Raw genomic sequence first — 57,671 nt, 5'->3', positions numbered from 1 at the left:
CGACCTTCGCCTACCTGTTCGAGGCGGACCGCGCCGGCTACGACCAGCGGGTCCGGGCCACGGTGCGCGAGCTGGTGCAGCAGCACTTCAACGAGGACCTGCCGGCCCTTGGGCTGCTGATCGAGGATCGCCTGATCGGCATGGCCCTGATCGCGCCGCCACGGCGCCGTCTGGACATCACCGAAAGCTGGGGCTGGCGCATGCGCATGCTGCTGACCACCGGCTTCCGCTGCACCCGGCGCTACCTGGAATACCACGACGCCGTGCTGTCGTGCCTGCCGCCGGGCCAGTACCACGTGCTGCCGCTGATCGGCATCCACCCGGAATTCCAGGGGCAGAAGTTCGGCGAGCAACTGCTGGAGGCGCTGCACGACTGGTGCGCCCAGGACGACACCTCGCAAGGCATCGTCATCGACACCGGCAACCCGCATTACCTGGCCTTCTACAAGCGCCAGGGCTATGAAGACATCGGCGAGCTGGCGGTGGGGCCGATCATCGAACACGTGTTCTTTCACCCCAATCCGCAGCCGGTGGCCAAGGCCAGCGCCTGAGCCTGGCTGGAAACAACCGGTAACCGGGGCGCGGGGAGCATCTGCTCTAGAATGGGGCGTAGGCCGTGGTAGCATCCGCCCCATGAGAGTGTTGAACAGAACGGTCGTGGCAGCGCTGTTGCTGGCGTTGAGTACCGCGGTGCTGGCTGAAGCGCGCCTGGAGGTGCGGGTCACGCCGAACAGTACCGCGCTGCGGGAAAACATCCAGAACTACATCGGCAGCCTCGGCGATCGCGACGCCGAAGCCTTGCAGCGTTTCCGCCGGGTCGCCGAGAGTCGCGCCCACGAGGCCGCCCAGGCCCTGGGCTACTACCAGGCGCAGATCGAGACCGAAGTCAGTGAACAGGCCCCGCTGCGCCTGATCGTCAACGTGGTGCGCGGCGAGCCGGTGCGCCTGCGCGAGGTCACCCTGCGCATCGACGGGCCGGCCAGCGAGCTGCGCGCCTTTCGCATCCCCACCGACGACCGGCTCAAGCCCGGTGCCGTGCTCAACCATGGTCGTTATGAAGCGGCCAAGCGCTCGATTCAGAACCAGGCTTCACGCTACGGCTTCTTCCGGGGCCGCTTCAACGCCCAGGAACTGCAGATCGACCCCCGTGCCGGGGTGGCCGACATCCGCCTGATCTACGACAGTGGCCCGCGTTACCAGCTGGGGGCGGTGAGCTTCGACGGCGACGTGCCGTTCGACGAGTCCCTGCTGCAACGCATGGTGCCGTTCCAGGCGGACGCCCCCTACGATTCCGAGCGTATCGCCGAGCTGTACCAGGCGCTGCGCTCCAGCGGCTATTTCGAAAGCGTGCGGGTCGACGCCAACCCGGCCGAGGCCGAACAGCGGGTGATTCCCGTCAAGGTCCAGATGTCGGCGCGCAAGCCGCGCAGCATGGGCCTGGGCCTGGGGTTCTCTACTGACGTCGGCCCGCGCGGCCGGGCCAACTGGACCCGGCACTGGGCCAACCCGCAGGGGCACAGCTACGGCGCCGAGATGGAGTTGTCGGCGCCGCGGCAGAACGTCGGCCTGTGGTACGACGTGCCCCTGGACCCGCCGCTGACCGACAAGCTGCGCTATGCCGGTGGCTATCAATATGAAGAGCTGGCCGATACCGACAGCCTCAGCCGCCTGCTGACCGTGGGGCCGGAATGGCACAGCAAGCTCGACAGCGGCTGGCAGCGGGTCCTGTCGCTGAAATGGCAGCGCGAGGAATACCGCCTGGGCGACGATTCCGGCCTGAGCACGCTGCTGATGCCGGGCGTCAGTTTTTCCTACCTGCACAGCGACAACCAGATCGACCCGAACCACGGCTACCGCCTGCAGTTCGACCTGGCGGCGGCCAAGGAAGGGCTGCTGTCGGACACCGACCTGGTGCACGGCAACGTGCTGCTCAAGGGCCTGACCACCCTGGCGGAGCGGCATCGGTTCCTCGGGCGCGTGCAGTTCGGTGGCACGGCCTCCGATGGCTTCAATGCGTCGGTGCCGCCGTCCCTGCGCTTCTTCGCCGGTGGCGACCAGAGCGTGCGCGGCTACGACTACCAGACCCTGTCGCCGGAGAACCGCCAGGGCGACAAGGTCGGCGGGCGCTACCTGTTCGCCGCCAGTGCCGAGTACCAGTACAGCGTGGCCGAGCGCTGGCGGGTGGCGACCTTCTTCGACCAGGGCAACGCCTTCAACTCGCTGGATTTTCCCACCCTGAAAAGCGCCGTGGGCCTTGGGCTTCGCTGGGTCTCGCCGGTGGGGCCGCTGCGCCTGGACCTGGCGCACCCGCTGGATGACCAGGGCGGCGTGCGCCTGCATTTCTCCATGGGGCCGGAACTGTGAGGCGCGGGCTGACACTCACCCTGGCCAGCCTGCTGGGCCTGTTGCTGCTGGTGCTCCTGGTCGTGACGGTGATCCTCGGCACCACCGCCGGCAGCCGCTGGGCCTTGCAACAGGTGCCGGGGCTGACCCTGGAGAACTTCGACGGCCGGCTGGGCGGCGCCTGGCGGGCCGATCGCCTGCACTGGCAGCAGGGCGACAGCCGCGTGGAGGTGCTGGCGCCGGCGCTGGACTGGTCACCGAGCTGCCTGCTGCGCGCCACCCTGTGCATCGAGCGGCTGGCCGCCGAGCGCATCGACCTGCATTTCCCGCCGAGCACCGAGAGCAGTGACGAACCGCTGCGCCTGCCCGACCTCGACCTGCCCCTGGCCCTGCAAGTGGGCGACGTGCAGATCGGCAGCCTGACCCTGAACGACGCCGAGCAATTGCAGACCCTGCACCTGCAGGCCAAGTGGGTGGCCGACGGCCTGCGCATCGAACGCCTGCAACTGCAGCGTGACGCGCTGTCGGTCGACATCCAGGGCACCGTGCAGCCCCGCGGCGACTGGCCGCTCAGCCTCACCGGCGATGTGACCCTGCCCGCGCCGGGTGAGACGCCCTGGCAACTGGCGGTGCAGGTCAGCGGCGACCTGCTGCACAGCCTGAACCTGCAGGCCGACAGCCAGGGCTACCTCAATGGCCGGCTGACCGGCGAGGTGCAGCCCCTCGCCGAACACCTGCCGGCGCAGGTGCGGCTGGAGGCTGATGGTTTCCTCGCGTCGCCCGACCTGCCGCCCACGCTGCGCCTGGATGACCTGATGTTGAAGGCCGACGGCAACCTGCAGGACGGTTACGCCATCGACGGCGCGGCGCGGCTGCCGGCCGAAGAGGGGCCCATGGCCCTGCGCCTGCTGGGTTCGGTGACGGCCGAGGGCGCGCAGATCGAGGCCCTCGACCTCACAGCCAACCCGGCGCAGCGCGTGCAGCTCAGCGGCAGCCTGGACTGGCGCGAGTCCTTCAGCCTGGACAGCCGTTTCGACTGGCAGGATTTTCCCTGGCAGCGTCTCTACCCGCTGGACGAGCCGCCACCCGTGGCGCTGCGCACGCTGAAGGGCGAGCTGGTGTTTGCCGATGGCAACTACCTGGGCAATTTCGCCGCCGATCTGCAAGGCCCGGCCGGCGATTTCAGTGTGTCCAGCCCGGTAAGCGGCGACCTGCAACAGGTGTTCCTGCCCGAGTTGCGGGTGACCGCGGGGCAGGGCCAGGTGGCGGGGCAGGTGAGCGTCGGGTTCGCCGACGGGGTGCGCTGGGACGCCAACCTGGCGGTCAGCCAGTTCGACCCCGCCTACTGGGTGGCCGAGTTGCCTGGCACCCTGGCCGGTCCGTTGCGCAGCAAGGGCGAATGGCGCGACCAGACCCTGCGGCTGGATGCCGACATCGACATCCAGGGCCGCCTGCGTGGCCAGCCCGTGGTGCTGCAAGCGCGCACTGACGGTTCCGGCGAGCGCTGGACCCTGGAACGCTTCGACCTGCGCCTGGGCGACAACCGCATCGACGGCCAGGCCGCGCTGGATCGCCAGCTGACGGGGCAACTGCGCATTGCCCTGAGCCGCCTGGGCCAGCTGTGGCCGGGGTTGCAGGGTGGCATCGACGGCCAGCTCGACCTCGCCGGCACCCTGCAGGCACCCCAGGGGCAACTGGCGTTGCAAGGGCAGCGCCTGGCCTACACCGACCAACGCATCAACAACCTTGCCCTGCGCGCCACCCTCGACCGTGCTCAGCGCGCCCAGCTCGACCTGACCGCCACCGGCATCGCCCTGGGCGATACCGCGCTGGGTACGTTGACGGTCGAGGGGCAGGGCGATATCAAGCAGCAACAACTGACGCTGGACCTCGACGGCCCGTTGCTGCAGAGCGTGCTGGCCTTCGACGGCACCCTGGACAAGGGCAACTGGCGTGGCCGCCTGAGCCGGGGCGAGCTGCAGAGCAATGGCCAGGACTGGCGCCTGCAGGCCCCGGCATCGCTGGTGCGCCTGGCCAGCGGGCAACTCACCCTAGGCGCCCACTGCTGGCGTTCCGGCCCCGCCAGCCTGTGTGGCGAAGACCAGCGGCTGATGCCCGAGCCGCGCATTCGCTACACCCTGGCCAACTTCCCGCTGGACAGCTTGGGCCAGTGGCTGCCGAAGGATTTCGCCTGGCAGGGCCAGTTGAATGCCGAAATTCACCTCGACCTGCCCGCCAGCGGCCCCAACGGCCATGTGCTGCTGGACGCGGGGCAGGGCGTGTGGCGCGTGCGCGAGCAGGACCAGTGGGTCGACTTCCCCTACGACAGCCTGCGCTTGAGCAGCCAACTGCGGCCGCGCCAGGTGGAGGCCAACCTCGACCTGCGCGGGCCGGAGATCGGCGAGCTGGCGCTGCAGGCGCAGCTCGACCCGCGCCCGGCAAATAAGCCCCTGAGCGGCAGCTTCCGTCTGGACGGGCTGGACCTGGCGGTGATGCGCCCGTTCGTGCCCATGGTCGAACGCATCGCTGGCCAGTTGAACGGCAGCGGCAGCCTGTCCGGCAGCCTGCTGGCGCCCCAGGTCAACGGCCGCCTGCAACTGAGCGACGGCGAGCTGTCCGGCGGCGAATTGCCGACCCAGTTCGAAGCGCTGCAGCTGCAGGCGCTGATTGCCGGGGAAAGCCTGCAACTCACGGGCGGCTGGCGCAGCGGCGAAAACGGGCAGGGCAATATCCAGGGCGAACTGGCCTGGGGGCAGGACGTGAGTGCCGACATTCGCGTCAGCGGGCAGCGCCTGCCGGTGATCGTCGAGCCCTATGCCGACCTCCAGGTCGAACCGGACCTGCGCGTGCGGCTGATCGACCAGCTGCTGTCGGTCAGTGGCAAGGTCGCGGTACCGCGCGGCAGCATTCTGGTGCGCGAGCTGCCGCCGTCCACGGTGAAAGTATCCGAGGACGCGGTGATCGTCGGTGCCCAGAGTAAAGAAAAGACCGAAACCGCCATCGCCATGGACATCGACGTCACCGTGGGCCAGGACAAGCTGACCTTCAGTGGCTTTGGCCTGAACGCCGATCTGGCCGGGCAGATACACATCGGCAACGACCTCGAGACCCGTGGCGAGCTGGCCCTCAACAACGGCCGCTTCCGCGCCTACGGCCAGCGCCTGGAAATTCGCCGGGCGCGGTTGCTGTTCACCGGGCCGATCGACCAGCCGTTCCTCGACATCGAGGCGATCCGCCGGGTCGAGGACGTGGTGGCCGGGTTGCGCCTGAGCGGCAGCGCCGACCAGCCCCGCAGCGAAGTGTTCTCCGAGCCGGCCATGAGCCAGGAGCAGGCGCTGTCCTACCTGGTGCTCGGCCGGCCGATGTCCAGCGGCAACGACAACAACATGCTGGCCCGGGCCGCGCTGTCCCTGGGGCTGGCCGGCAGTTCGACCATGACCGGCAACGTCGCCCAGACCCTGGGCATCGAGAACTTCCAGCTGGACACCGAAGGCAGTGGCGACGGCACCAGCGTGGTGGCCAGCGGCAACCTGTCCGAGCGCCTGAGCCTGCGCTATGGCGTCGGCGTGTTCGAGCCGGTGAACACCGTGGCGCTGCGCTACGAGCTGACCAAACGCCTGTACCTGGAGGCCGCCAGCGGCCTGGCCAGCTCCCTCGACCTGTTCTACAAGCGTGATTTCTGAATGCCGAACCGCCCGGGCGCCGTCACCAACCTGGCAAACAGCCGTGCTAGCATCGGCGCTCTCCAGGCGCGGCTGCCGCGGTTTCTGCGCGCCGCTGCCGTATCCGTTTCTACCCGAACAACTCACCCCAATAACGAGAGGACATCCCGATGACTCAAGTCACCCTGCGTGGTAACCCGGTCAACGTCGCCGGCCAACTGCCCCAAGTCGGCCAGCAAGCCCCGGCCTTCAACCTGGTCGGTGCCGGCCTGGCCGACATCAGCCTGAGCAGCCTGGCCGGCAAGCGCAAAGTGCTGAACATCTTCCCGAGTGTCGACACCCCGACTTGCGCGACCTCGGTACGCAAGTTCAACGCCGAAGCCAGCAAGCTGGACAACACCGTGGTGCTCTGCGTCTCCGCCGACCTGCCGTTCGCCCAGGCGCGCTTCTGCGGTGCCGAAGGCCTGGACAACGTGGTGAACCTGTCGACCATGCGCGGTGCCGAATTCCTCAAGGACTACGGCGTGGCCTTGGCCGACGGCCCGCTGGCCGGCGTCGCCGCCCGTGCGGTGGTGGTGCTGGACGAGAACGACAAAGTCCTGCACAGCGAGCTGGTTGCGGAAATCGGCAGCGAGCCGAACTACGACGCCGCCCTGGCCGTGCTGAAGTAAGCTCTCGCAATGCCCCGAAACGGCCTGCTCTGCAGGCCGTTTTCGTTTCTGCGGGCTGGTGTGGCGCTAGTCGGTGGAGGCTGATACTCGGTTTTGGTGGGCTGAAGCCCACCCTACGGGGTTACGCAAGCGCTGTAGGGTGGGCTTCAGCCCACCAATTGGCCACACGAGCCGCCCATGACGAATGGCTGCTCGCGCCACGTTTCGGCCGTATCCGCACCACCCAATGCACGGCTGATCGTCAACCGGTACTCAATGTTTGCCCAGGGCGGCGATCACCAGCCGGCGCAGGCGGTTGGCGACCGGCGAGAGCTGGCGGCCCTTGACCAGCAGCAGGTAGTACGGCGACATCTCGATGGTCACGTTGAGCGGCAGGACCTTGAGCTTGGCGCCCACCTGGTCGCCCAGCAGCAGGTCCGGCACCTCGCTGGCCAGGGGCGCGATGGCCGAGGACGACACCAGGATGGCGATCATCGCCAGCAGCGAGGTGGTGTTGGTGATGTTGGTCGGCAGGGGCGCGCCGGCGTTCAGAAAAGCCGTTTCCATCGCCTCGCGGATCGGCGCCCGGTGGCTCTGCATGACCCATTCGTAGGGCGACAGGTCACGCAGCGTCACCTGATCCACGTTGGCCAGCGGATGATCCTGGCGAACCATCAGCTTGATGGTTTCGGTGCGTGCCGGAAAAATCTCGAAGTCCGTCGGGTTGACGCCGTGGGGCAGGCGGGCGAGGACGAAGTCGTTCTTGCCCGTGGCCAAGTCATGCACCAGCACATCGCTGGCGGCGACGTTGACGTGCACCTCGGCCCGCGGCGAGATCGCCTTGAGCTGGCGGATCGCCGGGATCACGAAGCCCACCGCCGCCCCGGTCACGGCCCCCACCGTGGTCCTGCCGCCTTCGCCGCGCTTGAGTTCCTCGACGTCCTGCGCCAGGTCACGCAGCTCCACCAGCATGTTGTGCGAGCGCTGCGCCAGGGCCCGGCCGATCAGGGTTGGCACCATGCCCTTGGCGTGGCGCTCGAACAGCCGGGCACCGAGGGTGTGTTCGATCTCCGCCAGCATGCGCGAGGCGGCTGGCTGGGTCACGGTCAGCGCATCGGCCGCGAGGCCGAGCTGGCCATGCTCGGCGATGGCGGCGATCAGGCGCAATTGGGGAATCTTCAGGTGCCGGGCGATGCCGATGTCCATCGTGGCGCTCACTCTGTTGTTGTTATTGAGGCGTTGGGCCGATTCTGCGACGCGGCGGGGTGCTTGTCGATTGCTCATATACCAATAGTGGTATGGCTGTGAGCGGAATTTGAATTTGATTGATATGCGCAGCTGCTTCTATCTTCAGACCTGCTTTGAAAGCTCTTCGCCGAACGAACAACAATAACTGCGATGTCGCGTGTGCCCAGGCATGCCGCAGGCGTCGCCCAGGAGAAGCTGATGAACACTGTCCGTAAGCTCGTGGCCGCGATGGCCGTGGGCGCCAGCCTGTTGAGCGCCGCCTCCGCCGGGGCCGCCGAGAAGGGGTTCGTGGGTATCGCGATGCCCACCAAGTCGTCCGCCCGCTGGATCGACGATGGCAACAACATGGTCAAGCAACTGGAGAAGGCCGGCTACAAGGCCGACCTGCAGTACGCCGAAGACGACATCCCCACCCAGGTCTCGCAGATCGAAAACATGATGGTCAAGGGCGTCAATGTCCTGGTCATCGCGGCGATCGACGGCACCACCCTGACCAACGCCCTGGAAAACGCCAATGCCGCGGACATCAAGGTCATCGCTTATGACCGCCTGATCCGCGACAGCGAGTACGTGGACTACTACGCCACCTTCGACAACACCCGGGTCGGCGTGCTGCAGGCCGAATCCCTGGTCAAGGGCATGCAGGCGCGCGGCCCGGGCCCGTACAACGTCGAGCTGTTCGGCGGTTCGCCGGACGACAACAACGCCTATTTCTTCTACGACGGCGCCCTGTCGGTGCTGCAGCCGCTGATCGACAAGGGCGAGATCAAGATCCTGTCCGGGCAGACCGGCATGGGCAAGGTCGGCACCCTGCGCTGGGACGGCGCCACCGCCCAGTCGCGCATGGACAACCTGTTGTCCGCCAACTACACCAAGGAGCGCCTCGACGGCGTGCTGTCGCCCTATGACGGGATCTCCATCGGTGTTCTCTCATCCTTGAAAGGTGTCGGTTATGGTTCGGGCGACATGCCCATGCCAATCGTCACCGGCCAGGATTCGGAAGTGCCGTCGGTGAAATCCATCCTCGCCGACGAGCAGTATTCCTCGGTCTTCAAGGACACCCGCCAGCTCGCCGAAGTGACCGTCGGCATGGTCAAGGCCCTGCTCGAGGGCGGTGAGCCGCAGATCAACGACACCACGACCTACGACAACGGCAAGAAGGTCGTGCCGGCCTACCTGCTGCAGCCGGTCACGGTCGACAAGAGCAACTGGGAAAAAGTGCTGATCGACAGCGGTTACTACCGCAAGGATCAGTTCCAGTAAGCGCGCCGCCGGCAGTGTCCCGCGCTGCCGGCCCTCCACCTTTTTCGTTTACCTGAGCATGGCGCGCCCGCTGCGGTGGGGGCGTGCCTTGCGGGCGGATACAGGCCATGCAGCAAGAGACCATTCTGGACATGCGCGGCATCACCAAGACGTTCCCCGGGGTGAAGGCCCTGAACAACGTCAACCTCAAGGTGTGTCGGGGCGAGATCCATGCCCTGTGCGGCGAGAACGGCGCCGGCAAATCGACCCTGATGAAGGTGCTCAGCGGCGTCTACCCCCATGGCAGCTACGAAGGCGAGATCATTTACGAAGGCAAGCCGCTGGCGTTCAGCGGCATCCGCGACAGCGAGCGCGAAGGGATCATCATCATTCACCAGGAGCTTGCGCTGGTGCCGCTGCTGTCCATCGCCGAGAACCTGTTCCTGGGCAACGAGATCGCCAGCAACGGCGTGATCGACTGGCCCGAGGTCTATCAGCGCACCGAAGTGCTGCTGAAAAAGGTCGGCCTCGACGAAATCGCCACCACGCCGGTGGAGAAGCTCGGCGTGGGCAAGCAGCAGCTGGTGGAGATCGCCAAGGCGCTGGCCAAGGACGTCAAGCTGCTGATCCTCGACGAGCCCACCGCCGCGCTGCAGGAGAACGACAGCCAGAAGCTGCTCGACCTGCTGCTGGAATTCCGCGCCCAGGGGATTTCCTCGATCCTGATTTCCCACAAGCTCAACGAAGTCAGCCGCGTGGCCGACAGCATCACGGTGCTGCGCGACGGCGCCTCGGTCAGCTCCTTGGATTGCCACACCGAGGCGGTCAGCGAAGAAACCATCATCCGCGGCATGGTCGGCCGCGACATGGAGAACCGCTACCCGGAGCGCGTCCCCGACATCGGCGAAACCCTGCTGGAAATCCGTGACTGGAACGTCTGGCACCCGGAGTCGGCCTCCCGGCAGATGATCCGCAACGTCAACCTCAGTGTGGCGGCCGGTGAAGTGGTCGGCATCGCCGGGCTGATGGGGGCAGGGCGCACCGAGCTGGCGATGAGCGTGTTCGGCCGCAGCTACGGGCGCAACATTTCCGGCTCCGTGCACCTGCGTGGCCGGGAAATCGACGTGTCCACGGTGCGCCGCGCCGTGGACAACGGCATCGCCTATGTCACCGAGGACCGCAAGGCCCTTGGCCTGGTGCTCGACGAGAGCATCCTGTGCAACACCACCCTGGCCAACCTGGATGGCGTGTCGAACCACGGGGTGATCGACGAGCACGAGGAGCGGCGCATCGCCGAGCAGTACCGCGAGGCGCTGCGCATCCGCACGCCCGGGGTGTTCCAGAAGGTGCTCAACCTGTCCGGCGGCAACCAGCAGAAGGTGGTGCTCAGCAAATGGCTGTTCGCCCGGCCCGAGGTGCTGATCCTCGACGAGCCGACCCGGGGCATCGATGTCGGCGCCAAGTTCGAGATCTACAGCCTGATTAACCAGCTCGCCGCCGACGGCAAGGGCGTGATCATCATTTCTTCGGAAATGCCCGAGCTGCTGGGCATGTGCGACCGCATCTACGTAATGAACGAAGGCGCCTTCCTGGGCGAACTGGCCCGTGAAGACGCGAGCCAGGAAAAGATCATGTCGATGATCGTCAAGGCGTGAGCGAGGTGAACGCAATGGAAACCAAAATGCAGGCCGCCCCCGCGGGCGAAACCGCCCCGGTGGCTGGCCCGTCGTTGCTGGGCCACCTGAAAAGCCACGTGCGCGACTACGGCATGCTGCTGACGCTGGTGGTCATCATGGCGCTGTTCGAGGTGCTGACCGACGGCACCCTGATGCGCCCGGTGAACCTCACCAATCTGCTGTTGCAGAACAGCTACATCATCATAATGGCCCTGGGCATGCTGCTGGTGATCGTCTCCGGGCACATCGACCTGTCGGTGGGCTCGGTGGTCGGCTTCGTCGGCGCCGCCGCGGCGGTGATGATGGTGCAGTGGGGCTGGTCGACCTCGGTGGTGGTGCCGGTGTGCCTGCTGATGGGCTGCCTGATCGGTGCGGCCCAGGGCTACTGGATCGCCTATTGGCAGATCCCCTCGTTCATCGTCACCCTGGCCGGCATGCTGGTGTTTCGCGGGCTGACCCTGGCGGTGCTGGATGGCCAGTCGATAGGCCCGTTCTCCAGCAGCTTCCAGCTGATGAGCAACGGTTTCATCCCGGACATCTTCGGCGTCAAGCGACCGAACGTCACCGCCATCGTGCTCGGCGTGCTGGCCGCCGGGCTGATCGTCTACCTGGCGGTGCGTGCCCGGCGGCGCGCCAAGCGCTACGGCATCGTCGACGAACCGGCGGTGTTCTTCTCCATCAAGAATGCGTTGATCGCCGGCGCCATCGTCTACATCGCCTACCTGCTGGCCACTTACCGCGGCCTGCCGAACGTGCTGATCATCATGGCCATGCTGATCAGCGCCTACACCTTCCTGACCAACCGCACCACGCTGGGCCGGCGTATCTACGCCATCGGCGGCAACGTCAAGGCGGCCAAGCTCTCGGGCATCAACACCGAGCGCCTGACGTTCCTGGCCTTCGTCAACATGGGGATGCTCGCCGCCCTGGCCGGGCTGATCTTCGCCGCGCGGCTGAACACGGCCACGCCCAAGGCCGGTGTGTCCTTCGAACTGGACGTGATCGCCGCGGTGTTCATCGGCGGTGCATCGATGTCCGGTGGCGTGGGCAAGATCATCGGCGCGGTGATCGGCGCCCTGATCATGGGGGTGATGAACAACGGCATGTCGATCCTGGGGATCGGCATCGAATGGCAACAGGTGATCAAGGGCCTGGTGCTGCTGGCCGCGGTGATCTTCGACGTGGTCAACAAGAACAAATCCCGCTGAGGTGACACGCCATGAATAGCCAGAATCTGACTCCAGGCAAGGCGCTATACGCGGACCTGGCCGGGCGCACCGTGCTGATTTCCGGTGGCGCCACCGGCATCGGCCGGGCGCTGGTGGAGGCCTTCGCGCGCCAGGGCGCACGGACCGCCTTCGTCGATATCGACGACAAGCACGGCACTGCGCTGGCCAGCCAGTTGAACGAGGCCGGGCACCAGGTGCGCTTCCTGCGCTGCGACATCACCGATATCAAGGCCTACCAGGCCGCCATCCACAAGGTGGCCGAGCAGCTCGGGGCGATCACCGTGCTGCTCAACAATGCCGCCAACGATGTCCGCCACGCCCTGGATTCGATCAGTGCCGAGCGCTTCGACAACCTGATCGCCGTCAACCTGCGCCATGCCACCTTCGCCACCCAGGCGGTGGTGCCGATGATGCGCCAGGCCGGCGGCGGTTCGGTCATCAACTTCGGCTCGGTCGGCTGGATGATGGCGTCGGCCGGTTACCCGGTGTACGCCGCGAGCAAGGCCGCCGTGCACGGCTTGACCCGTGGCCTGGCGCGGGACCTGGGTAAGGACCGCATCCGCGTCAACACCCTGGTGCCGGGCTGGGTGATGACCGAGAAGCAGCTAGCCATGTGGGTCGACGAGTCGGCCAAGGAACAGATTCGCAAGAACCAGTGCATGCCGGGCCAGTTACTGCCGGAACACATCGCCGACATGGCGCTGTTCCTGGCGTCTGACGCGGCGGCGATGTGCACGGCGCAGAATTTCATCGTTGATGGAGGTTGGGTATGAGCTTCAAACCGGCGGCCTGGCCCCGCAAACTGCGCTCCACCGAGTGGTTCGGCGGCGACTCGCGTGACCACATCTACCACCGCAGTTGGATGAAGAACCAGGGGCTGCCGGCGGACCTGTTCGACGGCCGGCCGGTGATCGGCATCTGCAACACCTGGTCGCAGCTGACCCCCTGCAACGCGCACCTGCGCGACCTGGCCGAACGGGTCAAGCACGGCATCTACGAAGCCGGCGGCCTGCCGCTGGAGTTCCCGGTGTTCTCCGCGGGCGAAAGCTCGCTGCGCCCGACCGCGATGATGTACCGCAACATGGCTGCCATGGATGTCGAGGAGGCGCTGCGCGCCAACCCGCTGGACGGCGTGGTGCTGCTGGCCGGCTGCGACAAGACCACCCCGGCGCTGCTGATGGGCGCGGCGAGCGTGGACATCCCAGCCATCGTGGTGTCCGGCGGGCCGATGCTCAACGGCTGGTTCCGCGGCGAGCGGGTCGGCTCGGGCACCGCGCTGTGGCAGATGTCGGAAGACATCAAGGCCGGCAAGATGAGCCGCGAGGACTTCCTCGAAGCCGAGCAGTCGATGTCCCGTTCGCCCGGGTCCTGCAACACCATGGGCACCGCCAGCACCATGGCCAGCATGGCCGAGGCCCTGGGCATGGCGCTGTCCGGCAATGCGGCGATCCCCGCGGTGGACAGCCGCCGCCGGGTGATGGCGCACCTCACCGGGCGGCGCATCGTGCAGATGGTCAAGGACGACCTGAAACCGTCCGACATCATGACCCGCCAGGCTTTCGAGAACGCCATCCGGGTCAACGGCAGCATCGGCGGTTCGACCAACGCGGTAATCCACCTGCTGGCCATCGCCGGCCGCGTCGGGGTCGACCTGACCCTGGACGACTGGGATCGCCTCGGCCAGGACATTCCCACCCTGGTCAACCTGATGCCTTCGGGCAAATACCTGATGGAAGAGTTCTTCTATGCCGGTGGCCTGCCGGTGGTGATTCGCATGCTCGGCGAGGGCGGCAAGCTGCACAAGGACGCGCTGACCGTGTCCGGCGAAACCCTCTGGAACGAGGTCAAGGACGTGCGCAACTGGAACGATGACGTCATCCGCCCGGTGGAGCGGGCACTCACCGCCAAGGGCGGGATCGCCGTGTTGCGCGGCAACCTGGCGCCGCGCGGGGCGGTGCTCAAACCGTCGGCCGCCTCAACGCACCTGCTGCAGCACCGCGGCCGCGCCGTGGTGTTCGAGGACATCGACGACTACAAGGCGAAGATCAACGACGAGAGCCTGGACATCGACGAACACTGCGTGATGGTGCTGAAGAACTGCGGCCCGCGCGGTTACCCGGGCATGGCCGAGGTCGGCAACATGGGCCTGCCGCCCAAGGTGCTGCGCAAGGGCATCACGGACATGGTGCGCATCTCCGATGCGCGGATGAGCGGCACCGCCTACGGCACGGTGGTGCTGCATACCACACCGGAAGCGGCGGCCGGCGGCCCGCTGGCGGTGGTGCGCAACGGCGACATGATCGAACTCGACGTGGCGGCACGGCGTATCCACCTGGACATTTCCGACGCCGAGCTGGAGCGGCGCCTGGCCGAGTGGCAGCCGACCATCGAGCCGCCCACCAGCGGCTACATCAAGCTGTTCCACGACCACGTTCAGGGCGCCGACAGCGGTGCGGACTTCGATTTCCTCAAGGGCTGCCGCGGTGCCGGCATTCCCAAGGACAGCCATTGAGCCGCGCGGGAGGGCACCTGGAATGACCGAGATCAGCCGGACTGCGATCAGCCGGGCGGCGATCCGCCGGGCTGCGATCAGTTGGATTGCCGTCGACTGGGGCACGTCCCAGGTGCGGGCGTGGGCCGTCGCGGAGAGCGGGGAGGTCCTGCAGCGTGCATCGTCGGCGCGGGGCATGAGCAGCCTGGCGCCGGAGCAGTTCGAAGGCGCGTTGCTCGAATTGATCGGCAACTGGCTGGAGGACGGGCGGGTCATCGAGGTGATCGCCTGCGGCATGGTCGGGGCGCGCCAGGGCTGGCGCGAGGCACCCTATGCCGAGGTGCCCTGTGCGCCCCAGGCGGTGGCGCGAATGGTCCGGCCCGAGGTGCAGGATGGACGCCTGCGCGTCTCGATCGTCCCGGGCTTGTGCCAGCGCGCGCCGGCCGATGTGCTGCGGGGTGAGGAAACCCAGATCGCCGGTCTGCTCGCCGAGCAGGCCGATTACAGCGGTGTGGTCTGCCTGCCGGGCACGCACAGCAAGTGGGTTGAAGTGCGAGCGGGGCAGGTCGTCGCGTTCCAGACATTCATGACCGGTGAGCTGTTCGCCTTGCTGAGCCAGCAGTCGGTGCTGCGCCACGGCATGCAGGCGGATCAAGCGCAGGATCATCAGTCGCTGGACCGCCAGGCGTTCGATGCCGGGCTGCACGCGGGAGCAGGGCCGGCGCAGCGGCTGGTCGGCGCCTTGTTCGGCCTGCGTGCCGAGGGCCTGCTCGACGGCCTGGCGCCGGGTGCCGCACGCGCTCGGCTGTCCGGGCTGCTGATCGGCCAGGAACTGGTGGCGCTGGATGAGCGCTGGCGCGGCCAGCGGGTCTGTGTCATCGGCGACGGCGAAGCGGCCGAGCGTTACCGTCACGCCCTCGACACCCTGGGCGTGACGGCGCTGACCGTGAGCGCCGAGCGCGTCACCCTGGCGGGTCTGGCCGCTGCCCATGCGCATATCAGCGGGGAGTCCAGGCATGACTGAGCATTCGACTGACAGCAGTGCACGGATTGCCGATGCACGGCCCTGCACCCTGGGCGAAGGGGTGTTCTGGCACCCGCGGCGCGAGCAGCTGTTCTGGTTCGATATTCTCGGGCGACGGCTGCTCAGCCAGCAGGGCGATCAGCCGCTGGAATGGGTATTCGATACGCGCGTGTCCGCCGCGGGCTGGGTGGATGACAGCGTGCTGCTGATCGCCAGCGAAACGGCGCTTTTTACCTTCGACCTAAACAGTGGAGCACGGCAGACCGTCTGTGCCCTGGAAGCGGACAACCCGCTGACCCGTTCCAACGATGGTCGCGCCGATCCCTGGGGCGGCTTCTGGATCGGCACCATGGGCCTCAACGCCGAGGCGCAGGCCGGGGCCATCTACCGCCATTACCGGGGCGAGCTGAGGCGCCTGTTCGCCAGCATCAGCATCTCCAATGCCCTGTGTTTTTCGCCCGATCGGCGCTACGCCTACTTCGCCGATACGGCCCGCCAGCAGATCTGGCGACAGCCCCTGGATGAGCGGCACGGCTGGCCGAGCGGCGAGCCACAGCCGTTCATCAATGGCCGCGTGGCGGGCCTGAACCCCGACGGGGCGGTGGTCGACAGCCAGGGACGATTGTGGAGCGCGCAGTGGGGGGCTTCGCGGGTCGCCTGCTACGACAGCGAAGGCCGCTTTCTGCAGGCCGTGGCGTTCCCGGCAACGCAGGTATCCTGCCCGGCCTTCGGGGGACCGGGCCTGTCGACGCTGTTCGCCACCTCGGCCCGGGTCGGGCTCAAGGATGATTCGCTCGCGGCCGAACCCCACGCCGGCAAGCTGTTCGCCACGGAGGTGGCGGCGCAGGGGCAGGCGGAGCACCCGGTCATTCTCTAGGCCGGCCGTCGGCGAGGCCGTGCCGGGAGAAAACCGTCTGCCGGGCGCGCGGTAGAGATGCTGGCAGGGTGCCTGCGGTCCTTTTCCCGGGCTAAATTGCTTCTATAGGTAAATAGGGGGTAAAGAGGCTTTGCTTCATGTCGAGGAGTCCTTATCGTTCACGCTCCTCACAGGAAGCGATTTGGCTCATGTCTGAAGTAAACACAACGCCCGGCACCCCATCCAGCAAACGTCAGTGGTTCATCGGCCTGCTCCTGCTGGCCTTGGTCATCGTCATGATCGGGTGGTTCTGGCCGAGCAAACCGGCGCCGCAGCCAGGGTTCTGGGGTAATGCCGCCGTGCCGGTGCGGGTGAGCACCGTGCGTGAGGCCGATTTCCCGATCGAATTGAAGGCCCTGGGCACCGTGACCGCCTACAACACCGTGAACGTGCGCCCGCGCGTCGACGGCGAACTGGTCAAGCTGCTGTTCACCGAAGGCCAGCAGGTCAAGGCCGGTGATCTGCTCGCGGTCATCGACCCGCGCCCCTTCGAAGTGGCCCTGCAACAGGCCCAGGGCACCCTGCAGGAAAACCAGGCCCAGCTGAAGAACGCCGAGATCGACCTGGCGCGCTACCGCGGCTTGTATGAAGAAGACTCCATCGCCAAGCAGACCCTCGACACCCAGGAAGCCCTGGTCAACCAGTACCGGGGCACGGTCAAGGGCAACCAGGCGGCGGTCGCCGAAGCACGCCTGAACCTCGGCTTCACCCAAGTGCGCGCGCCCATCGACGGCCGCCTCGGGCTGCGCCAGGTGGACGTGGGCAACCTGGTCAGCTCCGGCGACGAGCTGCCGCTGGTGGTGATCACCCAGACCCTGCCGATCTCGGTGATGTTCACCCTGCCGGAAGCCGAACTGCCGGCCGTGCTGCAGCAGTTCCGTGGCGAGCGCAAGCTGGTGGTCGAGGCCTGGGACCGCACCGACCGCATCAAGCTGGCCGAAGGCGAGCTGGACAGCCTGGACAACCTGATCGACACCACCACCGGCACGGTCAAGCTCAAGGCGCGTTTCGCCAATGCCGAGCAGATGCTGTTCCCCAACCAGTTCATCAACGTGCGCCTGCGCGTCACCACCCGTGAAGCGGTGACCGTGGTGCCGGCGGCCGCCATGCAGTTCGGCGCCAACGGCACCTTCGTCTACGTGGTGGGCGAGGGCGACAAGGTGCAGATCCGTCCGGTCCAAGCCGGGCCGAGCAACGGCGAAGTCACCCTGATCGAAGAGGGGGTCAAGGCCGGTGAACGCCTGGTGATCGAAGGCACCGACCGCCTGCGCAACGACACCGCCGTCGAGGTGCTGGGCGAAGGCCAGGCCCCGACCCCGACCGACAGCCCGCTGGCGCAAGACGACGTATGAACGCCTCCCGCCTGTTCATCCTGCGGCCGGTCGCCACCACGCTGATCATGGTGGCGATCTTCCTCAGCGGCCTGATCGCTTACCGCCTGCTGCCGGTATCGGCGCTGCCGGAAGTGGATTACCCGACCATCCGGGTCATGACCCTCTACCCGGGGGCCAGCCCGGACGTGATGACCAGTGCGGTCACCGCGCCCCTGGAACGGCAGTTCGGCCAGATGGCCGGGCTCAAGCAGATGTCGTCCACCAGTTCCGGCGGCGCCTCGGTGATCACCCTGCGCTTCAACCTGGACGTGGCCCTGGACGTGGCCGAGCAGGAAGTGCAGGCGGCGATCAACGGCGCCACTAACCTGCTGCCCAACGACCTGCCGGCACCGCCGGTGTACAACAAGGTCAACCCGGCGGACACCCCGGTGATGACCCTGGCCATCAGCTCCAAGACCCTGCCGCTGCCCGAGGTCAATGACCTGGTGGACACGCGCCTGGCACAGAAATTGGCACAGACCACCGGCGTCGGCCTGGTCAGCCTGGCCGGCGGCCAGCGCCCGGCCGTGCGCATCCGGGTCAATCCGGAAGCCCTGGCCGCCTATGGCCTCAACCTGTCCGACGTGCGTTCGCTGATCACCGCGAGCAACGTCAATCAGCCCAAGGGCAACTTCGATGGCCCGACCCGGGTCTCGCAGCTGGACGCCAACGACCAGCTGAAGTCGCCGGAGGAATACCGCGAGCTGATCATCAGCTACGCCAACGGTGCGCCGCTGCGCCTGAAGGATGTGGCGTCGATCGTCGATGGCGCCGAGAACGAGCGCCTGGCCGCCTGGGCCGACCTCAACGCGGCGGTGCTGGTGAACATCCAGCGCCAGCCCGGGGCCAACGTCATCGACGTGGTCGATCGCATCCAGACCCTGCTGCCGCACCTGACCGAGGGCCTGCCGGCCAGTGTCGAGGTCAAGGTGCTGACCGACCGCACCCAAACCATCCGCGCCGCCGTGCGCGACGTTCAGCACGAGCTGATGCTGGCCATCGCCCTGGTGGTGATGGTGACCTTCCTGTTCCTGCGCAAGCTGTCGGCCACGATCATTCCGTCCATCGTGGTGCCGCTGTCGCTGATCGGCACCTTCGGGGTGATGTACCTGGCCGGTTTCACCATCAACAACCTGACGCTGATGGCACTGACCATCGCCACGGGGTTCGTGGTGGACGACGCCATCGTCATGCTGGAGAACATCGCCCGGCACCTGGAAGAGGGCGAGACGCCGCTCAATGCGGCGCTCAAGGGCGCCAAGCAGATCGGTTTCACCCTGGTGTCGCTGACCATCTCGCTGATCGCGGTGCTGATCCCGCTGCTGTTCATGGCCGACGTGGTGGGGCGCCTGTTCCGCGAGTTTGCCATCACCCTGGCGGTGGCGATCATGATTTCCCTGGTCATTTCCCTGACCCTGACCCCGATGATGTGCGCGCGCCTGCTCAAGGCCGAGAAACCCGAGGAAGAAGGGCGCTTCTACCACGCGGCGGGCGGTTTCATCGACGGCATGATCGAGCGCTACGGCGTCGGCCTGCAGTGGGTGCTCAAGCACCAGCCGCTGACGCTGCTGGTGGCGGTCGGCACCATGGCGCTGACGGTGGTGCTCTACCTGGCGGTGCCCAAGGGCTTCTTCCCGGTGCAGGACACCGGGGTGATCCAGGGGATTTCCGAGGCGCCGCAGTCGATTTCCTTCGGCGCCATGAGCGAGCGCCAGCAGCGCCTGGCCGAGGTGATCCTGCGCGACCCGGCGGTAACCAGCCTGTCGTCCTACATCGGCGTGGACGGCGACAACCCGACGCTCAACAGCGGGCGCATGCTGATCAACCTCACGCCCCATGCCGAGCGCGACGTCACCGCCAGCGAAGTGATCGAGCGCCTGCGCCCCGAACTGGCCAAACTCAGCGGCATCGAGCTGTACCTGCAGCCGGTGCAGGACCTGACCATCGAGGACCGGGTCAGCCGCACCCAGTTCCAGTTCAGCATGGAGTCGCCGGACCAGGACCTGCTCCAGGAGTGGGTGCCCAAGCTGGTGGATGCCCTGCGCCAGCAACCGCAGCTCACCGACGTGGCCAGCGACCTGCAGAGCCGCGGTTTGCAGGTGTACCTGCACATCGACCGCGATCTGGCCGGGCGCCTCGGGGTCAGCGTCAGTGACATCGACGACGCGCTGTACGACGCCTTCGGTCAGCGGCAGATTTCCACCATCTACACCCAGGCCAGCCAGTACCGCGTGGTGCTGGAAAGCGCCGATGGCGGCCGCATCGGCCCGGCGGCGCTGCACCAGATCCACGTGGCCACGGCCGGGGGCACCCAGGTGCCGCTGTCGTCACTGGCGCGCATCGAAGAGCGCGCGGCGAACCTGCTGATCAACCACATCGGCCAGTTCCCGGCCGCGACCCTGTCGTTCAACCTGGCCGACGGCGTGGCCCTGGGCGATGCGGTGGCGGTGATCGAACAGGTGCAACAGGACATCGGTATGCCGGAAGCGGTGCAGACCCGCTTCCAGGGCGCCGCCGAGGCGTTCCGCGCGTCGCTGTCGAGCACCTTGTTGCTGATCCTGGCGGCCATCGTCACCATGTACATCGTGCTGGGCGTGCTCTACGAGAGCTTCATCCACCCGATCACCATCCTCTCGACGCTGCCGTCGGCCGGCGTCGGCGCCTTGCTGGCGCTGCTGCTGACCGGTAACGACCTGGGGCTGATCGCGATCATCGGCATCATCCTGCTGATCGGCATCGTCAAGAAGAACGCGATCATGATGATCGACTTCGCCCTGGAGGCGGAGCGGCACCAGGGCATGCAGCCCGAGGCGGCGATCTACCAGGCGGCGCTGCTGCGCTTCCGGCCGATCCTGATGACCACCCTGGCGGCGCTGTTCGGTGCCATCCCGCTGATGCTGGCGTCCGGTTCCGGCGCTGAGCTGCGCCAGCCCCTGGGCCTGGTGATGGTCGGCGGCCTGCTGCTCAGCCAGATCCTGACGCTGTTCACCACGCCGGTGATCTACCTGTACTTCGACCGCCTGGCCCGTCGCCTGACCGGCCGTAGCGCGTCGGGCGTCGTGGTCACCCCATGAACCTGTCCGCTCCCTTCATCCGGCGGCCGGTCGCCACGCTGCTGCTGAGCCTGGCGATCATGCTGCTGGGCGGCGTCAGCTTCGGCCTGCTGCCGGTGGCGCCGCTGCCGCAGATGGATTTCCCCACCATCACCGTGCAGGCCAGCCTGCCCGGGGCCAGCCCGCAGATCATGGCCTCCAGCGTGGCCACGCCGCTGGAACGCTCCCTGGGCACCATTGCCGGCATCAGCCAGATGAACAGCCGCAGCAGCCAGGGCAGCACGCGGATCATGATCCAGTTCGACCTGGACCGTGACATCAACGCCGCCGCCCGCGAGGTGCAGGCGGCGATCAACGCCTCGCGCCAGCTGCTGCCCAGCGGCATGCGCAGCATGCCCACCTACCGCAAGGTCAACCCGTCCCAGGCGCCGATCATGGTGCTGTCGCTGTCGTCCGAAGTGCTGGACAAGGGCGAGCTATACGATGTGGCTTCGACCATCCTGGCGCAGAAGCTGTCCCAGGTGACCGGCGTGGGTGAGGTGCAGATCGGCGGCAGCTCGCTGCCGGCGGTGCGGGTGGCCCTGGAGCCGCGCCTGCTCGACCACTACGGCATTGCCCTGGACGACGTGCGCCAGGCCATCACCGAGGCCAACGCCAAGCGCCCGAAAGGCGCGGTGGAAGACGCCGACCGGCACTGGCAGGTGCAGGCCAGCGACCAGCTGGCGAAGGCCGCCGACTACGTGCCGATGATCATCCGCTACCAGGACGGCGCCGCGGTGCGCCTGGGCGACGTGGCCACCGTCAGCGACGCCGTGGAAGACCGCTACAACAGCGGCTTCTACAACGACAGCAGCGCGGTGCTGATGGTCATCAACCGGCAGACCGGCGCCAACATCATCGAAACCATCGCCAGCATCCGCGAACAGTTGCCGGCGCTGCGCGCGGTGATCCCGGCCAGCGTTGATCTGGAAGTGGGCATGGACCGCTCGCCGGTGATCCGCGCCACCCTCAAGGAAGCCGAGCACACCCTGCTGATCGCCGTGGCCCTGGTGATCCTGGTGGTGTTCCTGTTCCTCGGGCGCTGGCGCGCGGCGCTGATCCCGGCGCTGGCGGTGCCGGTGTCGCTGGTGGGCACCTTCGCGGCGATGTACCTGCTGGGCTTCTCGCTGAACAACCTGTCGCTGATGGCACTGATCATCGCCACCGGCCTGGTGGTGGACGACGCCATCGTGGTGCTGGAGAACATTTCCCGGCACATCGAGGCGGGCGAAACGCCAATGCAGGCGGCCTTCAAAGGTGCAAGGGAAGTGGGCTTCACGTTGTTGTCGATGAACCTGTCGCTGGTGGCGGTGTTCCTGTCGATCCTGTTCATGGGCGGCATCGTCGAGCGGCTGTTCCGCGAGTTCTCCATCACCCTGGCGGTGGCCATCGTCATTTCCCTGCTGGTGTCTCTGACCCTCACCCCGATGCTCTGCGCCCGCTGGCTCAAGGCCGAGGAGCACGAGCGCAAGCCCAATGCCCTGGCGCGGTTCGGCGAGCGGGTACAGACCCGGGTGCTGGCGTTCTACCAGCGCAGCCTGGACTGGGCGCTGAACCACGCGCTGCTGATGCTGTTCAGCCTGCTGGCGACCATCGCCCTCAACGTGTTCCTGTTCGTCAGCGTGCCGAAGACCTTCATGCCGCAGCAGGACACCGGCCAGTTGATCGGCTTCATCCGTGGCGATGACGGCCTGTCGTTCCAGGTCATGCAGCCGAAGATGGAAATCTACCGCCGTGCGGTCCTCGCGGACCCGGCGGTGGACAGCGTGGCGGGTTTCGTCGGCGGCGGCGGGGGCATCAACAACGCCTTCATGATCGTGCGCCTCAAGCCCATCGCCGAGCGCAGCGATTCGGCCCAGGACGTGATCAACCGCCTGCGCCGCGACGCGCCCAAGGTGGCGGGCGGGCGCATGTTCCTGATGGCCGACCAGGACCTGCAGATCGGCGGGCGCGAGGGGCGCAGTTCGGAAAACGAATACATGCTGCTCTCCGGCGACCTCGATCTGTTGCGCCAGTGGCTGCCGCGGGTGCGTGAAGCCCTGCGCGCCTTGCCGGAACTGACCGACATCGACGCCGCCGAGGCCGAAGGCGCCCAGCAGATCCGCCTGGTGGTGGACCGCGACATGGCCAAGCGCCTGGGTGTGGACATGAACATGATCACCGGGGTGCTGAACAACGCCTTCAGCCAGCGCCAGGTCTCCACCATCTACGACGCGCTGAACCAGTACAGCGTGGTGATGGAAATCAACCCGCAGTACGCCCAGCACCCGGAGGTACTGGACCAGATCCAGCTGATCACCGCCGAGGGCGCGCGGGTGCCGCTGTCGACCTTCGCTCGCTGGGAACGCAGCCTGGAAGAAGACCGGGTGCACCACCAGGGCCAGTTCGCCGCGGAGAACATCGGCTTCGCCCTGGCCGAAGGCGTCAGCCTGGAGCAGGCCACGGCGGCCATCGAACGCGCGGTGGCCGAGCTCAACCTGCCCACCGAGGTGCAGGGCATGATGGGCGGCACCGGTGGCGCCTTCCAGCAGACCCAGGACAACCAGCCGTGGATGATCCTCATGGCGCTGGTGGTGGTGTACATCGTGCTGGGTATTCTCTACGAGAGCTACGTGCACCCGCTGACGATCCTCTCGACCCTGCCGTCGGCCGGCGTCGGCGCCTTGCTGGCATTGCAGCTGCTGAACACCGAGTTCAGCCTGATCTCGCTGCTGGGCCTGTTCCTGCTGATCGGCATCGTCAAGAAGAACGCGATCCTGATGATCGACCTGGCCCTGCAACTGGAACGCAACGACCACCTGAGCCCGCAGGAATCGATCCGTCAGGCCTGCCTGCTGCGTTTCCGGCCGATCATGATGACCACCCTGGCCGCCATCCTCGGCGCCTTGCCGCTGATGCTCGGCACCGCCGAAGGCTCGGAAATGCGCCAGCCACTGGGCATCACCATCGTCGGCGGGCTGATCCTCAGCCAGTTGCTGACGCTCTACACCACCCCGGTGGTCTACCTCTATTTCGACCGCCTGCGCCACCGCGTCAACCGCTGGCGCGGCGTGCGCACCGACGCTGCTCTGGAAACCCCGCTATGAACCATTTGCCCGCTGCCCGCCTGTTCACCGTGCTCGCCCTGGGGCTGGCGCTGAGCGCCTGTGCCATCGGCCCGGACTACCAGCGCCCGGACCTGAGCACCCCGGCCCAGTTCAAGCAGATCGAGGGCTGGACCGTGGCCGTGCCCAGCGACGCCATGGCCCGCGGTGCCTGGTGGGAGCTGTATGGCGACGGCGAGCTGAACGGCCTGGTCGGCCGCCTCAATGTCTCCAACCAGAACCTGGCCGCCAGCGAGGCCCAGTACCGCCAGGCCCGCGCCCTGGTGCGCGGTGCACGGGCGTCGTTCTACCCGACGCTGTCCACCAGCGCCGGGGTGACCCGGGCCGGGCAGGGCGGCGGCGACAGCACCGTGACCACCTCCGACGGCTTCAGCGTCAGCGGCGGCAACGCGGCGAGCATCTCCAAGAGCTACGACCTGAGCATCAACGCCGCCTGGGAACTGGACATCTGGGGCAAGCTGCGCCGCTCGCTGGAATCCAGCCGCGCCTCCTACGAGGCCAGCGCCGCCGACCTGGCCGCGCTGAAGCTGAGCCTGCAGGCCGAACTGGCGCAGAACTACCTGCAACTGCGGGTGCTGGACGACCAGCAGCGCCTGCTCGACGCCACCGTCGCCGCCTATGCACGCTCGCTGAAACTCACCGAGAACCAGTACCGGGCCGGCATCGTGCCGAAATCCGACGTCAGCCAGGCCCTGACCCAGCTGCGCAGCACCGAAGCCCAGGCCATCGACCTGAAATGGCAGCGCGCCCAGCTCGAGCACGCCATCGCAGTGCTGATCGGCGTGCCACCGAGCGAGCTGAGCATCGCCGTGCGCGAAACCCTGCCGGCCTTGCCGCAGATTCCCGTGGCCCTGCCGTCGCAGTTGCTGGAGCGCCGCCCGGATGTCGCCGCGGCCGAGCGCCGGGTGATGGCCGCCAACGCCGAGATCGGCGTGGCCAAGGCCGCCTGGTACCCGGACCTGACCCTTTCCGCCAGCGGCGGTTACCGCGGCAGCAGCTTCGCCGACTGGATCAACCTGCCCAACCGCTTCTGGTCCGTGGGCCCCGACCTGGCCCTGACCCTGTTCGACGGCGGCGCGCGCAGCGCTGAAGTGGAGCGCAGCGAAGCGGCTTACGACCAGACCGTGGCCCAGTACCGCCAGGCCGTGCTCGACAGCTTCCGCGAGGTGGAGGACTACCTGGTGCAGTTGCGCGTACTGGAGCAGGAGGCCGTGGTGCAGCAGCAGGCCCTGGAGGCGGCGCGCGAGTCGCTGCGCCTGATCGAAAACCAGTACAAGGCCGGCACGGTGGACTTCAACAGCGTGGTCAACGTGCAGGCCACGGCCCTGAGCAACGAGCGCACCACGCTCACGCTGCTGGGCAGCCGCCTGACCGCCAGCGTCCAGCTGATCGCCGCCCTTGGCGGAGGCTGGCAGGAAGCACAGCTGATCGACGCCGAGCGCGAGGCCGAGACGGAAAATTAAGCTGACCACCTGGTCAGCTGGTTTTTCAGTAACGATGAGCGGCAGTTTTCGCTAAGATCGCCCGCACTTGCCGTGGTGATGCTGCGCGCGGGTGCTCTGCTCGGGCCATGAGCGCAACACGGATGTAGGCATTGGCAGCCCGGTGCGCCCGCACGGGGCTAGACTGGATCGCAGAGACCACGCGACAGCGCTTTCCGAGAATAGCGATGCTGATTGGTAGTTACGATTTCTCACTGGTGTTGATTTCACTGGGTGTGGCGGTCCTTGCGTCCTACACGGCGCTGGACCTGGCCGGGCGCATCGCGACCGCCAGTGGCCGCGCGGTCCCCCTGTGGATCGGCGGCGGTGCAGTGGCCATGGGCATCGGCATCTGGTCCATGCACTTCGTCGGCATGCTGGCCTTCAGCCTGCCGATTCCCCTCGGTTACGACCTGAGCATCACCCTGTTGTCCCTGGCCATTGCCATGCTCGCCTCGGGGTTCGCCCTGTGGCTGGTGAGCCAGCCGCAGATGCCGATCTGGCACTGGCTGCTGGGCGCAGTGGCCATGGGCGCGGGTATCAGCGCCATGCACTACATCGGCATGGAGGCGCTGCGCATGCAGCCGGGGATCGAGTACGACCCGCTGCTGTTCGGCGCGTCGCTGGTGATCGCGGTCGGCGCCTCGGCCGCGGCCCTGTGGATCGCCTTCCGTCTGCGCCGCAACACCCCCTACGTGCGGGTGGCCCGGGGCGGGGCGGCGCTGATCATGGGCGTGGCGATCGTCGGCATGCACTACACCGGCATGGCCGCGGCGAACTTCCCCGAGGGCAGCGTGTGCGGCGCCGCGCTGGTGGGCCTGGACGGCCGCTGGATGGCCAGCCTGATCGTCATCACCACCCTGGCGGTGCTGGGCATCGCCTTGCTCACCTCGGTGCTGGATGCCCGCCTGGAGGCGCGCACGGCGCAACTGACCCACTCCCTGGCAGAGGCCAACCAGGAGCTGACCCAGCTGGCCTTGCACGACACCCTGACCCGGCTGCCCAACCGCCTGCTGCTGGAGGACCGCATCGAGCAGGCCATGCTCAAGGTCTCGCGCAATGGCGGGCACTTCGCGCTGATGTTCATGGACCTGGATGGCTTCAAGCCGATCAACGACGCCTTCGGTCACCACGTCGGCGACCTGCTGCTGCGCGAGGTCGGCCAGCGCCTGCGCGAGAACCTGCGGGCCCAGGACACGCTGGCGCGGGTCGGCGGCGACGAATTCGTGCTGCTCGCCGAGCTGGGCGACCCGAACGACGCGGCCAACGTCGCCGGGCAGATCGTCAACCTGATCAGCCAGCCGTTCGTGGTGGCCGACCACCAGCTGCGGGTCTCCACCAGCGTCGGCATCGCCCTGTACCCCGGCGATGGCAACGACCAGCAGGCCCTGCTGATGAACGCCGACGCCGCCATGTACCACGCCAAGAGCGCCGGCAAGAACGGCTACAGCTTCTTCGAAGTGTCGATGAACACCAACGCGCGCAACCAGCTGCAATTGCTGCACGACCTGCGCTCGGCCCTCGACGACAACCAGTTCTGCCTGCACTACCAGCCCAAGTTCGAGGCCAGCAACGGCCGCCCGATCGGCGCCGAGGCGCTGCTGCGCTGGCAGCACCCGGTGCACGGCCTGATGCCGCCGGACAGCTTCATCGGCCTGGCGGAGAAGACCGGCCTGATCATCCCCATCGGCGACTGGGTGCTGCGTCAGGCCTGCTGGCAGATGCGCCAGTGGTACGACCAGGGCTACCGCGACTGGCGGGTGGCGGTGAACCTTTCGGCGCTGCAGTTCTGCCACGCCAGCCTGGTAGACAGCGTGGCCAATGCCCTGGCGATGCACGAACTGCCGGCCAACTGCCTGACCCTGGAAATCACCGAAACCACCGCCATGAGCGACGCCGATGCCAGCCTGCAGGTGCTCCAGCGCCTGGCGGACATGGGCGTTGACCTGTCCATCGACGACTTCGGCACGGGTTACTCCAGCCTGCTGTACCTCAAGCGCCTGCCGGCCAACGAGCTGAAGATCGACCGCGGTTTCGTCCGCGACCTGGAGCACGACAGCGACGATGCGGCGATCATCTCGGCGATCGTCGCCCTGGGCCAGGCGCTGGACCTGCGGATCGTCGCCGAAGGGGTGGAAACCCCGCGCCAGCAGGACTTCCTCACCGAACTCGGCTGCGACTCCCTGCAGGGCTTCCTGCTGGGGCACCCGCTGCCGGCGGATGAGTTCATCCAGGCGATCGCCACGGCGTCGGCCGACTCCAGCGCGCACACCAGCTGATGGCGGCGTCGGTAGGGCCCGGCAGCCGCTGGCGGTTGCTCGGCTGGATCCTCCTGCTGGTCATGCTCGGGCTCAACCTGCGGCCCATGCTCACCTCGATCAGCCCCTTGCTCGGCGATATCCGCAGCAGCACCGGCCTGGGTTTCCAGGCCGCCGCCTTGCTGACCACGCTGCCGGTGGTCTGCATGGGCATCGTGGCGCTGTGCGGGGCCTGGATCGAAGGGCGGCTGGGGGAGGGGCGCGGGATCGCCCTGGGCCTGCTGTGCATCGTGCTGGCCTGTGCGGCACGGGGCTTCATCGCCGACGGCCACCTGCTGCTGGGCAGCGCCTTGCTTGGCGGGGTGGGCATCGCGCTGATCCAGGTGCTGGTGCCGGGCATGATCAAGCGCCGCTTCAGCACCCGGGTCGCGTTGTGCATGGGCCTGTATTCGGCGGCGCTGATGGGCGGCGGTGGCCTGGCGGCGCTGATCGGGCCGCACCTGGCGAGCGCCAGCGGGCATTGGCAGGTGGGGCTGTGGGTGTGGGGATTGCCGGCGCTGGTGACCCTGCTGGTGTGGCTGAAGACGCCCTGGCAGGCGGTGCAGGCGCGGGTGCCGGGCCAGGGCCTGTCGCGCTTCGTGCGCAACCGCCGGGCCTGGCTGCTGGCCCTGTATTTCGGTTTCAGCAATTGCGGCTACATGACGGTGGTGGCCTGGCTGCCGGCCTACTACCAGCAACTGGGCTGGAGCCCGGCGGACAGCGGCGCGCTGCTGGCCTTGATGACAGTGTTCCAGGTGCTGGCGGCCCTGAGCATGCCGGCCCTGGCCCAGCGCGGGCGCGAGCGCCGTGGTTTGCTGAGTGTCAGCCTGGTGCTGCAGGTGGTGGGCTTCGCCGGGCTGCTGTGGGTGCCACAGGTGGCGCCGCTGCTGTGGGTGGCGTTGATCGGCTTCGGCCTGGGGGCGTGTTTTGCGCTGTGCCTGATCCTGGCCCTCGATCATCTGCCGGATCCGCGGGAAGCGGGGCAGCTGGCGGCGTTCGTGCAGGGGATCGGTTTTCTGATCAATGCCGTGGCGCCATCGGCCAGCGGCTGGTTGCGGGAGCAGACCGGTGGCTTCCATGCCACCTGGGTGCTGATGCTGCTGTGTATCCTGGTGATGCTCGTCGTGACCTGGCGCTTCAGCCCCGCCAGCTATTGGCGTATCACGGGTAATACGCGCTCAGCGGCCACGACGTAGGGCGACGATCAGTTGCGCTGCTTGCGGTTGACCGTTTGCGCCGCTTTCATCACGTCGGCACCGATCGCCCCTTCGAACTGCTGCCACACCGGGCGCATGGCGGCCCGCCAGGCTTCGCGCTGCTCAGGCGTCAAGGTGATGACCTTGGTGGTGCCGGCGGCTTCGATGCGCTGGCGATCCTGTTGGTTGGCGGCTTCGGCCTGCTTGTTCACCGTGTAGGTGACTTCGTCGATGATGCCTTCCAGTTCGGTGCGGATCTGGTGCGGAATGGCGTACCAGAAGCGCGCATTGCTCACCAGCATGTAGTCCAGCACGCCGTGGTTGCTCTCGGTGACGAAGGGCTGAACGGTGTGGATCTTCTGGCTGTAGATGTTCGACCAGGGGTTTTCCGCGCCCTGTACCTGACCACTCTGCAGGGCGGCGTAGACGTCCTTGAAGGCAATCTTCTGGGTTTGCGCGCCCAACTGGCCGAACTGGGCCTCGAGCACCCCGGACGGCTGGATGCGGAACTTCAGGCCGGCGGCATCACTGGGGTCCTGCAGGGCCTTGGTGGCCGACAGCTGTTTCATGCCGTTGTGCCAGTAGGCCAGGCCGACGATGTTCTGGTCTTCCATGGAGCGCAGCAGCTGGCGACCCTTGGCGCGCTTCTGGAAGCGGTTGACCGCTTCGAGGTCGTCGAACAGGAAGGGCAGGTCGAACACCTGCAGTTGCTTGGTGTATTGCTCGAACTTGGCCAGGGATGGGGCCAGCAGCTGCACGTCATTGTTACGCAGCGCTTCCAGCTCGTTGGCATCGCCATAGAGGGAGGAGTTGGGGTAGACCTCGACGATGACCTTGCCAGGCAGGCGTTCCTCGACCAGTTGCTTGAACATCAGCGCCCCTTGTCCCTTGGGCGTGTTGTCTGCCACGACGTGGGCGAACTTGATGGTGATCGGGCCTTGTGGATCTGCAGCATGGGCGCCAATAGAGCCTAGCGCCAGGGCGCAGGCGGCCGTGGCGAAGATCGACTTGAACATGCATGTTTCCTTTATTTTTATCGCAGTGTCTGAACGGCTCGAACGGGTTCGGCCGTCGTATTCGTTGTGTAGTGAGCCGGCATCTTGCAGCGAATCGATGCCGGTACAGTCCGTGTTGGGCAGACTGGACGCGCGCTGTGTATCGCAATGCGTATGCCAAGATCGGAGGGGCACTAAAGTCCTTGATTTGCCGAGAAAATGATGTGACCGCTTTCACAGTGGGTGGCGGAATTTCGCCTGGTACCGTCTTTTTATAAGCGGATTGTTGCCTGTTCGTGGCGTTTTTCTTCCAGCTTACGCCAGCCACATGACCGTTTGACGGTCGGTCGTACGGGGCGCGCCGGACGCGGCTATACCCACAGTGTCGTGGGTCGTCGGGTTCGGAGGGGGTATGTCCAGAGTCGCGATCGTCACCGGCGCCTCGCGGGGCATCGGTGCTGCCATCGCTCGTCGCCTGGCCCGCGACGGCATCCGCGTGGTGGTCAACTACGCCTCTCGCCTGGAAGAGGCCGAGCAGGTGGTCCGCGAGATCACCGCCAGCGGCGGTCAGGCCTGCGCGGTGCTGGCCGACATCAGCGACCCGGTGGCGGTGGAGGTGCTGTTCGACCAGACGGAGCTGGCCTACGGCGGCGTCGATATCCTGGTCAACAACGCCGGGGTGATCCAGCCGGGGCGGGTCAACCTGGTGGACACCGACGATGCCTTGTATCAGCGGATTTTCGCCATCAACACCCAGGGCACCTTCAACACCCTGCGCCTGGCGGCCCGGCGCCTGAACGCCGGCGGGCGGGTGATCAACTTTTCCAGCAGCGTGGTGGGGCTGGCCCTGCCGGGGTACGCCGCCTACGCGGCGTCCAAGGCGGCGGTGGAAAGCCTGACGGTGATCTTCGCCAAGGAGCTGCGCGGGCGCGGCATCTGCGTCAATGCCATCGCCCCGGGGCCGACCGCCACCGACCTGTTCCTGCACGGCAAGAGTCCCGAGGCGGTCGAGCAGATGGCACGGCAGGCGCCGCTGGAACGGCTGGGCGTACCGGAGGACATCGCGGCGGTGGTGGCCTTCCTGGTCAGCGATGCGGGCGCCTGGGTCAACGGCCAGACGCTGCGGGTCAATGGCGGGATCGTCTGACGTTCCGCCGTGCGCTCAGCGGTTCTTCGCGGCGATCCACTGCGACATGTACTGCGTGCTCTTGTGCAGGTGGTGGCGCAGCATGCTGCCGACGAAGTTCTGCTGGCGCAGGGCATCGCGTTGCGCGAACAACTGCTCCAGGCGTTCGATCAGCTCACGGCCCAGCCGCTCGCGGTCGTACAGTTGCTCGAGGATGGCCGTGCCGTGCTGGCGGGCCTGCTGCCAGCGCTGGGCGTCTTCGTACAGGCTGACGGCGGCGTCGGCGAACGCGGCGGCGTTGTGCACCACCGCGCCGCCCCAGGGCAGGTCGCCGTGCATGCCTTCGCTGCCGATCGGCGTGGTCACGCTGGGGGTGCCGCAGGCCATGGCGTCGGCCAGCTTGCCCTTGATCCCCGCGCCGAAGCGCAGCGGCGCCAGGCACACCCGGGCCTGGCTGATCACCCGGTGCGCATCGTCGGCCCAGCCCAGCACATGGAAGCCCTGCTTGGCGTTGTGCAACGCCGTGGCCTTGGGCGGCGGGTAGGCGCCGTACACGTGCAGCTGGGCCTGGGGCAGGCGCTGGCGGATCAGCGGCCACAGGGCGTGCTTGAGCCACAGCACCGAATCCCAGTTCGGCGCGTGGCGGAAGTTGCCGATGCTGACGAAGTGCTCGCGTTCGGCAAAATCCGGCTGGGCGGTGCCGCTGGGGATCAGCATCAGTGCGCAGTGGTGCAGCAGCGCAGGGGCAATGCCGAAGCGTTCCTGCAGCAGTTGCATCTCATAGGTGGAAATCATCAGGGTCAGGTCGCTGCGGTAGATCGCGGCGATCTCGCGCTGGGCCATGTCCTGGCCGGCCATGGCGGCGTACAGCTGGTCCTGGTCGGCCTCGACAGGGCCCACCTGGTGCCGTTCGGTTTCATTGGCGCAGGCCTGCTGCGCCTGTTTCAGCTGGTGATGGCGGGCGTCGCGCAGGCTGTGCAGGTCGCTGGTGTCGAGCACGCGCACGGCATTCGGCCAGGCCCGCTCGACGCGCCAGGCGAACTGTTCTTCGGTGAAGAAGCGGTCGAACAGCACCAGGTCCGGTTTCAGCTCGGCGACCAGGGCGTCGAAGCTGTCGCAGTTGAGGGTGATCTCGACTTCCGGAATGCCCAGCGGCGCCAGGTCGGCGCGGTGCTCCGAGAGCGCCGCGGCGCTGGCGAAAGTCACCTGCCAGCCTTGCTGGCGGAACAGGCTGAGCAATTCGTACAGGCGGGTGCCAGCGGCCGACGAACGCGGCTCCGGCCAGACATAACCGACAACCAGGACCTGACGCATGGCTCAGCGCCGGCTGCGCAGGCTACGCCACAGGGTCAGCAGGATGAAGGCCGCCAGGGCGGCGATGCTCGCCAGGGTCCAGACGGTGAACGGCACGCCGAGCACAGCGTAATCGTTCTGCCCGCAGATGCCACCGCTCATGAACACCTCTGGCAGGTATTCGTGCAGGGGCAGGTACTGGGAATAGAAGGGGAACGGCGAGCAGCTGGAGCTTTCCATGATGCCCAGCTCGATCAGCACCACGTGGGCGTTGTCGACCAGCGCCATGCCGGCGGCAGCCAGCAACAGCGGCCAGGCCAGCACCGACAGCCAGGTCTGGCGGGTCGCGGCGGCCACGCTGAGCACCAGGGCGAATACCGCGGCCAGGGCCAGCCACAGGCGAATCTGCACGCACAGGGTGCACGGCTCCCAACCGAGGACATGCTGGGCAAACAGCGCGCCGGCGAGCATGGCCAGGGCGATGAGCGCAACGATGAGCAGCAGGGCGGCGGGGGCGGTTCGACGGAACATGGGGATCTCCGGGCAGTGGGGGCGGCCGGTACGGCGGGCGCTGCGCCGTTTTACCCGAAGCAGGCCGGCACGGCAATCGCCGGGCCCGGTTCGCCGGGCAAAAAAAGCCCCGCGGCCAGGAGCGGATCCGCGGGGCTGGAAGTGGCGGGGTGACCCGCCACGGAGAGCAACGTCAGGTGGGTCAGGCGTTGGGTTGCCAGCCGCCACCAAGAGCCTTGTAGATCGCGACGATGCCGCGATACAGATCGATTTCTGCCTGGGCCTGGCTGTCCTCGGCGGCCAGGCGCTCGCGTTCGGCGTCGAGCAGCACCAGGAAGTCCACGGTGCCTTCGCGGTAGCGCACGGCGGCCTGCTGCGCGGCGGCGCGGCTGGCTTCCGACTGACGCACCAGGGCCAGCAGGCGTTGCTGCTGCTTGGCGTAGTCGCTGAAGGCGTTTTCCGATTCCTCCAGGGCCAGCAGCACCTGCTGCTCGTACTGCGCCAGGGCACCGTCGGCTTCCGCTTCGGCGCCGCGCAGGCGAGCCCGCACGCTGCCCAGGTCGAAGGCGGCCCAGGTGATGCTCGGGGCGACGCCCCAGGCCCGTGCAGCGGAGGAACCCAGTTGCGAGCCGCGCCCGGCGGTGAAGCCGAGGAAGCCGCTGAGGCTGACCCGTGGGAACAGGTCGGCGGTGGCCACGCCGATATTGGCGGTGGCCGCTGCCAGTTGCCGCTCGGCGGCATGCACGTCCGGACGGCGACGCAGCAGCTCGGCGGGATCACCGATCGGCAGGGCCTTGGCGATAGCCGGCAGTGGCTGGGCCGAGAGGTCCACGCTCAACTGGTCCGGGCGCTGGCCGAGCAGGGTGGCGATGCGGTTCTTCGCACGGACCTGCTGTGCTTGCAGTTGCGGCACGCTGGCCTCGGTGGCGGCCAGGCGCGCATCGGCCCGCAGCACGTCCAGTTCGCTGCCGACGCCGGCATCGCGCAGTTGCTCGGTGATGCCGCGCGACTCCTGCTGGTTCTTCAGGTTTTCCCGGGCAATCCGCTCACGTAGTTGCGCGCCGCGCAGGTTGCCGTAGGCGTCCACCAGTTCGGCGATCAGGCTGACCTGTACCTGGTAATAATCCGCTTCGGCGACCTCGATCTGCGCCTCGCTGGCTTCCAGCTGACGCTGGATGCGGCCGAACAGGTCCAGTTCCCAGGCCATGTCCAGGCCCAGGTCGTAGCGCTCGGCGTTGACCCGCTGTTTGGTTTCACCCGGTCGCTGGCCCTTGCCGATCTCGGCACTGGCGCGGCTGGTGATGGTCGGCAGGCGGTCGTTGGCCACGTCGTCGCGGATGGCGCGGGCGGCGCGCAGGCGGGAGAACGCCACGCGCAGCTCGCGGTTGTCCTGCAGTGACTGCTGCACCAGCTGGTTCAGGGTCGGGTCGTCGAACTGCTGCCACCAGACCGCCTCGAACCGCGAGCGGTCGTACTGATTGGCCTGTGCATGGCTCAAGGTGGCCGCGTCGGTCTGCGGCGTCTTGTAGTCCGGGCCTACGGCACACGCCGACAGGGCCAGGACCAGCAGGGCGGGGGCAAAGAGCTTCATGCATGCACCTCCTGCAGGCGAGCGGCTTTGCGGGCTTCGCGTTTCTCCACGAAGGCCCGGATCAGGACGAAGAACACCGGGGTCAGCAGCAGGCCGAAGAAGGTCACGCCGATCATCCCGCTGAACACCGCGACACCCATGGCGTGGCGCATTTCCGCACCGGCACCGCTCGACAGCACCAGGGGCACCACGCCCATGATGAAGGCGATGGAGGTCATCAGGATCGGGCGCAGACGCAGGCGGCAGGCTTCCAGTACCGCGGCGACGCGGTCCAGGCCTTCTTCCTGTTTCTCCTTGGCGAACTCGATGATCAGGATGGCGTTCTTGCAGGCCAGCCCCACCAGTACGATCAAGCCGATCTGGGTAAAGATGTTGTTGTCGCTACCGGACAGGATCACCCCGACGATGGCCGAGAACAGCACGGTCGGCACGATCAGGATCACCGCCAGCGGCAGGCTCCAGCTTTCGTACTGGGCGGCCAGCACCAGGAAGGCCAGCAGCACGCAGAGCGGGAAGATGAAGATCGCGCTGTTACCGGCCAGGATCTGCTGGTAGGTCAGTTCGGTCCACTCGAAGGTCATGCCGTTGGGCAGTTCCTCTTTCAGCAGCTTGGCGATCGCCGCCTCGGCCTGGCCGGAGCTGTAGCCGGGGGCTGCCGCGCCGTTGATCTCGGCGGTGAGGAAGCCGTTGTAGTGCATCACCCGGTCCGGCCCCGAGCTGTTGTCCACCTTGACGAAGGTCGACAGCGGGATCATCTCGCCACGGTTATTGCGCACCTTGAGCTGGCCGATCTGCTCCGGCTCCAGGCGGAACTGCTGCTCGGCCTGCACGTTGACCTGGTAGGTCCGGCCAAAGCGGTTGAAGTCGTTGGCGTACAGCGAACCCAGGTACACCTGCATGGTGTCGAAGATGTCGCTGATGGCCACGCCGTGGGTCTTGGCCTTCTCACGGTCGATGTTGGCGTCGATCTGCGGCACGTTGACCTGGTAGCTGGTGAACACCGACATCGGGTTCAGCTCCGGCAACTGGCGCGCCTTGGCGATGATGTTCTGGGTCTGCACGAACAGTTCCTCGTAGCCGAGGCTACCGCGGTCCTGGATCTGCAGGCGGAACCCGCCGATGGTGCCCAGCCCCTGTACCGGCGGCGGTGGGAAGATCGCGATGTAGGCGTCCTGGATCTCGGCGAACTGGGCGTTGAGCTCGGCCGCGATGGCGTTGGCGCTCATCGACGGGTCCTTGCGCTCGTCGAACGGGCGCAGCGGGGTGAACACGATGCCGCTGTTCGGGCTGTTGGTGAAACCGTTGATCGACAGGCCCGGGAAGGCCACGGTGTTCTCCACGCCCGGGTGCTTGCCGGCGATTTCCGACATGCGCTTGATGACGTCCTCGGTACGGTCGAGGGTGGCGGCATCCGGCAGTTGGGCGAAGGCGACCAGGTACTGCTTGTCCTGTTGCGGCACGAAACCGGTCGGGGTGCTGGAGAAGCCCATGTAGCCCAGGCCCAGCAGGCCGACATACAGCAGCATGGCCACACCACTGGCACGCAGCACGCGGCGCACGGTGCCGACGTAGCCATTGCTGGCGCGGTCGAACATGCGGTTGAACGGGCCGAACAGCCAGCCGCCGAACAGTTTGTCGAGGACCCTGGAGAAACCGTCCTTCGGTGCGCCGTGGCTTTTCAGCAGCAGGGCGGCTAGGGCCGGCGACAGGGTCAGGGAGTTGATGGCCGAGATCACCGTGGAAATCGCGATGGTCAGGGCGAACTGCTGGTAGAACTGCCCGGTGAGGCCGGAGATGAACGCAGTCGGGACGAACACCGCACACAGCACCAGGGCCGTGGCGACGATCGGGCCGGTCACTTCTTTCATGGCCTGCTTGGTGGCTTCGAGCGGGGTCTTGCCGAGGCCGATGTTCCGCTCGACGTTCTCCACCACGACGATGGCGTCGTCCACCACGATACCGATGGCCAGTACCAGGCCGAACAGCGACAGGGCGTTGAGCGAGAAGCCGAACATGTGCATCACGGCGAACGTACCGATCAGCGACACCGGCACGGCGGCCAGCGGGATGATCGAGGCACGCCAGGTCTGCAGGAAGAGGATCACCACCAGCACCACCAGCACGATGGCTTCGAGCAGGGTGTGCACCACCGCCTCGATGGAACCACGGACGAAGATGGTCGGGTCATAGACGATTTCGTAGTCCACGCCCTGGGGGAAGCTCTGCTTCAGTTCGGCCATGCGCTCACGCACCGAGTCGGAAATCTCGATGGCGTTGGAACCGGGCCGCTGGAACACCGGGATGGCGACCGCCGGCTGGTTGTTCAGCAGCGAGCGCAGGGCGTACTGGCTGGAACCCAGTTCGATACGGGCAATGTCCCTGAGGCGCGTGATTTCGCCATCGTCACCGGCACGGATGATGATGTTCTCGAATTCCTCTTCCGTGACCAGACGGCCCTGGGTGTTGATCGACAGCTGGAAGCTGTTGCCGGCCTCCGAGGGCGGCGCACCGAGGGCACCGGCCGCCACCTGGCGGTTCTGCTCGCGGATGGCGTTGACCACGTCGGTGGCGGTGAGGTTGCGCGAGGCCACCTTGTTCGGGTCCAGCCACACGCGCAGCGAGTAGTTGCCCATGCCGAACAGCTGCACGTCACCCACGCCGTCCAGGCGCGCCAGCTCGTCCTTGACGTTGAGCGCGGCGTAGTTGGACAGGTAGAGCATGTCGTAGCGCTGATCCGGTGAGGTCAGGTGCACCACCATGGTCAGGTCGGGGGACGCCTTGTCCACGGTCACACCCAGGCGCTGCACCTCGGTGGGCAGGGTCGGCATGGTCCGCGTTACGCGGTTCTGCACCTGCACCTGGGCGTTGTCCAGGTCGGTACCCAGGGCGAAGGTGACGGTCAGGGTCAGCTTGCCGTCGCTGGTCGACTGCGACGACATGTACAGCATGCCTTCCACGCCGACGATGGCCTGTTCCAGGGGCGAGGCCACGGTTTCGCCGATGACCTTGGGGTTGGCACCGGGGAAATTGGCGCGCACCACCACGGTGGGCGGGACCACTTCGGGGTATTCGCTGATCGGTAGCTGGAACAGCGAGATGGCGCCGCCGATCAGGATGATCAGCGACAGCACCGCGGCGAAAATCGGCCGCAATATGAAAAATTGGGAGAAATTCATCGTCGTGACCTGTTAGCTGCGTGGGGCGGGAGTGGACCCGGTGTTCTTCACGGCGACACGAGGGTTATCACGGCTTTCGACGGCTTCGCGCTGACGGGCGAGGCTGGCCAGGGTGTCTTCATCGGCCATGGCGACGTTCTGCGGGTCGACGATGGAGCCCGGCATGGCGCGCTGCAGGCCGTTGACCACGATCTTCTCGCCCTTGGCCAGGCCGGTGCGGACGATGCGCAGGCCTTCCATCTTCGGTCCCATCTCGATGGCGCGGTAATTCACGCTGTTGTCGGCACCCAGTACCAGCACGAACTTCTTGCCCAGATCGGTGCCGACGGCGGCGTCCTGGATCAGGGTGGCGGCGTAGGTGCTGCTGCCGACCAGTTTCAGGCGGGCATACAGGCCGGGGGTGAAGCGGCCGTCACGGTTGTCGAACACGGCGCGGCCACGGATGGTGCCGGTCTGCGGGTTGACCTGGTTGTCCAGGAAGTCCAGCTGGCCGAGGTGCGGGTGACCGTCTTCGTTGGACAGGCCCAGGTACACCGGGCTGGCGCCACGGGCATCGCGCTCGTCCTTGCGGGCCAGTTCCAGGTACTTGAGGAACACGCGCTCGTCGGCGTCGAAGTAGGCGTAGACCTTGTCGGTGCTGACCACGCTGGTGAGCAGGCTCTGGCCGGCGGTGACCAGGTTGCCCTCGGTGATCTCGGCGCGGCTGACGCGGCCGTCGATCGGCGCGGTGACGCGGGTGAAGCTCAGGTTGAGGCGGGCGTTGTCCAGTTCGGCCTGGATGCCGGCCACGGCGGCCTGGGCTTCCTGGGCGGCGCTGGCGCGGGCATCGGCGAGTTCGGCGGAGATCGCGTTGCTCTGGCGCAGGCGCTCACCGCGGCGGGCTTCGCTCACGGTGCGGGACTGGTTGGCGCGGGCTTGTTGCAGTTGGGCTTCGAGGCGTTTGACTTCGGCCTGGAACGGGCGCGGGTCGATCTGGAACAGCAGGTCGCCTTTCTTGACCAGGCGACCTTCCTGGAAGGCTACCTTGTCGATGAAGCCGGAGACGCGGGGACGGATCTCGACCGATTCCGGGGCTTCCAGGCGGCCAGTGAATTCATCCCACTCGTTGATTGGTTGTTCGATGACCTCGGCGACGCTGACCTTGGCGGCGGGCATCTGCTGAGTGGTTTCGGGAGTTTTGCCGCAGGCACTGAGGACCAGTACCGCTGCGAGAGCAAGGGGAAAGCGCCAGGTATTTTTATTTGGCTGTTCCATGTGTGATTCCGCCAGAGGGTTTTATGGATGGGCGGAGTCTGCTGCGCGCAAGGGCCTACGACGAATCGAACGATACGAATTTGAATATCATTCGGAATGATGAATGGGCTGGTTATATCGATATAGCTCGATAGTGGTGCGAAACGGGCAGCGGAGGGGCTCCGCTGCACCGTATGGGGGCGTTCACAGGCTGTCGGGGTCGCCGACGAACATCTGGATACGCGAACGCAGCCAGCGTTCGGCGGGGTCGTTGTCCTGGGCACCGCGCCAGGTCATGTGCAGCTCGAAGGTCTGCATCTCGATTGGCAGGTCCTCGGTGCGCAGCCCGCCGGCAGCGCTCAGCGCGGCGGCGGTGTAGTCCGGCACGGTGGCGACGATATCGGTACCGCTGAGCAGGGTACCCAGGCCGTTGAACTGTGGCACGGCCAGCACCACGCGGCGCTTGCGGCCGATCTTTTCCAGCCCTTCATCGATGAAGCCGCCCAGGTCGCCGGCGAACGACACCAGGGCGTGGGGGCGGGCACAGAAGTCGTCCAGGCTCAGCGGGCCGGGCACGGTGTCGGCCCGCAGCAGCTTGGCCTTGGCGCGTCGCAGCACCTTGCGCTTGGCGTTGGCGGGGAGTTCCTCGGTGTAGGCCACGCCCACGGAGATTTCCCCGGAGGCCAGCAGGCCGGGCATCAATAAGTAGTTGGTGCGGCGGATCACCAGCACCACGCCCGGTGCCTCGGCGCGCAGGCGCTTGATCAGCGGCGGCAGCAGGCCGAACTCGACGTCGTCCGACAGGCCGATCCGGAACACCGCATTGCTGGTGGCCGGGTCGAAATCGGCGGCGCGGCTGACCGCCGTGGAGATCGAATCCAGGGCCGGCGAGAGCAGGGCGAAGATTTCCTGGGCGCGCGCGGTGGGCTCCATGCTGCGCCCGGTACGCACGAACAGCGGGTCGTCGAACAGGCTGCGCAGGCGCGACAACGCGGCGCTGATCGCCGGTTGGCCCAGAAATAGCTTCTCAGCCGCGCGCGTCACGCTGCGCTCGTGCATCAGCGTTTCAAAAACAATCAGGAGATTGAGGTCGACGCGGCGCAGATCGTTGCGATTCATCCGGTGTCCATATGCAGGAAGGGCGCGCGAAGCGTGCGCTTGCTCAGGCTAATGCGGATCAGGCCTGCGAAGCAATATACAAACGTGCAGAGTTGATACCTACGGCCAGTATCATCACTCACAGACATGTCGAATATCAGTGCCGGCGGGTGGTATTGCCGGCAAAGCCCAGATAAAGTCCATGGCCATAACGGGTCAACCGAAGAGGTTTGCGATGTCCCGCATCGTTCGTTTTCATCAGTTTGGCGAGGCCGATGTCCTCAAGATCGAAGAGCGCTCGCGCCCTGCGCCTGCCGCTGGCGAAGTGCTGATTCGTGTCGAGGCCATTGGTGTCAGTTGGTACGACGTGCTCTGGCGGCAGAACCTGGCCAGCACCCCGGCACAATTGCCGGCTGGGCTGGGCCATGAGATGGCCGGCGAAGTCCTGGCCGTGGGCGAGGGCGTCGACGACCTGGCGGTTGGCGATCGCGTCGCCAGCTTCCCCGGGCACAACCCCAATCATTACCCCTCGTACGCCGACGAAGTGGTGCTGCCGCGCACGTCGCTGACGCGCTACCCGGAGCTGCTGTCGCCCCAGGAAGCCAGCGTGCACTACCTGCCGTCGATGGTCGGCTGGTTCGGTTTCGTCGAGCTGGCGCATATGAAGCCGGGCGAGACCGTGCTGGTCACCGCCGCCAGCCAGTGCTGGGGCCCCTATATCGTGCAGATGGGCAAGGCGCTGGGCGCCAAGGTCATCGCTGCCACCGGCCAGACCGAGGACGGCGACTACCTGCGCGAACTGGGTGCCGATCATGTGATCCTCACCGAGGAGCAGGACCTGGTCAGCCGTGTGCAGAAACTCACGGACAACCGCGGCGTGGACATCGTCATGGATTCCCTGGGCGGCCCGCAGATGTGCCTGCTCGGTGACGCCCTGGCGCCCCGCGGCCGGCTGATCCTGTTCGGCCTGCAGGGCGGCAACGAGACACCGTTCCCGGCCTGCGCGGCGTTCCAGAAGAACATCCAGTTCTTCGTGCACTGCATCGGCAACTTCACCGGCAAGGAGGAGTTGGGCATTCCGCAGGACAAGGAAGCGGTGGCCAAGGCCCTGAACGGCATCAACCAGTTGACCCGCGACGGCGTGCTGCGCCCGCTGATCAACCGCAAGTTCGCCTTCAGCGATATCGTCGCCGCGCACCGCCACATGGAAACCTGCCCGAGCCGCGGGCGTGTGGTAGTCGAAGTCTGAGCGTGATCGTGCAACCGCAGCCGCTCCCCGAGCGGCTGCGGGCGTTTGGTCTACCCTCTATCCCGTAGGCGATTGTCACCGCGACGGATAGCAGGAGCAGGAATGGGATGTCCGCAAGTGTGCAGCGGCGCAACGCTGCAATGCAGTTTCGGCCTGGCACCGACGGTGCTCAACGTGTTGCCGGTCAACCGCACCCTCACCAGCGGCATGCCCGCTGCCAACATCATGGACCACATCCCGCTGGTCAATATTCCCACCTTCGGCCTGTGCCAGAGCCTGGCCAACCCCACCGTGGCCGCCGCCACCGCAGCCGCCCTCGGCGTGCTTACCCCCATGCCCTGCATCCCGGCCACCGCCACCCCCTGGATCCCCGGCGGCCCGCCGACGATGTTGCTGGGCAACATGCCCTCGCTCGACGCCAACAGCACCCTGATGTGCACCTGGGCCGGCGTGATCAAGATCATCATGCCAGGCCAGGTGCAGATGCTGATTCCCTAGCTTTTCTTCAAGCACGCGTCGAGGCGGTGATTTCGGTGGATGGGTAAAGCGACATCCACCCTACGGGCTGCATGCGTTTTGTAGGAGCCGCGACCCGCGGCGAATGGCCGTCACGATGCAATCGCACGCTTCGCCCCGAGTCGGGGCTCCCACAGAGGGGCCCGAACACCTGCTGGCGTAGGGTGGATGACGCTTCACCCATCCACCACTGCGACGTTCCTGAACGCAGGCGGTGTCTGCCCTTGTAGGAGCGGGCTTGCCCGCGAGCTTTTGCATTCATTCGTTGCGATCGGTGCGAGGCACAAACCGTCGAGCTCGCGGACAAGTCCGCTCCTACGGAACGCGCGCAGCCTTCACGCCTCGCTTGGCTCGCTCCAGCGGCGCCACCACCAGCGCAGGCGGGAGATCGGTTTGCCGTCGTCGTCCAGGGGGCGGCCGTCGTCGGCGAAAGGTTGGGCGTTGTCCAGCAGGTCGCCGTTGCGGTAACGGCCGTCGAAGGCCAACTGGCCGTTGGGGTGAAAACGCTGGTAAATCCCGTCGCGCACGCCGTCCCGGTACTGTTCGCGCTCGGCCACCTGGCCGTCGGCAAAATAGGTCAGCGCCTCGCCATGCAACAGGCCGTTGCGGTAGCTCGCCTTGCGTTGCAGCTTGCCATCGGCGCCATAAAAGCTGGCGACCCCGTGCACCTTGCCGCGCACGAATGGCATCTGTGCCGAGACCTTGCCGTTGGGGTGGAACAGGGTGCTGGCGCCGTGCAGTTCGCCCTGGTGGTAGCCCAGGCTGGCCTGGGGGCGGCTGTTTTCGTCGATGCGCAGCGGGCCTTCGAGGCTGCCGTCGAGCAGGCGGCCGTCCAGGTGGCTGTCGCCGCGGGTGAGGTCGAGCTTGCCGGAGTTCGCCATGTCAGTTCACCTTCACCAGGCCGCCCTTGAGGGTCAGCATGCCGCCGCCGTCCACCGTCTGTTCGGCGGCGGCCTTGTTGGTCAGGCTGATGCCTGCATCGTTGGTCAGCGTGGTACCTGCTTTATTGTCCAGCGAGGTGCCGGCCTGGTTGGTAAGCGCGGTGCCGGCCTTGTCGGTCAGGGCCATGGCGGCCTGGGTGGTGAGGTTGGCGTCGCTCTTGGCCAGGAAATCGCCGGTACTCTGCAGGGTGAGGGTGCCGCTGACCTTGATGGTCAGGTTGCCATCCACCGTCAGCTGGTAATTGCCGGTGACTGTCTCGGTGTAGTTGCCGCCGGTGCTGTGGGTCTGGTCGCTGCCGACCTTCACGGTGCGGGTGTCCTTCACGTCCAGGGTGTCGCTACCGGTCTGGATGGTCACGCTGCGCTTGCCTTTCTCCAGGGTCACGGTTTCGTCGCCGTCCTTCACGGTTCGGGTGCGGGCGTTCTGCACGGTAAGGGTTTCGTCGTGGCCGACGGTGGCGGTGGTGTCGTTGAGCACGTTGATGTTGAAGTCCTTCTGCGCCTGCAGGAACACCTCTTCGCTGTCCTTCTTGTCCTCGAAGCGCAGCTCGTTGAAGCCGCCACCGCCCTTGGACGAGTTGGTCTTGATCCCGGATTGCGTCTGGTTGGCCGGTAGCGCGTAGGGCAGGGGATTGTCGCCGTTGTACACGCAGCCGGTGACCAGCGGCCGGTCCGGGTCGCCGTCGATAAAGGTGACGATCACCTCCTGGCCGATGCGCGGGATGAACTGCATGCCGAAGCCCTTGCCGCTCCAGGGCAGCACCACCCGCACCCAGCAGGATGAGGTTTCATCGTTCTTGCCGTCGCGGTCCCAGGGGAACTGGATCTTGATCCGCCCGTACTCGTCGGTCCAGATTTCCTCGCCGGCCTTGCCCACCACCAGGGCGGTCTGGGTATGCATGCGTGGCTTCGGCGTGCTGCGCGGCGGGCGGTAGGCGGTGGCCTTGGGGATTGCCTCGAAGCGGTTGCGGTAGTGTTCGTGGCTGGCCTCGAAGGTCAGCGAGGTCACCACCCAATCGATGTTCAACGTGGCATCGTCATGGCCGCCCAGGGTGAACCAGTGCCCCGGCACCAGCCAGCGGCAATCGCTTTCGCCAACCAGGCGCTTCTCCTGGCTGCGCAGGCCGTCCACCCGTTGCTTGGTCAAGGCATCGCCCCGGGCCTTGGCGATGTAGCCACCGGGGTGCTCGTACACCGTGCGCGGCCCGGCCTTGGCTTCGGCCTGGGAGTACAGCGAAGTAGTGGGGGTGGTGAACTCGTAGTCGGTGGCACTGTAGACGCCGCTCACCGCCTGGATGCTGTACTGCGCCGAGCGAACACCGTGCAACTCGCGCACACCGATTTCCTGACCCAAGTAAGGCACCTTCGGCCCGTTGGGAATGGCCGGGAAGGCGTCGTTGCTGTCGCCCAACACCAGGGTGTGGGTGCCGGCCTCATGAGTGAAGAACCAGAAAATGCCTTCCTCCTCCAGCAACCGCGAGACGAAGGCGAAATCGCTCTCGCCGTACTGCACGCAGTACTCGCGGGGCGTGTAGCTGCCGGTGAGCGACAGTTTGTAGTCGGTGAAGCCGTGCAGGTCGAAAATGGCGGTGACGATGTCGCTTGTGCTCTTGTTCTGGAACACCCGGTTATTGCTGGCCAGATTCAGCCACCAGAGCCAGGGGCGCAGCAGCAACTGGTAGCGGTCCGCGCTGGCATCGCCCGGCAATTGGCGAATCTCCGCGCACAGCGCATCGACCGGGCGCAGCAGGTCATCGTTGTGCACCGTCGCCGTGACATGGCTCGCCACCGCATCGGCCAGGGTCAGCGGCGTGGCGCTATACCCGTGCAAACTCAGGCTGCCCAGCGCATTCAACACCTCCTCACCGGCCAGGGTTTCCGGGTACAGATCCGCCAGGGCGGATGCCGTGACGGAGAGGGTGGTTGTGGTGTCGGTGGGGCGGGGCATTGGTAGGCTCGGCTATAAGTCTGGTTGTGACGAAAGCAAAATTAGAAATAGATTCACCATTTTTAGGGCCTCCCTTGGGATGTAGAACTAGAGTTGCGACTCTCTGACGACCCCCACTCAGGGCTTTTGTGGATCTTTACCTTTTTTTTCTCGATATTTTAGGGCGTAAGCGGACCACGCTGATTTATCTTTGTGCCATTGCGGGTCGTAGCCTGTCAGCGTCTGGAGCAATACCCCGAGATGTGCTTCAGATTTTATTATTGCAAGCATGTTTTCTGTCTTTTTTATGTTTTGGTTTTTTAATTGATTGTTCACGGTTTTTTTTGCGCTGGCAACGAATTCCGTAGGTTTGTTTTCTCGAAGGCATTGCATGGCTGCAGTTCTGTTTTCTGCTGCTCCAGTATGTATTCCATCTCCTGGTTTTCCGCTCTCATGTCCATGGTATTCGGTAAGCTTGCTATATTTTTGATTTAGGGTTTTTATAATTAGGTCCTCGTCGTAAGCGTAGGCGGTAAATATAGAAACCCAGCCTGATTCGTATCTCTTTAGACAGCTCCAAACAGATTGCCCTGACATGAGATATGCTTCCTGTGGTTTGTGAGTTGTGCTCAGTAATTACCATCTATGTCTGTTTTTTTGATAGTCGCTATAATCCTTGGCTTCGAAAAATTGCGCGGTGGTGCCGTGGTCCCAAGGCGATGGTGGGCTGACAGGAAAGAACGTCACAATTGAATAAACGTGATGTCCATTGTCAGTAGTGGACCGCGGTTCGAAGACAATGTCTGCAAATTGGGTATGTGTATACCAGAAGCCTTTTATACGTGGCTGGAGGTTGCGAGAGCCTTCAGCATCAGCAATGCCAACGTTAGCTGTAGTGGATAAACGCAATCGATAGTAAAGTCGGCCATTGTGTTGAAGCGTATGTGTAATAATGTGATGGCTGTTTCTTTCTATCCGTCTGCAGGCTCTTGCTGCATAAGCCCATATCATTTCATCAATGTTTGGATAGGACGTGTCATAGATCCACATTCCGTGAGGATGTTCTCCTTGCCTGTTTGCGTCCATTATTGTGTGGAGTCCGATATGGTGTTCTCTGAATGTGCTTAAAAATATACTTCGATAGCGACATCCTTGTTCGCCATTCAGTGTGTCGTTTTCCCATGTTACTTGCTTGGCTTTTCCCATGCCTGGTCTCTAAACTTATGGGGTTTATGTGGCCTACAGCTTGTTGTTAAGAATGTAATGGGTTTAAGGGGTTGAATTTCTGCATTTTTATTCACTCCAACACCCACTCCGCCAACTTCCCCGTCACCTGCGTCATCAACACATTCTCGATATCCCTCGCCCCAGCCCCGCTGCATTTGGCCAGTACCGCTTTCACAATCGCCGCATCGAATTCGAACGGTTTTCCGGTCGCGGCTTTGTAGCGTTCGCGCAGTTTTTCCAGTTTGGCCAGGACGATGCCTTCCAAGGTCGCTTCGTCCAATGGGTGGTAGGGCACCACGGTCATGCGGGCGAGGAAGGCGGGGCGGAAGGCCTGGAGCAGGACGTTGTGCAGGTGGCTGTTGAAGGTGTCGCTGCCCAGTTGGGTCGTAGGGGTATCGAGGATGAGTTCGGCGCCGACGTTGCTGGTGGCGAGCATCACGGTGTTCTTGAAGTCCACCACCAGGCCGGTGCCGTCTTCCATCACGCCTTTGTCGAAGACGTTGTAGAAGGCTTCGAGCACGTCCGGATGGGCTTTTTCGATTTCGTCGAGTAGCACCACGGAGTAGGGGCGGCGGCGCACGGCTTCGGTGAGGACGCCGCCGCTGCCGAAGCCGACGTAGCCGGGCGGCGCGCCCTTGAGCTGGCTGACGGTGTGGGCTTCCTGGTACTCGGAGAGGTTGATGCTGATCAGGTTGCGCTCGCCGCCGTACAGGGCGTCGGCCAGGGCGTAGGCGGTTTCGGTCTTGCCGACGCCGGTGGGGCCGAGCAGCAGGAACACGCCGACCGGCTTGGCCGGGTCGGTGAGGCCGGCGCGGTAGGCCTGCAGGCGTTGGGCGATGGTGCCCAGGGCGGTGTCCTGGCCCATGACCCGTTGGCCCATGCGCTGGCCGAGGGTGCGCACGGCGTGGGCTTCGTCGGCGAGCATCTTGCCCACCGGGATGCCGGTCCAGCCGGCGATCACCGCGGCGACGATCTTCGAGTCGACCTGCTCGGGCACCAGGGGGTCGTCCTGGCGAATGGCTTCCAGGCCGTTTTCCAGGCGCGCCAGTTCGGCAGCCAGGTGGTCGATGCGGCCGTCCAGTTCTTCGTCGGTGTTGTTCGGGTCGAGGGTTTCACTGAGGGCCAGCAGTTCGCGGCGGGCTTCCAGCAGTTGGCTGACCGCCTCGCGCTCTTCGCCCCAGCGTTTGTCCAGTTCGCGGATGGCCCGCACGTTGGCGGCGGACTCGTCTTCCAGGCCGGTGATGCGCTCGCTGTGGTCCAGGCCGGTGGCCTGTTCGCGGCGCAGGCGTTCGACTTCTTCCTGCAGGGCCTGCTGGCGGTGGCGCAGGCTTTCCAGCGGTGGCGGTGTGTCGTGCTGGCCCAGTGAGACGCGGGCGCAGGCGGTGTCCAGCACGCTGATGGCCTTGTCCGGCAGTTGCCGGCCGGAGATGTAGCGGTGCGAGAGTTTCACCGCGTCATGAATGGCCGCGTCCAGCACCTGCACCCCGTGATGCTGTTCCAGTTTGCTGGCCACGCCGCGGAGCATTTCCACGGCGGTGGCTTCATCCGGCTCTTCGACCTGCACCAGCTGGAAGCGACGGGCCAGGGCCGGGTCCTTTTCGAAGTACTTCTTGTATTCCAGCCAGGTGGTGGCGGCGATGGTGCGCAGTTCGCCCCGGGCCAGGGCCGGCTTGAGCAGGTTGGCGGCGTCGCTCTGGCCCTCGGAGGCGCCGGCGCCGATCATGGTGTGGGCCTCGTCGATAAACAGGATGATCGGCTTTTCCGCACTGCGCACCGCGTCGATCACGCCTTTTAAACGCTGCTCGAATTCGCCTTTGACCCCGGCGCCGGCCTGCAGCAGACCGAGGTCGAGCACCCGTACGGCGACGTCCTTGAGCGGCGGCGGCACGTCACCGGCAGCGATGCGCAGGGCCAGGCCTTCGACCACCGCGGTCTTGCCCACGCCCGGGGCGCCGACCAGGATCGGGTTGTTCTGTCGGCGACGCAGAAGGATGTCGATGGTCTGGCGGATCTCGCCGTCGCGGCCGACGATGGGGTCGATGCGGCCGTTGCGGGCGTCTTCGGTGAGGTCCTGGGTGTACTGGTTGAGGAGCGGCTCTTCGCTCGGCGCGTCGTCGCGCTTCACGGTCTTGCCTTTTGCTCCGCCGGCCGGGGCTTCCCGGGAGGGCTGGGTCCATTCCAGCAGGTTGCTGCGCAGGGTTTCGCGCGGCACCCGCAACAGGGAGGAAGCGCTGTTGAGCAACAGGCTGCGGCGTTCTTCGCGGTCGAGCAGGGCCAACAGCAGCAGGCCGGAGCGGATGCTGCCGACGCCGAGCACGCTGGCCTGGACCACGGCGTCTTCCAGCAGGCCGACGGTCTGGCTGGAGAGGGCCGGGGTGCGGGTGCTGCCGGATTTGAACAGTTCCAGCGCCTTGTTGATCTCGGCAGCGACGGCGTCCGGCTCCAAGCCGAAGCGCGGCAGCAGGCAGGTGAAATCGCCGCCCTCGATGTCCAACAGCTCCAGCAGCAGGTGTTCGATTTCCACGTAGTGGTGGCCGCGCTGCAGGCAGCGCTGCGCGGCCCGTTCCAGGGCGCGGCGGCAATCGCCGTTGAGGCGGCTGATCAGGGTGCCGAGTTCCATGCTCAGGCCTCCGCCGTGCGCAGACGGGTGTCGATGCGGTAGGTGCCGTCGCTGGTGTGCGTCTGCAGCCCGGTGTTCCAGCGCAGGCGCGGTGCGCCGCCACGCGTCAGGCTCAGGGGCTCGGCGCCCTTGACCAGCAGGCTCAGCGAGCAGTCCATGTCCGGGCCGAAGTAGAAGCTGGCCAGGCTGGCGAGCTGCAGGTGAGCCTCGCCATCCGGCAGGAAGCGCGTGGCTTGTTCGTGCTCCAGTGGGCCCAGGGTCAGGCGGATGCCGGCGTGTTCATCCCACACCTGGGTGCCGGCGATGGCGGTACGCCCGAGGGTCAGGTTGCGCGCGCCGCGCCCCAGGCGACTGCGGCTAGCAGGGGGAATGCTGCGCCAGGCGCCTTCGTAGGCACTGGCCTGGATCGGCTGGCCGAAGTGCTGGCGAACCAGGGTGGTGAAGCCTGCCAGCGAGCGGCGACCGCCCATGAACAGCACGCTGCGCGAGAGCACGGCTGAGTCGCTGAGGGCCTGGCGTTCCTGCAGGGTTTTCGGCAGCAGGCCGGTGAGGGCGCGCAACTGGTCCTGCACCGGGCTGGCGTTGGGCACGGTGAAACCGAGGGCGATGCGGTGTTTGCGCAGCACGCGGTAGAGGATGCTCAGCAGGCGGTGCTGGAACAGGTCGAGAAAGGCCGCCGGTGCGTGGTCCTTGGCGCGGGCGCGCTGCTGCAGCCACTCCTGGTAGGCGTAGGGCAGGGGGCCGTCGGGGCCGCCGAGGCCGAACACCGGGGTGGTCAGGCGCGCCTTGCCGTCTTCCTCGATCACCAGGTTTTCCACCTGGCTGGCGGCGAACAGCGGGGTCAGCGGGCCGCGCAGGTGGATGGCCTCGGCCTGGGGCGAGGTGCCGCAACCCAGGGAGGTGGCGCGCGGCTGTTCGCGCTCCAGCACCAGCAGCGCTTGCAGCAACTCGAACGCCTGCGGCTCGTGGCGCAGGCGCGCGCTCAGAGTACGAGCGGCATTCCGGCTTGTGGTTGCCACGTCTTGATCTCCTTGTCGGCTTGAACCAGTACGGTGCTGACGAAACGGTTGGCAGTGGCATAGAGCGAGAAGAACTGCGCCAGCACGCCGGAGAACAGCACCGCGCTGCTGCCGACGAAGTGTTGCGGGTCGAGCTGGATGCGGACTTCCAGGCCGTTGCGCCAGCCGCGCCAGGCGTCTTCGCCGACCCGGGCGACGACACGGTCGCTGTCCAGTGCCAGCAGGCCGTCGATCTGCCGGCGCGCGCTGGCTTCGTCGCGCAGGTTGTGCAGGCCGAGCATTTCCTTGAGGGCACTCAGGGCCTGGGCGCCTTCCACCAGGGACAGATGATTGAGGGTCAGCTGCGACACCAGGCGCCAGCGTGACTCGCCGCTCAGGCGAGGCAGGCTCTGCGGGGTGGGCGGGTTGCGCAGACGGGCGATGGCGACCGGGCCGGGACGTTCGAAGCTCAGGCGGGTACCGGCACCGAGGGATTCGGCGAGGTGGCGGTTGGTGCACAGCAGTTCGGCGGTCAGGCTGTATTCCGGGGCGTCCTGCAGCGGGTCGAAATGGGTGTCCACCAGGCTCAGCAACACGTCGCTGCCCAGGCGGTTGGGCGTCAGGCCGGTGATGCGCCGGGCGTGCCAGTACAGGCGGTTGTCGCCGGAGCCGTGCTGGTAGCCGTAGTAGGCCGGTACCCGATGCACGCCGGACGGCGAGCTGGCGCGCAGGGTGTGGATGCTGTGGATTTCCACGCTGTTCTCGCGGTGGCTGTCGGCGACCAGGCGGTACTCGCTGCGGGTGCCGTCCGGGCGCAGCGGTTCCGAGGTGCGGGGGAACAGGTTGATCACCGGCGCGCAGCCCAGGGCGATGTCGCTGGGTTGCAGGTGCAGGCGCTTGCCCGGGGTGCGGTCGAAGACCAAGTACAGGTAGACCTCTTCGTCTTCGGTGGCCGGCGCACGCAGCGGTACATCGAAGAAGGCGAACTTGTCCGGGAAGGCGAAGTATTCGGCCAGTAACCGCAGGCCCGGGTGCAGGCCGCTTTCGTCCGGCAGCAGGGCTTCGTCGCTGGTAAAGCCCACCACCTCGGGCAGGCCCGTCTGTACCTGGGGCGTGCTGCCGGCCGGGCCACACAGCACCTGCACGGTGTGGGCGGCGATCAGGTCGTAGAGGGCGGCGTTGACCACCGGCGAGGCGGCAAGGTGCAGGCGCAGGCTGTCCAGGGTGAGTTCCGGCCAGGTCACGCCGGCCATGCAGCGCAGGGTCAGGCGCAGGGCCGAGCCGGCGTGGGCGACGCCGGCCAGGGCCTGGGTCTCGTCGGTGTCGAGCAGCACCGCTTCGCTGATGGTCAGCGGCCACAGGGTGGTGTCGGCGGTGCTGCGAAAGTGGATGCTGGCGCCGCTGCTGGTGGTGACGAACAGCGGGGTGTCGCGGGGTAGGTGATAGCCCTCGGCGAGGTTGCCCTTGGTCGGGTCCGGCTCGAACTGCACGATGGCGCAGGACGGCAGCGGGCGCAGGGCCAGGGGGTAGAGCTGTTCGAGCAGGGCGTCGCTGAATTCGGCGTAGTCGTCATCGAGGCGACGTTGCAGGCGGGCGGCGAGCAGCGAGAAACCTTCGAGCAGGCGTTCGACGTGGGGGTCCGGGCATTCGCCGGGGGCCAGTTCCAGGCGCCGCGCCACCTTGGGGTAGCGGCTGGCGAAGCTGGCGCCGGCATGCCGCAGCCAGGTCAGTTCGCGCTGGTAGTAGTCGAGCAGGTGGTCATCGATCGAGTCGCTCATGGCGCACCTCCCAGGTGTCCGCCAGGTCTTCGAGGATGAAGGTCACCGGCCAGTGGCGGGTGCCGCTGCGCAATGCGCCGTTGAGGTGGATGCGCAGGCGTTGCTGGTCGGGGGCGACCTGCACGTCGACGTCGCTGAGCTGCAGGCGCGGTTCGAAGTGCTGGATGGCGTTGCGGATGTCCCGGGTCAGCAGGCGGCGGTCGTCCAGGCGCTGGGCCTGCAGGGCGGTCCAGTCACCGATGCCGTAGTCGAGAATGGTCAGGGCGGTGCCCGGCGGGCGCGGAGCCCGCCGGGTGTTGAGCAGTCGCAGCAGTTCGATGCGCACCGAGTCGGCCAGGGCATCCTGGTCGAATACCGTCTCTTCGCCAGCGGCCAGGCGCTCGAACAGCGGCGGCTGGAAACCCGGGTCGACAAGGCGCATGACGAAGCCGGATCAGGCTTTGATGAGTTTGTTGGCGGCCAGGTCCCAGGTGGACGCGGCGGTGCCTTCCTTGGAGCCATCGTCCTTCTGGGCGGTCAGCTCCCACTTGATCTTGGTGAAGTTCATCGACAGGGTTTCCACCGGCTTGCCGCCAGCACCGCCACTGACGCTGACGTTGGAGAACACCACGTTGTTGAGGGTGTAGACGATGAACGGCAGGATCTTGCCATCGCCTTCGGCAGCGTTGCGGCCGATGGTGACCTTCACCTCCGGCAGGGGCTTGCCGGCGCAGCAGAACTCGTTCAGCGACGGGGTCGAGGTGTCGATGAACTTGGTGACGGTGAACTCGCCGATGTGGGGTTTGCCGGAGGTGCGCTCCGAGTTGCTGACGTCGTTGGTAACCTGCATGGCCACGTTGTGGCTGTAGGACATCAGTTCGATCTTGTCGGTGTAGCCCTCGAGCAGGCAGTCGCCCTTGATGTCGCCGCCGAGGTCGAGAATGATCGCATCCATCGCTTGAAACTCCTGGGTAATGGGGTCGCGCTAGGGGAGCCCCCGCCGTTGGCGGCGGGGGGAACAGGCCTTATGCCGCCACCGGTGGCGGCAGCTCGGCGACCAGGCGGATCGAGGCGGTCAGCTCTTCCAGCTGGAAGTGCGGCCTCAGGAACACCGTGGCACGGTAGGCCCCCGGTTTGCCGGCGACTTCCGACACGTCGACCCGGGCCTCGCGCAGCGGGTACTGCGCCTTGATGGCCTGGGGCGCGTTGTCGTTGATCAGCACGTAGTCGGCGATCCAGTTGTTGAGGTAGGTCTGCACGTTGTCGCGGGTCATGAAGCTGCCGACCTTGTCGCGCATGATCACCTTCAGGTAGTGCGCGAAGCGCGAGGCGGCGAGCACGTACGGCAGCATGGCCGAGATACGCGCGTTGGCGTTGGCCTCGTTGGTGTTGTAGAGCTTGGCCTTGTTGATGGTCTGGCCGCCGAAGAACACCGCCACGTCGCTGTTCTTCTTGTGGCACAGGGCGATGAAGCCCAGGTCGTTGAGCTCCTTCTCGCGGCGGTCGGTGATCGCCACTTCGGTCGGGCATTTCAGGGAAATGTCGCCGGAACTGGTGCGGAAGGTGTGGGCCGGCAGGCCTTCCACCGCGCCGCCGCCTTCGGCACCGCGGATCGCCGCGCACCAGCCGTACAGGGCGAAGGCCTCGGTGATGCGCTGGGTCATGGCCCAGGCGGCATTGCCCCACAGGTATTTGCCGTGGTCGGTGCCGTTGACGTCTTCGACGTAGTTGATGCCTTCCACCGGCAGGGTTTCCGGCCCGTAGGGCAGGCGCAGGAGGAAGTTCGGCAGCACCAGGGAGACGTAGCGCGAATCTTCGCTCTCGCGGAACGAGCGCCACTTGATCAGTTCCTGGCTCTCGAAGATCTTCGCCAGGTCACGGGGCACGGCCAGCTCGGTGAAGCTGTTCATGTCGAACAGGCGCGGGCTGGCGGCGGCGATGAAGGGGGCGTGGGCCGCGGCGGCGACGTTCGAGAGTTTTTCCAGCAGGCCGATGTCCTGCGGGTGACGGCCGAAGGTGTAGTCGCCGACCAGCAGGCTGAACGGGTGCCCGCCGAAGGTGCCGTACTCTTCTTCGTAGATCTTCTTGAACAGCGCGCTCTGGTCGAATTCGACGGCCTTTTCCAGGTCGGTCTGCAGCTCTTTCTGGCTGACGTTGAGCAGGCGCAGTTTCAGGCGGGTGCTGGTCTCGGTGTTCTGCACCAGCATGTGCAGGCCGCGCCAGGAGGCTTCGAGTTTCTGCACCTCGGGGTGGTGGAGAATCTGGTTGAGCTGGTCGCTGATCAGCACGTCGATCTGGCTGATGCGGTCGTTGATCATCGCCACGGTGTCCTTGTCGATGGCCATGCCTTCGTCGAGTACCTGGGTGGCGAATTCCGCGAGCATGTCGCGGGCGTAGTCCTGCTGGCTGTCATCGTGGGCCATGCGGCCTTCGGCGATGATGCGGTCGAGCAGGGACAGAGTCTGGGTCGTACTTTCGCTGGATTTGCTTTCACTGGACTTGGGCACGGCGAATCCTCCTTGAAGACGGGTGGGGATCAGGCTTGTGGTTCGGCAGGCGCTTCACCGTCAGCGGCCGGGGCGGCCTCGGCGGGTTTCGGGGCGGCGGATTTGATTTCCTGCAGGCCTTCGGTGTTGGCCACGACGTCCTGCAGCAGCTTGTCGAGGTCATCGTTGCCGTCGAGCTTGGTCAGCAGGTCGCGCAGGCGCTGGCGGGCTTCGTACAGGCGCCGCAGCGGGGTGACCTGGGTGACGATGCTCACCGGGTCGAAGTCGTCGATGTGGTTGAAGCGCAGCTCGACGTTCAGCTTGCTGTCGTCACCGCTGATGGTGTTGTCGACCTGGACCGCGGCGCGGGGGGCGATGGAGGCGAGGACGTCGTTGAAGTTGTCCCGGTCGATTTCGATGAAGCGCCGTTCGGCGACTTTCGGCAGGGGGGTGTCCGGCTTGCCGGAGAGGTCGGCAAGGATGCCGACGACCAGCGGCAATTCCTTCTTCTCGATGGCATCGCCGATCTCGACGTCGTAGGTGATCTGGACGCGGGGCGGGCGAATCCGGTCTAGCTTGTGCTGGGTGCTTTCAGCCATGGCGATGGGGCTCCGATGCATGATTCGAGCGCAATGCATCGGTTTCCCTGGTCATCGCACTCCCTTGCCGGATCGCGGGAGTGACGGTGCTCGCAGCTACACGATCCCGGTCCTTGGCGATCCCTCTGATTCGCGGTGCCGAGCGAGCCGGCCGACGAACTACCAAAGACGCTAGAACAGGTCTATAAAAATGCAAATTGAAAATTTTGGATGCGCATGAAGCAGGGACGAACGATTTTTTTCAGGGTTCTGATCGGTGTCGTCGCGGTCGCTGTGCTGACCGCCTGCTCCTGGAGAAGCCCCAGGGTAGAGCTGGACAGGCTGATCCTGGACGTCGCGCCACGGGCCAACAACGACTCGCCGATCGCCGTGGATTTCATTGCGGTGAAGGACGCCGATCTGCTCAAGCTGCTGGCCGCCATCCCCGCGCGGCAGTGGTTCGCCGAGCGCGAGCAGTACCAGCGCGACTACCGCGAACTCATGTCGATCTGGAGCCTGGAACTGGTGCCGGGCCAGTTCATGGAGTCGGACGACTTTCCGCTTGGCGGCGAGGCCGCGGCTGGACTTTTGGTCTTTGCCGGCTATAACACACCCGGTGTTCATCGGCTGCGCCTTGGCGAACAGCACAAGGTGTGGCTGCGCTTCGAAAGCAGGGACATGCGCTTGCTGGGTGACGACCAGCGTTGACCCCGTGCCCCACCGGGCACCACATCGGATGTCGAGGGGAGTGGTATGAGTGTTCTACCTGACGCGGTCTGCTGGCATGAGGGCATGCAACTGCTGCCCCAGCACTTCCAGCTGCAGGGGCTGCGCGCCGAAGCCCTGACCGCGCACCTGGCCCAGGCCGGTAATCCGCTGTTCTGGGGCGTTTCCGAGCTCGATCTCGACCCGGTGGCCCTGTGCGCCGGCCGCGTGCGGGTGCTGGCGTTGAAGGCGGTGCTGCCCGACGGCCTGCCGGTGATGGTGACACCAGGGGTGGACGCGCCGCTGGAGCTGGATATCGCACCGGCCATCGATGCCTCGGTGAATGCCATGGTCACCGTTGGGCTGGCCATCAACCCCCTGTGGCGCGCCGGGCAACTGGTGCCGCTCAAGGGCCGCATGCAGTCGTCGGTCAGCGAAGCGCTGCCCGATCTGGCCAGCGGCCAACACCCCGAAGCCATCACCGTGTGGCGACCCAACCTGCGGTTGATTCCCGAGGCGCAGAAGGCCGACGCGGTGTACCTGCCGCTGCTGAAGATCGGCAAAGAGGGTGGCGGGTATACCCAGTTGCCCTACGTGGCGCCGACGCCCCGGGTGCTGCCCGAGTCGGTGCTGGGGCGCAAGGTGGTGACCCTCTGTGCTCGGGCGCGGGAGAAATGCATGTTTCTCGCCGGCCGCCTGCGGCATGCGCAGCAAGCCGCCAATGATGACGATATCGACGAAATTCGCCGCCAACTGGCTGCCCTGTGGGCGCGGTTGCCGGAAGTCGAAGCGGCACTCAACAGCCGCGTCGCGTCCCCCGATGCCCTGTATGGCCTGCTGACCGGCATGGCTGGCAACTGGTGCGCACTGGACCTGACGGCCGGGGTGCCGGCATTCCCCGCCCTGGATTTTCTCGACCTGCAGAAGAGTTACGACCCGGTGCTCGAGTGGCTCGGCATGACCCTGGAGCTGATTCGCGCCGGGTACCGCAGCCTGCCGTTCCACCAGGAGGGGTCGCGTTTCAGCATCCAGCTGCCGGACGGCGAACAGCGCCGCCAGCGCCTGGTGATCGGCCTGCGCATGCCGGCCGGCAGCCATGAACAGGCGGCGTCGGAATGGCTGGGCAGGGCGGTGATCGCCTCGGCCAGCCACATTCCGACCCTCGTGCGTCAGCGCATGAGCGGCGTGCCGCACCAGGCCATGGGCCGGCGCGAGCAGGTGGCCTACGGGGTGGGCGACGACACGCGGATTTTCGTGGTGCAGGCGGCCGGGGAGTGGTTCGATCCCGCCCAGCCGCTGCACATCGTTTCGTCCGGGCAAGGACAAGGCAACAGTCCCTGGCAAGTGGTGCTGTTTGTCGCCAACGAAGGTGACGCCGTGTAGCACGGATAAGGACGTCGTATGCCTGAGGGAAGTCGGTTACAAGGCCTGCATGAGTCACCCCTGAGCACCGCGTTTCGCAGCGCCTGGCAGGAGTGGCAGGGGGTGTGGGAGGTCCTGGAACGGGACGAGGACAGCGATGGCAAGTTGGTCTTTCGCACCACCGAACAGGCGGTGCAGATCACCCGCCGGCTGTGGCGCGGTGCGTTCGCCAGCGTCGGCGAGTCGTCGGTGCTGCAGGTCAAGGCGCTGGTCTACGCCTTCGTCGCGCTGCTGGACGAAACCCTGCTGTTTTCCCCCTGGGCCGGCCAGTCGGCCTGGCAGGAAAAGCCCCTGGAGGCCCGCCTGTACGGCAGTCGCAACGCCGGCGAGCGCCTGCCAGTGGCGATCAAGCGCCTGCTGGACGAGCGTGCCCCGGCCAGCCGCGACCTGGCCAATGTCTACCTGCAGTGCCTGATCCTGGGCTTCCATGGCCGTCTGCGCGGTGAGCGTGGCCAGGCGATCCACGAGAAATGGCGGCACGCGCTGTTCGCCCTGGCCTGGCAACGCGACCCTTCCGTGACGGATGTGACCGAGACCCTCGAGTCGCCCAGCCGCGCGGCGCCGATCCGCCTGCCGGTGCGGCGTTCGCTGCCGGATGGCGTGCGCCTGGGCCTGGCGATCTTCGGCGGCATCCTCCTGTTGTCGGCGGTGGGGCACCTGTGCTGGCGCGACATCGCCCAGCACCTCGATCCGGTGCTGCACCTGGTGCCTGAGTCGTACCTGGAGCAGGCGCCATGAGCCTGACCACGATCCTGCTGTGGGTACTGGGCGTGCTGCTCCTGCTGCTGGCGCTGGGACTGCTGATCGGGTGGCTGCGCACCCAGTCCGGCTCGGCGGTGCGCAGTTTCTATGCGGCGCTGCGCCAGATGGAGCGCGACCTGGCGGTGCAGGACCGTTACGACATGCCCTGGTTGCTGATGCTCGGCGATGAGCGGCGCGCTGCCCAGCTGTGCACCAGCTGGCGCCTGAGGACCACGGCAAAGCCGGCCTGGTTCGGGCGCTGGTGGGCCGACCCGGACGGTGCGGTATTGGTGGTGCCGGATGCGTTGTTCGTGCCGGACGAGGGCGCCGGCACCCAGGTGGCCGCCTGGTGGCGTCTGCTCGGTCTGTTGTTGCGCTTGCGTTCGCAGCGGCCGCTGGACGGGATTATCTGGGCCATTCCGGCCGAGCGCCTGCTCGACGGCGGCCAGGCGTCGGCC

General features: G+C 66.3%; 43 protein-coding genes (2 of these 43 running past the window's edge). 24 read left to right on the top strand and 19 right to left on the bottom strand.

Going from position 1 to position 57,671, the window contains the following annotated elements:
• From N5C28_RS12375 to tpx, 4 genes are all read left to right on the top strand, one after another.
• Nucleotides 1-551, top strand: partial view of a GNAT family N-acetyltransferase gene (locus N5C28_RS12375; protein ID WP_279822632.1) — the 3' portion only. 91 nt of this gene lie to the left of the window's left edge; the window shows 551 of its 642 coding nt (coding positions 92-642); its start codon lies off the left edge, out of view; the stop codon is at nucleotides 549-551.
• 91 nt (nucleotides 552-642) lie between these two features.
• A complete protein-coding gene (locus N5C28_RS12370) occupies nucleotides 643-2,364 on the top strand; it encodes an autotransporter assembly complex protein TamA (RefSeq protein ID WP_279822631.1) in 1,722 nt (573 codons plus the stop codon).
• Complete coding sequence (locus tag N5C28_RS12365) at nucleotides 2,361-6,026, top strand: translocation/assembly module TamB (RefSeq protein ID WP_279822630.1); 3,666 nt, start codon at nucleotides 2,361-2,363, stop codon at nucleotides 6,024-6,026. The genes N5C28_RS12370 and N5C28_RS12365 overlap by 4 nt, the downstream gene beginning before the upstream one ends.
• Before the next feature lie 149 nt (nucleotides 6,027-6,175).
• A complete protein-coding gene (gene tpx, locus N5C28_RS12360) occupies nucleotides 6,176-6,676 on the top strand; it encodes a thiol peroxidase (protein ID WP_279822629.1) in 501 nt (166 codons plus the stop codon).
• 252 nt (nucleotides 6,677-6,928) lie between these two features.
• Here the strand turns inward: tpx and N5C28_RS12355 are convergent, their stop codons facing one another.
• Entirely contained in the window at nucleotides 6,929-7,861 is a 933-nt protein-coding gene (locus N5C28_RS12355; protein ID WP_279822628.1) for a LysR family transcriptional regulator, read from the bottom strand.
• Nucleotides 7,862-8,101: 240 nt separating this feature from the next.
• On the opposite strand from N5C28_RS12355, the gene chvE reads away from it, so the two are divergent.
• The 13 genes from chvE (at nucleotide 8,102) to N5C28_RS12290 (ending at nucleotide 29,024) form a co-directional block, all read left to right on the top strand.
• Nucleotides 8,102-9,166, top strand: coding sequence for a multiple monosaccharide ABC transporter substrate-binding protein (chvE, locus tag N5C28_RS12350; RefSeq protein ID WP_279822627.1), 1,065 nt, complete (start codon nucleotides 8,102-8,104; stop codon nucleotides 9,164-9,166).
• A gap of 107 nt (nucleotides 9,167-9,273) precedes the next feature.
• Nucleotides 9,274-10,800: a multiple monosaccharide ABC transporter ATP-binding protein gene (gene mmsA / locus N5C28_RS12345; protein WP_279822625.1), complete on the top strand. Its 1,527-nt coding sequence runs from the start codon at nucleotides 9,274-9,276 to the stop codon at nucleotides 10,798-10,800.
• Between the two features lie 14 nt (nucleotides 10,801-10,814).
• On the top strand, nucleotides 10,815-12,029 hold the full coding sequence (gene mmsB / locus N5C28_RS12340) for a multiple monosaccharide ABC transporter permease (protein ID WP_279822624.1): 1,215 nt from the start codon (nucleotides 10,815-10,817) through the stop codon (nucleotides 12,027-12,029).
• A gap of 11 nt (nucleotides 12,030-12,040) precedes the next feature.
• Nucleotides 12,041-12,823: an SDR family NAD(P)-dependent oxidoreductase gene (locus N5C28_RS12335; protein WP_279822623.1), complete on the top strand. Its 783-nt coding sequence runs from the start codon at nucleotides 12,041-12,043 to the stop codon at nucleotides 12,821-12,823.
• Nucleotides 12,820-14,562: an L-arabinonate dehydratase gene (gene araD / locus N5C28_RS12330; RefSeq protein WP_279822622.1), complete on the top strand. Its 1,743-nt coding sequence runs from the start codon at nucleotides 12,820-12,822 to the stop codon at nucleotides 14,560-14,562. The genes N5C28_RS12335 and araD overlap by 4 nt, the downstream gene beginning before the upstream one ends.
• A gap of 22 nt (nucleotides 14,563-14,584) precedes the next feature.
• Nucleotides 14,585-15,565, top strand: coding sequence for a 2-dehydro-3-deoxygalactonokinase (locus tag N5C28_RS12325; RefSeq protein ID WP_279822621.1), 981 nt, complete (start codon nucleotides 14,585-14,587; stop codon nucleotides 15,563-15,565).
• Complete coding sequence (locus N5C28_RS12320; RefSeq protein ID WP_279822619.1) at nucleotides 15,558-16,442, top strand: SMP-30/gluconolactonase/LRE family protein; 885 nt, start codon at nucleotides 15,558-15,560, stop codon at nucleotides 16,440-16,442. The genes N5C28_RS12325 and N5C28_RS12320 overlap by 8 nt, the downstream gene beginning before the upstream one ends.
• A gap of 188 nt (nucleotides 16,443-16,630) precedes the next feature.
• Nucleotides 16,631-17,833, top strand: coding sequence for an MdtA/MuxA family multidrug efflux RND transporter periplasmic adaptor subunit (locus tag N5C28_RS12315; RefSeq protein ID WP_279822616.1), 1,203 nt, complete (start codon nucleotides 16,631-16,633; stop codon nucleotides 17,831-17,833).
• Nucleotides 17,830-20,928, top strand: coding sequence for an MdtB/MuxB family multidrug efflux RND transporter permease subunit (locus tag N5C28_RS12310; protein WP_279822615.1), 3,099 nt, complete (start codon nucleotides 17,830-17,832; stop codon nucleotides 20,926-20,928). Before N5C28_RS12315 ends, N5C28_RS12310 begins: the two co-directional genes overlap by 4 nt.
• Nucleotides 20,925-24,032 (top strand): multidrug efflux RND transporter permease subunit, encoded by a 3,108-nt coding sequence (locus tag N5C28_RS12305; protein ID WP_279822614.1) that lies wholly within the window; start codon nucleotides 20,925-20,927, stop codon nucleotides 24,030-24,032. The genes N5C28_RS12310 and N5C28_RS12305 overlap by 4 nt, the downstream gene beginning before the upstream one ends.
• A complete protein-coding gene (locus N5C28_RS12300) occupies nucleotides 24,029-25,513 on the top strand; it encodes an efflux transporter outer membrane subunit (protein WP_279822613.1) in 1,485 nt (494 codons plus the stop codon). Before N5C28_RS12305 ends, N5C28_RS12300 begins: the two co-directional genes overlap by 4 nt.
• Nucleotides 25,514-25,719: 206 nt before the next feature.
• Nucleotides 25,720-27,810: an EAL domain-containing protein gene (locus tag N5C28_RS12295; protein ID WP_279822612.1), complete on the top strand. Its 2,091-nt coding sequence runs from the start codon at nucleotides 25,720-25,722 to the stop codon at nucleotides 27,808-27,810.
• Nucleotides 27,810-29,024, top strand: coding sequence for a CynX/NimT family MFS transporter (locus N5C28_RS12290; protein WP_279822611.1), 1,215 nt, complete (start codon nucleotides 27,810-27,812; stop codon nucleotides 29,022-29,024). Before N5C28_RS12295 ends, N5C28_RS12290 begins: the two co-directional genes overlap by 1 nt.
• Before the next feature lie 8 nt (nucleotides 29,025-29,032).
• Here N5C28_RS12290 and N5C28_RS12285 read toward each other — a convergent pair whose 3' ends face one another.
• Nucleotides 29,033-30,040 carry a TRAP transporter substrate-binding protein gene (locus tag N5C28_RS12285; RefSeq protein WP_279822608.1) on the bottom strand — a complete coding sequence of 336 codons (1,008 nt, stop codon included), beginning with the start codon at nucleotides 30,038-30,040 and terminating at the stop codon, nucleotides 29,033-29,035.
• A gap of 391 nt (nucleotides 30,041-30,431) precedes the next feature.
• On the opposite strand from N5C28_RS12285, the gene N5C28_RS12280 reads away from it, so the two are divergent.
• On the top strand, nucleotides 30,432-31,166 hold the full coding sequence (locus N5C28_RS12280; RefSeq protein WP_279822606.1) for an SDR family oxidoreductase: 735 nt from the start codon (nucleotides 30,432-30,434) through the stop codon (nucleotides 31,164-31,166).
• Nucleotides 31,167-31,181: 15 nt separating this feature from the next.
• Here N5C28_RS12280 and N5C28_RS12275 read toward each other — a convergent pair whose 3' ends face one another.
• From N5C28_RS12275 to N5C28_RS12250, 6 genes are all read right to left on the bottom strand, one after another.
• Nucleotides 31,182-32,459, bottom strand: a complete 1,278-nt coding sequence (locus N5C28_RS12275; protein WP_279822604.1) for a glycosyltransferase — start codon at nucleotides 32,457-32,459, stop codon at nucleotides 31,182-31,184.
• A gap of 3 nt (nucleotides 32,460-32,462) precedes the next feature.
• Nucleotides 32,463-32,969 (bottom strand): disulfide bond formation protein B, encoded by a 507-nt coding sequence (locus N5C28_RS12270; protein WP_279822602.1) that lies wholly within the window; start codon nucleotides 32,967-32,969, stop codon nucleotides 32,463-32,465.
• Nucleotides 32,970-33,150: 181 nt separating this feature from the next.
• Entirely contained in the window at nucleotides 33,151-34,539 is a 1,389-nt protein-coding gene (locus N5C28_RS12265) for an efflux transporter outer membrane subunit (protein WP_279822600.1), read from the bottom strand.
• On the bottom strand, nucleotides 34,536-37,715 hold the full coding sequence (locus tag N5C28_RS12260; protein WP_279822598.1) for an efflux RND transporter permease subunit: 3,180 nt from the start codon (nucleotides 37,713-37,715) through the stop codon (nucleotides 34,536-34,538). The genes N5C28_RS12265 and N5C28_RS12260 overlap by 4 nt, the downstream gene beginning before the upstream one ends.
• A gap of 12 nt (nucleotides 37,716-37,727) precedes the next feature.
• Nucleotides 37,728-38,969: a multidrug efflux RND transporter periplasmic adaptor subunit MexE gene (gene mexE, locus N5C28_RS12255; RefSeq protein ID WP_279822597.1), complete on the bottom strand. Its 1,242-nt coding sequence runs from the start codon at nucleotides 38,967-38,969 to the stop codon at nucleotides 37,728-37,730.
• Nucleotides 38,970-39,152: 183 nt separating this feature from the next.
• On the bottom strand, nucleotides 39,153-40,067 hold the full coding sequence (locus N5C28_RS12250) for a LysR family transcriptional regulator (RefSeq protein WP_279822596.1): 915 nt from the start codon (nucleotides 40,065-40,067) through the stop codon (nucleotides 39,153-39,155).
• A 214-nt stretch (nucleotides 40,068-40,281) separates the two neighbouring features.
• On the opposite strand from N5C28_RS12250, the gene N5C28_RS12245 reads away from it, so the two are divergent.
• A complete protein-coding gene (locus N5C28_RS12245; protein WP_279822595.1) occupies nucleotides 40,282-41,295 on the top strand; it encodes a zinc-dependent alcohol dehydrogenase family protein in 1,014 nt (337 codons plus the stop codon).
• 102 nt (nucleotides 41,296-41,397) lie between these two features.
• A complete protein-coding gene (locus tag N5C28_RS12240) occupies nucleotides 41,398-41,793 on the top strand; it encodes a DUF4280 domain-containing protein (RefSeq protein WP_279822594.1) in 396 nt (131 codons plus the stop codon).
• Between the two features lie 353 nt (nucleotides 41,794-42,146).
• On the opposite strand, the gene N5C28_RS12235 is transcribed toward N5C28_RS12240, so the two are convergent.
• The 11 genes from N5C28_RS12235 to tssB all read right to left on the bottom strand — a co-directional run bounded on the left by N5C28_RS12235 (nucleotide 42,147) and on the right by tssB (nucleotide 54,366).
• On the bottom strand, nucleotides 42,147-42,692 hold the full coding sequence (locus N5C28_RS12235) for a toxin-antitoxin system YwqK family antitoxin (protein ID WP_279822593.1): 546 nt from the start codon (nucleotides 42,690-42,692) through the stop codon (nucleotides 42,147-42,149).
• A 1-nt stretch (nucleotide 42,693) separates the two neighbouring features.
• A complete protein-coding gene (gene tssI / locus N5C28_RS12230) occupies nucleotides 42,694-44,700 on the bottom strand; it encodes a type VI secretion system tip protein TssI/VgrG (RefSeq protein WP_279822592.1) in 2,007 nt (668 codons plus the stop codon).
• A gap of 117 nt (nucleotides 44,701-44,817) precedes the next feature.
• Entirely contained in the window at nucleotides 44,818-45,276 is a 459-nt protein-coding gene (locus tag N5C28_RS12225; protein ID WP_279822591.1) for a hypothetical protein, read from the bottom strand.
• Between the two features lie 39 nt (nucleotides 45,277-45,315).
• Nucleotides 45,316-45,885: a hypothetical protein gene (locus N5C28_RS12220; protein ID WP_279822589.1), complete on the bottom strand. Its 570-nt coding sequence runs from the start codon at nucleotides 45,883-45,885 to the stop codon at nucleotides 45,316-45,318.
• A 91-nt stretch (nucleotides 45,886-45,976) separates the two neighbouring features.
• Nucleotides 45,977-48,526, bottom strand: coding sequence for a type VI secretion system ATPase TssH (gene tssH, locus N5C28_RS12215; RefSeq protein WP_279822588.1), 2,550 nt, complete (start codon nucleotides 48,524-48,526; stop codon nucleotides 45,977-45,979).
• Between the two features lie 2 nt (nucleotides 48,527-48,528).
• The gene (tssG, locus tag N5C28_RS12210) at nucleotides 48,529-49,545 is read right to left on the bottom strand and encodes a type VI secretion system baseplate subunit TssG (protein WP_279822587.1); all 1,017 of its coding nucleotides are present in this window, start codon (nucleotides 49,543-49,545) and stop codon (nucleotides 48,529-48,531) included.
• Complete coding sequence (gene tssF / locus N5C28_RS12205) at nucleotides 49,509-51,302, bottom strand: type VI secretion system baseplate subunit TssF (protein WP_279822586.1); 1,794 nt, start codon at nucleotides 51,300-51,302, stop codon at nucleotides 49,509-49,511. The genes tssG and tssF overlap by 37 nt, the downstream gene beginning before the upstream one ends.
• Nucleotides 51,283-51,723 (bottom strand): type VI secretion system baseplate subunit TssE, encoded by a 441-nt coding sequence (tssE, locus tag N5C28_RS12200; RefSeq protein ID WP_279822585.1) that lies wholly within the window; start codon nucleotides 51,721-51,723, stop codon nucleotides 51,283-51,285. Before tssE ends, tssF begins: the two co-directional genes overlap by 20 nt.
• Before the next feature lie 12 nt (nucleotides 51,724-51,735).
• Nucleotides 51,736-52,236 (bottom strand): Hcp family type VI secretion system effector, encoded by a 501-nt coding sequence (locus N5C28_RS12195; protein WP_279822584.1) that lies wholly within the window; start codon nucleotides 52,234-52,236, stop codon nucleotides 51,736-51,738.
• Nucleotides 52,237-52,306: 70 nt separating this feature from the next.
• Complete coding sequence (gene tssC, locus N5C28_RS12190; RefSeq protein WP_279822583.1) at nucleotides 52,307-53,788, bottom strand: type VI secretion system contractile sheath large subunit; 1,482 nt, start codon at nucleotides 53,786-53,788, stop codon at nucleotides 52,307-52,309.
• Nucleotides 53,789-53,817: 29 nt separating this feature from the next.
• Nucleotides 53,818-54,366, bottom strand: a complete 549-nt coding sequence (tssB, locus tag N5C28_RS12185; protein WP_279822582.1) for a type VI secretion system contractile sheath small subunit — start codon at nucleotides 54,364-54,366, stop codon at nucleotides 53,818-53,820.
• A gap of 216 nt (nucleotides 54,367-54,582) precedes the next feature.
• Between tssB and N5C28_RS12180 the strand changes: the two genes are divergently transcribed.
• The 4 genes in view from N5C28_RS12180 to N5C28_RS12165 are tightly spaced (at most 45 nt apart) and all read left to right on the top strand, a layout consistent with a single transcriptional unit that may run on beyond the window.
• Nucleotides 54,583-55,053, top strand: a complete 471-nt coding sequence (locus N5C28_RS12180) for a type VI secretion protein (protein WP_279822661.1) — start codon at nucleotides 54,583-54,585, stop codon at nucleotides 55,051-55,053.
• 45 nt (nucleotides 55,054-55,098) lie between these two features.
• The gene (gene tssK / locus N5C28_RS12175; protein WP_279822581.1) at nucleotides 55,099-56,433 is read left to right on the top strand and encodes a type VI secretion system baseplate subunit TssK; all 1,335 of its coding nucleotides are present in this window, start codon (nucleotides 55,099-55,101) and stop codon (nucleotides 56,431-56,433) included.
• Between the two features lie 18 nt (nucleotides 56,434-56,451).
• On the top strand, nucleotides 56,452-57,210 hold the full coding sequence (locus tag N5C28_RS12170; protein ID WP_279822579.1) for a DotU/TssL family secretion system protein: 759 nt from the start codon (nucleotides 56,452-56,454) through the stop codon (nucleotides 57,208-57,210).
• Nucleotides 57,207-57,671, top strand: the beginning of a protein-coding gene (locus N5C28_RS12165; protein WP_279822578.1) for a type VI secretion protein IcmF/TssM N-terminal domain-containing protein. Its footprint extends 3,345 nt past the window's final position; the window shows 465 of its 3,810 coding nt (coding positions 1-465); its start codon is at nucleotides 57,207-57,209; the stop codon falls past the right edge of the window. Before N5C28_RS12170 ends, N5C28_RS12165 begins: the two co-directional genes overlap by 4 nt.

Source organism: Pseudomonas sp. GD03944 (genome assembly GCF_029839275.1).
GTDB lineage: Bacteria > Pseudomonadota > Gammaproteobacteria > Pseudomonadales > Pseudomonadaceae > Aquipseudomonas.
Note: the sequence above shows the minus strand (reverse complement) of the source record. Positions and strands in the feature narration are given on the sequence as shown.

Bases quoted from the DNA above. Each gene is read 5' to 3' on its own strand.
- chvE (WP_279822627.1), top strand. From the start codon at position 8,102: ATGAACACTGTCCGTAAGCTCGTGGCCGCGATGGCCGTGGGCGCCAGC.
- N5C28_RS12220 (WP_279822589.1), bottom strand. From the start codon at position 45,885: ATGGGAAAAGCCAAGCAAGTAACATGGGAAAACGACACACTGAATGGC.
- N5C28_RS12245 (WP_279822595.1), top strand. From the start codon at position 40,282: ATGTCCCGCATCGTTCGTTTTCATCAGTTTGGCGAGGCCGATGTCCTC.
- N5C28_RS12240 (WP_279822594.1), top strand. From the start codon at position 41,398: ATGGGATGTCCGCAAGTGTGCAGCGGCGCAACGCTGCAATGCAGTTTC.
- tssH (WP_279822588.1), bottom strand. From the start codon at position 48,526: ATGGAACTCGGCACCCTGATCAGCCGCCTCAACGGCGATTGCCGCCGC.
- N5C28_RS12270 (WP_279822602.1), bottom strand. From the start codon at position 32,969: ATGTTCCGTCGAACCGCCCCCGCCGCCCTGCTGCTCATCGTTGCGCTC.
- tssF (WP_279822586.1), bottom strand. From the start codon at position 51,302: ATGAGCGACTCGATCGATGACCACCTGCTCGACTACTACCAGCGCGAA.
- tssI (WP_279822592.1), bottom strand. From the start codon at position 44,700: ATGCCCCGCCCCACCGACACCACAACCACCCTCTCCGTCACGGCATCC.
- N5C28_RS12335 (WP_279822623.1), top strand. From the start codon at position 12,041: ATGAATAGCCAGAATCTGACTCCAGGCAAGGCGCTATACGCGGACCTG.
- N5C28_RS12225 (WP_279822591.1), bottom strand. From the start codon at position 45,276: ATGTCAGGGCAATCTGTTTGGAGCTGTCTAAAGAGATACGAATCAGGC.
- N5C28_RS12250 (WP_279822596.1), bottom strand. From the start codon at position 40,067: ATGAATCGCAACGATCTGCGCCGCGTCGACCTCAATCTCCTGATTGTT.
- araD (WP_279822622.1), top strand. From the start codon at position 12,820: ATGAGCTTCAAACCGGCGGCCTGGCCCCGCAAACTGCGCTCCACCGAG.
- N5C28_RS12235 (WP_279822593.1), bottom strand. From the start codon at position 42,692: ATGGCGAACTCCGGCAAGCTCGACCTCACCCGCGGCGACAGCCACCTG.
- N5C28_RS12310 (WP_279822615.1), top strand. From the start codon at position 17,830: ATGAACGCCTCCCGCCTGTTCATCCTGCGGCCGGTCGCCACCACGCTG.
- N5C28_RS12300 (WP_279822613.1), top strand. From the start codon at position 24,029: ATGAACCATTTGCCCGCTGCCCGCCTGTTCACCGTGCTCGCCCTGGGG.
- tpx (WP_279822629.1), top strand. From the start codon at position 6,176: ATGACTCAAGTCACCCTGCGTGGTAACCCGGTCAACGTCGCCGGCCAA.
- N5C28_RS12260 (WP_279822598.1), bottom strand. From the start codon at position 37,715: ATGAATTTCTCCCAATTTTTCATATTGCGGCCGATTTTCGCCGCGGTG.
- N5C28_RS12290 (WP_279822611.1), top strand. From the start codon at position 27,810: ATGGCGGCGTCGGTAGGGCCCGGCAGCCGCTGGCGGTTGCTCGGCTGG.
- N5C28_RS12285 (WP_279822608.1), bottom strand. From the start codon at position 30,040: ATGTTCAAGTCGATCTTCGCCACGGCCGCCTGCGCCCTGGCGCTAGGC.
- N5C28_RS12275 (WP_279822604.1), bottom strand. From the start codon at position 32,459: ATGCGTCAGGTCCTGGTTGTCGGTTATGTCTGGCCGGAGCCGCGTTCG.
- N5C28_RS12180 (WP_279822661.1), top strand. From the start codon at position 54,583: ATGAAGCAGGGACGAACGATTTTTTTCAGGGTTCTGATCGGTGTCGTC.
- N5C28_RS12320 (WP_279822619.1), top strand. From the start codon at position 15,558: ATGACTGAGCATTCGACTGACAGCAGTGCACGGATTGCCGATGCACGG.
- N5C28_RS12295 (WP_279822612.1), top strand. From the start codon at position 25,720: ATGCTGATTGGTAGTTACGATTTCTCACTGGTGTTGATTTCACTGGGT.
- N5C28_RS12305 (WP_279822614.1), top strand. From the start codon at position 20,925: ATGAACCTGTCCGCTCCCTTCATCCGGCGGCCGGTCGCCACGCTGCTG.
- mmsA (WP_279822625.1), top strand. From the start codon at position 9,274: ATGCAGCAAGAGACCATTCTGGACATGCGCGGCATCACCAAGACGTTC.
- tssK (WP_279822581.1), top strand. From the start codon at position 55,099: ATGAGTGTTCTACCTGACGCGGTCTGCTGGCATGAGGGCATGCAACTG.
- N5C28_RS12265 (WP_279822600.1), bottom strand. From the start codon at position 34,539: ATGAAGCTCTTTGCCCCCGCCCTGCTGGTCCTGGCCCTGTCGGCGTGT.
- N5C28_RS12170 (WP_279822579.1), top strand. From the start codon at position 56,452: ATGCCTGAGGGAAGTCGGTTACAAGGCCTGCATGAGTCACCCCTGAGC.
- mexE (WP_279822597.1), bottom strand. From the start codon at position 38,969: ATGGAACAGCCAAATAAAAATACCTGGCGCTTTCCCCTTGCTCTCGCA.
- N5C28_RS12280 (WP_279822606.1), top strand. From the start codon at position 30,432: ATGTCCAGAGTCGCGATCGTCACCGGCGCCTCGCGGGGCATCGGTGCT.
- tssB (WP_279822582.1), bottom strand. From the start codon at position 54,366: ATGGCTGAAAGCACCCAGCACAAGCTAGACCGGATTCGCCCGCCCCGC.
- N5C28_RS12355 (WP_279822628.1), bottom strand. From the start codon at position 7,861: ATGGACATCGGCATCGCCCGGCACCTGAAGATTCCCCAATTGCGCCTG.
- N5C28_RS12315 (WP_279822616.1), top strand. From the start codon at position 16,631: ATGTCTGAAGTAAACACAACGCCCGGCACCCCATCCAGCAAACGTCAG.
- mmsB (WP_279822624.1), top strand. From the start codon at position 10,815: ATGGAAACCAAAATGCAGGCCGCCCCCGCGGGCGAAACCGCCCCGGTG.
- N5C28_RS12325 (WP_279822621.1), top strand. From the start codon at position 14,585: ATGACCGAGATCAGCCGGACTGCGATCAGCCGGGCGGCGATCCGCCGG.
- N5C28_RS12195 (WP_279822584.1), bottom strand. From the start codon at position 52,236: ATGGATGCGATCATTCTCGACCTCGGCGGCGACATCAAGGGCGACTGC.
- tssE (WP_279822585.1), bottom strand. From the start codon at position 51,723: ATGCGCCTTGTCGACCCGGGTTTCCAGCCGCCGCTGTTCGAGCGCCTG.